Origin of the sequence: Acinetobacter sp. AG1 (assembly GCF_001005525.1) — a bacterium.
Lineage (GTDB): Bacteria > Pseudomonadota > Gammaproteobacteria > Pseudomonadales > Moraxellaceae > Acinetobacter > Acinetobacter modestus.
The window spans coordinates 1-43,064 of sequence record NZ_LBMZ01000095.1 but is presented as its reverse complement, the minus strand read 5'-3'; the positions used below and the strand labels follow the sequence as shown (position 1 = coordinate 43,064).

The following is a 43,064-nucleotide window of genomic DNA, read 5'->3' as shown; positions in this document are numbered from 1 at the left end:
AATGTATAGGAAACGATTTATCATTTCCACAACCGGCTGAAAGTAAATCACTTTTTATCTTTTCTGCATAATATTCAGCTTTTGCATCTGCGAGAGCAATCAAAGTATCCAAATGTGCATTACATTCTTCCTTTAAATCTCCTGCGATATCTTGTTTAATTAGTGCTTTAGTTAAATATGCCAATTTAATAGTCCTCAGTATTTTTATTAATAAAAAATCGTTTATTAAGACTTATACAAAATAATAAAATAAGCAATATATTTCAAATATTTATTTAATATTACTTAAATTAAGATAAAGAATATATTAACTTTAATTGCTAAATGTTGGTCATTGAATAATCTTATTTTCATCAAGTTCTAAAATGAAATGTAGTTTTAGCATAGCTCGTTCTTATTGTAGAATTTTTGTTTTTCTTTGGTTGCTTTTTATTCATTTAAAATTATCAAAATCCACTTAGGCTATTTGAATTTCACTAAAATATTTTATGTCGCTTTATGAATATTGATTGTCTTTTTCTGCTATGCAAACAACAAAATAATAAATCAGGATGAACTTTTAAAACCATTCAATGGAAATTTTCAGCATATTCATCTATCTCACTTTTAGTACGGCTCCATTTTTTAAAAAAGTCTTTAAAAAATGGTCTTTATTCAAACTCACAGATAGATTTTAAATCGCTGAAATGTAGGAGTTTTTCCAAATGATTAAAGACGATTATGACTTTGACTATCTCATTATTGGTTCAGGATTTGGAGGAAGTGTCTCAGCACATCGACTTTCAGAAAAAGGATATTCCGTCGCAGTGATGGAAATGGGAAAACGTTGGGAAGCGAAAGATTTTCCTAAAACCAATTGGAATACCCCAAAATGGATCTGGCGACCTGCTATAAATTTCTTTGGATTTTTTAATTTACGTATTTTTAGGCATGTTGCAATTATCTGTGGCAATGCTGTCGGCGGTGGTTCTATCACCTATGCCAATACATTATTAGTTCCTCCTGATAGTGTATGGAGTGAAGGTACTTGGGGGAAAATCCCACAGTTAAAAGAAGATATGCCACAATATTTTGCTGAAGCAGAAAGAATGTTGGGGGTAACGGACAATAAAATATTTGGGCCTGCTGATCATATGCTCAAGAAAATGGGAGATGCTGTTGGTGTTGGGCATACCTTTAGACCAACACGAGTTGCAACCTTCTTCCCTCCTCAAGGTGAACAAGGCGGTAAAACCTATACTGATCCTTATTTCGATGGAAAAGGTCCAGATCGCGCAACCTGTACTGCTTGTGGCGGATGTATGACGGGCTGTAAACATAATGCTAAAAATACCCTAGATAAAAACTATTTATATTTTGCTGAAAAACAAGGCGCGAAAGTTTTTGCTGAAACAAAGGTCATTGATATTCGTCCTTTAAACAATAAAGTCGATGGAAGTGATGGCTATACTGTGACCACAATTCATTCTACTAAATGGGGACATCGAAATAAGCGAGTTTGGCAGGTTAAAAACGTCATTTTTTCAGCTTCATCTCTTGGAACACAAGAATTGTTGCTACGTCTCAAAGATAATAAAACTTTACCCAACATTTCCAAGCAATTAGGCACACAAGTCAGAACCAATGCTGAGTCCATTTTAGGCGTTCGTTTCTTTGATCAGCGTGTCGATATGAGTCAAGGTGTAGCAATTGGTTCAAGCATTTATCTTGATCGTAATACTCATATCGAAGCAACTCGCTATCAACGAGGTTCAGATGGAATGGGTTTGCTTACAACTCACCTCGTCGGTGGAAAACCAGGTTTTTTACGCATTTTGTTATGGTTATGGGCATTGATCTGCCATCCCCTAATCTTCTTGAAAATGAATAATCCTTTTGGTTTTGCAAAACAGACGCTTATTTTTTTGGTCATGCAAACGGTTGATGCATCAATTCAAATGAAATTAAAAAGAAATTGGTGGTGGCCTTTTAGCAAAACATTGTCTTCACAAGGTCAGCCCTTACCAGTCTATATTCCGCAGGCAAATGCCTTTACTGAAAAAGTTGCCAAAATGTTTAATGGGCATCCTATGACGACCAAAACTGAAATACTATTTAATATTCCCTTTACTGCACATTGCATGGGTGGCTGCGCAATGGCAACTTCGGCTGAAGAAGGTGTGATCGATGCACAAAATCGCGTGTTTAATTATAAAAATATGTACATCATTGATGGTGCAATGCTAGGCGCAAATTTAGGTGTCAACCCAAGTTTAACCATTACCGCCTTAGCAGAACGTGCAATGTCGTTTATACCACCTAAAAATTAAGAGTATTTTTCTCTCGGATATTTTCAATATAGACATGGTGCAATATAAATTGCACCATTTAAAAACAGCCTTATAGAAAAATTTAAATAGACTTCTCAGTTATAAGTTTTGATATTCTTTTGATAAATCGTTGGTGCAATACCAACAAAAAACTTAAATGAGCGAGAAAAATTAGAAGCAGATGCATAACCCAACTCCTCAGCTATTTCAATCATACTTTTATTAGAAGAAATCAACATCTGTTTAGCTTTATCAATAATGACCGTGTTTTTTAATTCCTGATATGAGGTCTCCTTCTCTTTTAAATTCCGTTGCAATGTTTTACTCGAAATATTCAATAATTTTGCACAGTCTTCTAGACTCGGAATTTCAGAAGAGTTTAAAAATAGTTGTTTGAGCCAAACCACCAAATCAATATTGTTCTTAATCTCATATATTTGTTCCTGACACTTTAGTTCAATCGCTTTACGTGTTCCTTCATCAGCTAGACGTAGCTTTTGTTTAATCAGTTTTTCACTCAATTGCACTCTAAGGCTTGGTTTTTTCAAAGTATTAAAGTGAAATTTCACTTTGCTTAGATGTGCATAGCGATAGCCATGTAACGGCTCATTGATTGACATAAAAATATGATATGGCAATAACCTATTCTCAACCAACTCATGAATCGTACAATGCAAAGCGACCGCAATCGCCTCAAGATGGAAGTTTAGAGATAAAGTATCTATTTGAATCACAGGCTCACAAATCAATTCCATTGATTGATCGGTATGATAAAAATATGAAAGTTTAAAACTAGGGATAATCAAAGAAAAATATTTAGAAATATAAATCAGTGCTTGCTCTAAGTTTTCACTGGTTAGAATCGCATAGCCAACTAAGCTATGCGAACTCACTTTTAAAGAATGTCCTAATTCAAATGCTAAATCATAATTACGTGGAAACTTTAGACAAAATGAAATGAATTTTTCAACCTGTTCTTGGTTCATTTTCATGTCAGGTGAGCTTAGGTATTTTTTTAGATCAATATTTATTTCAGATAATATTTCTTCTGTCGTGATATTTCTCGATTCTAATATATCGAGTATCTTGAAATAATATCTTGCTGGGATATACGGGATTTGATTATTCATTTTTGTAATTTCTTTATAGATCAACGGCAAGGTTTTGTTCTTGCCGCTTCTTTCTACTTTAGATTTCAACCATCTCAAAATCTGCTTTAGATACCCCGCAGTCTGGACATGTCCAACTCTCAGGAATATCTTCCCACGCAGTGCCTGCATTGATGCCATCTTCTGGCAGACCTAGAGATTGATCATAAATCCATCCACATACGATACATTGATATTTTTTCATGTTTAGAGCGCCTCCGTTGCTTGAGCTTGAAAATATTGATTATATTTTTGCAGAACAGTTTCTTTCGCTGGCTCATAGACATTGATCTTATCAATATCCCCTTGGTAATAATTAATCACCTGCTTATCCATAATACTAAACCAATATGAGGGTATAAACACTTGTAAAAATAAGCTTGTGTATCCTGCTGGCAATTGCGGTACATTTTCATAATGACGTAATGCTTGATAACTACGTGTTGGATAAGCATGGTGATCTGAATGACGCTGTAGTTGATACAACAAAATATTGCTGAATAAGCTGTTATTATTCCAACTATGTACAGGCATGGTTCTTTCATAACGACCATTTTCTAGCTTTTGTCGTTTTAAACCGTAATGCTCCATATAATTGACCGCTTCAAATAACGTAATCCCATAGAGCGATTGCGTGATTTGAGTAGGAATAATATTTTTGCCAAACACTTTGAGCATTAATCCATGATAAACGGCAGACATTGCCCAACCTTGTAGTAGCTCATTGTGGATTGACCAAAAAGATAAGCCTTTTCTCTCTAACCGCCTGGTTTCAATTTCAATTGCCGATTTAAAACTACCACTGACTGTTCTCGGCCAAAACTTCCAAAAAGACTCACCAAATTGTGATGAAGCTGGGTCTTCTGGTGTTGCAACACGCAAATGATGCCCATAAGGATGTTCAATGCGAAAGTGATTGTAACCTGTGGGTGCTAAACACAAATGCGATAAATAGTGTTGTAACTTTCCAGATTTATGACTTAACTCATGTGCGGTATTAATTGCGACGCCATTCACTAAACCCAGTGTTGTTCCAATCAGAATACGATCAGAGAGTGGTGTCGAATCCCGACTGGCAATATAGTTGCCATAAATATTTGCAATATATTGTAATGGGATATAAAGATTCACAATTTTTGCATAATAAGAGTCTGCTTCTAATTCAGCTATTGCCTCTTCAGGAGGGTTCTCCGAGTCTTCACCTAGAAATTTATCAATAAGTGGAATCAGACCATGTAATGCAATTGGCCCTGCGGCTGCAAAAAATTTCTTGGTACGCTTCGGTCCAAATTGGTAACCTAACATCGCAGCATTTGCAATATTTGGAATAACAAGACCTAACATCCATAACTTTCTTTTTTTATCTTTAAACTTTGAAGCATTAGTTTCGATCTGATGAATAGCATTCATATAGTAACCTCACAAATTTATCTTTGGTTGGTTCTATGATTCAATATTCTTTAGAAGCTGAGTTTCCAATTTAGGACAATGGATATTCTTAAAAAGACAAAATAGTTTTTGTAATACTTTTACGCAATAAAATTTTGGGGCTAAAAATTCTATCTAATTTTAATGATCAAGCCACATCTCTTAGATGCGACTTGATAAAAGATGGCATATTAAATCATGCAGCCTATCGTTCGGACCATAAACGATGTACAAACATACCAAACAACATCGCGATAATAAAATACCATACTTGAGAATAACCTAATCCGATTAATGTAATTGCAGGTGCAGGACAGATTCCGGCAATGCCCCAACCAACTCCAAAAAGAATCGACCCAACTATTAATTTTTTATCAATTTGAGTACTGATTGGTAATGATATTTCTTCACCAAAAATTGTTTTCGGATTTCGAATCGCTTTTTGAAATGGAAGAATAGCCACAATGATTGCACCAATCATCACAAACATCAAACTGATATCCCATTTTCCAAAAATATCAAGAAAACCTAAAACTTTTTCAGGATTAGACATTCCTGAAACCAGCAAGCCTAGCGCAAACAAGCTACCAAATACAAAAGCAAGTGCATTCTTCATAGCGCAGCTCCAAAGATATGACGAATAACATATACAGTTATTATTCCAGCTAACATGAATGTAACTGTAGCAATCATGGAGCGTATAGATAGGCGGCTGATCCCGCAGATCCCATGCCCACTTGTACAACCTGAACCCAAACGAGTACCAAAACCAACCAATAAACCAGCAATAATCAATCCAATTGGAGATGATTTAATAACAATGTCTGGTGTTACAAAGATCTGGTATATAAATGGCGTGATCAGTAACCCCAATAAGAACCACATAGCCGAGCTTCGAACCAATAGCTTGGGTTGTAATAATTGAGACAGTAATCCACTAATACCTGTAATGCGACCATTCACATATAAATAGCCAACGACTGCAAGCCCTAAAATTCCACCACCGATTAAAGCAGAAATAATGCTAGACATAATTGATCCGCAAAAACATTATATATTTTTATATTATATTATTAAGTATAATAATTAAAGCGCTTTATTGTTACAGAATTTCCATTCAAATTCAGCCAATGCTCACTTAACAAATCAAATAGAAAAATCATTTACAATATAATTTAGCTTGCGTAATTTTCTGCTTTTTAAATTTCAGAAAAATGCTGATTTTTCACCATTTGAAGATTTAAATCTGAAATATGCCTTGATATGCCAGAGTAACAAATCATCTTTAATTTTGCTTTTCCCATCCCAAACTATTCGAATTCTAGACTTAATTTGTCGCATTAAAATGTACAATAGCCTGTTTTTTTGGATTTTAGGAAATATTGATCTATTTTTAATGATACCAATTTCACCATCTCAACGATGGTTCCAATAAAAGATGATTTTTCACAATACCACAGTCGAAGACTGGCTTGCTTGAACGCATTGCGGAATGCTTCTACAGCAAGACTTGGAGGATAATCTTCTTCTTGCATACTCATTTTCATGATTGTAAAAGCTGTCATTTAAGACTCCTCCGCATGATTCTACTTATACTTGAGCTAAAATAAATGACAAATTTATCTATTTTAGCCTCATAGACATTAGCGTACTAAATCTTCGATACCAATCAATTTAGGAAGTTTATCAATCAGTTTATTTAATTCTATATTTGCTGGTGAAATACAACCAGTATAGTGACTTAATTTCGTTGTTGTTCCATCTGGTCGAATCCAAACAAAATATGCACTTGGTTGATCAGTTGCCGTTTGCTGACAACCAGTTGTTTTAACGTTTGCACCTGTTTCTGGACGATAAGTTTTCAACTCCTGTTGTAATTTTTTATATACCGAAGGATCTATTGTTAACGTCTGAGTACCCGTCACTTTAGTATATTGCTTACCATTGAAATTCACTGTTCCAGAAGGTGAGATTTCTACCGAATAAATTGGACAAGCACCAAAACAAGGACTTGATGAATAACGTATCGTTTCCTGTACAGTATTTGAAGTTTCTGATGGTGTAGAAGCACATCCTACTAAAGAAAAAGTAAAAAGACTTAAGATTAATAATTTTTTCATTTGTTAACCCATTATAAATTATGTTTTTTTAATCTAACAAATCATCATTTTATTGTCATTCAGAATGATGTAAAAGTATAAAATAAAATTTACTTAGGCTATTTCAATCTAAAATTAAAGACGAATCTGTGATTGAAGAATTAACTGTGCAAGTTCTAAATCATCAGGATAAGTAATTTTAATATTGTCTGAACGACCTTGTACTACTTGTACAGGAAAATCAGCGTATTCTAATGCACTTGCTTCATCAGTAATCGTCATATGATCTATCAATGCTGTTTCAAGCGCATTTTTTAATATTTTTAATTTTGCGATCTGTGGCGTTTGTGCTTGCCACAACAACTCACGACTTACAGTTTTTTCAATCTGGTGTTCAACACGCACTTGTTTTAAAGTATCACGTACTGGAATAGCCAAAATTGCACTTTGATTATTTTGTATTGCAGAATTAACCAATTGCTCTAAATTAGCACGCGTAACACAAGGTCGGGCTGCATCATGCACCAATACCCAATCATTTTCATCCGCGATATCAGATAAGTAAATTAATGCATTGAGCACAGAATTTACTCGTTCGACTCCACCTAAACAAAAATGTAATTTCTCTTTATGATCAAAAGAAAGTGTTCTAGCAAAATTATCATTCTCACCGATTGCAAGTACACAACCAGCTAAATCTAGTGTATTTAATCGATTAACTGTATGCTCAAGCACAGTACGATTTTGAATATATTGATATTGTTTTAATTCAGTTTTCGAAAAACGACTGCCAGAACCTGCGGCTGGAACAACAGCCCACAGCTTAGTCTGGGTTTTCATTTGTTGCTGCATCTATTTTTGCGTTTGGATCAATATAAATCGGTTTATAATGCGTACTAATTGTGCTCATCTGCACAAAAGTTTCATTAGGTTTAACCAAACCTAAATCCAAACGTGCATGTTCTTCAATCGCTTCCGTTCCATTTTTTAAGTCGAAAACTTCGGCTGCTAAAATACGATTGCGCTCTTTAAGCTCCGTATTCACTTCTGCTTGTTGCTTAATCTGTTGAGTCAAGGCTTGATGAGGAAAATACCCTCCCTCACCTAGCCAAAATTGATACTGTAAACTTGTCACCAAAGCGATGACAAGCACTAGAATCAATTTACTCGAGGTCGATCGAAACATTTCTATCATGAAAAACTCCTACATCCTTCTTAAAAGAAGATTATCTGTAAATTCTATATGATTATGAATTTGCAGAGTTTCTCTCTTTTGTAAAGAATGATGATCAGAAGTGTTCAACATAGATAAATGACCTTAGTTTAGACCTTTGAATTCAGCTTTACCGCGGTAAACTGCTTTCGTTAATTCTTCGATACGAAGTAATTGGTTATATTTCGCTACGCGGTCAGAACGGCATAGTGAACCCGTCTTGATTTGACCAGCTGCTGTACCTACAGCCAAGTCAGCAATGGTTGAATCTTCAGTTTCACCTGAACGGTGTGAAATTACAGTGCTATAACCATTCGCTTTCGCAAGGTAAATTGCATCTAGAGTTTCAGTCAATGTACCAATCTGGTTGTATTTGATCAGAATTGAGTTACCGACTTTCTCATTAATACCACGTTGTAAAATTTTAGGATTAGTTACGAATAAATCGTCGCCAACCAATTGGATTTTGTCACCAAGGATTGATGTTAAGTAACTCCAACCTTCCCAGTCAGACTCATCAAGACCATCTTCAATCGAAATGATTGGATATTGGTTTACAAGACCAGCTAAATAATCAGAGAACTGGTTGCTTGTGAATGCTTTATTACCTTCACCTGCAAGAATATATTGACCATTTTTGTAAAATTCTGAAGATGCACAGTCAAGTGCTAACATAATGTCAGAACCCGCTTTGTAACCCGTTTGACCAATCGCTTCAAGAATAACAGTGATAGCTTCTTCATTTGAACGCAAGTTCGGAGCAAAACCACCTTCATCACCTACAGCAGTGTTTAAACCTTTTTTGTTTAAAACTGATTTTAGAGAATGGAAGATTTCAGCACCTGCACGTAATGCTTCAGAGAATGAAGTGAAACCAACTGGCTCAATCATGAACTCTTGAATATCAACATTATTGTCTGCATGTGAACCACCATTAATGATGTTCATCATTGGCACAGGCATGCTCAAAGTTGTTTGACCACGCAAGTCTGCGATGTATTGGAAAAGAGGAATTTTCTTTTCAGTAGCAGCAGCGCGAGCAGCAGCCAAAGAAACAGCTAGAGTTGCGTTAGCACCTAGTTTTTCTTTGTTTTCAGTACCATCAAGCTCGATCATCGTGTTATCGATGTCTTTTTGTTCAAATACTGATTTACCCACTAAAGCATCACGGATTAAAGTGTTTACGTTATTAACCGCATTTTTAACACCTTTACCTAAATAGCGTGCTTTGTCGCCATCACGAAGTTCTAAAGCTTCACGAGAACCAGTCGAAGCACCAGATGGTGCACATGCACGACCCACAACCCCAGATTCTAAAATAACGTCTGCTTCGATGGTTGGGTTACCACGAGAGTCCAAAATTTCACGTGCGCGGATGTCAACGATTTGGCTCATGAACAATTCCTCTGTTGAATGAAAATAAGATGTAAACAATTACATCAATGGGTATCTAACTTTTTGAATCCTTTAACTAAAGTATCCAATTCTTTTAATTGCGCCAAGAATGGCTCAAGCTGAGATAAACGCAAAGCACACGGTCCATCACATTTTGCAATTTCAGGTTCTGGATGTGCTTCCAAGAACAGACCCGCTAAACCTGTTGCCATACCTGCACGCGCTAAAGTCGTGATTTGAGCACGGCGACCACCAGCAGAGTCAGCACGTCCACCAGGCGTTTGTAATGCATGCGTTACATCAAAGAATACGGGTACGTTCATTTCTTTCATGATGTCGAAGCCAAGCATATCTACAACTAAGTTGTTATAGCCAAATGCTGAACCACGCTCACAAAGAATGAGTTTATCGTTTCCAGCTTCCAAACACTTATGCAAAATATGGCGCATTTCGTGTGGTGCTAAGAATTGTGCTTTTTTGATATTGATAATGGCTTGAGTTTTTGCCATTGCTTCAACAAGATCAGTCTGGCGACTTAAGAAGGCTGGGAGTTGGATAATGTCCGCAACTTCAGCAACAGGCGCTGCTTGGTAGGGTTCATGAACGTCTGTAATAATTGGCACATTAAAATGTTTTTTAATGTCCGCAAGCCATTCAATCCCTTTTTCCAAACCCGGTCCACGATAAGAGTTTAGGCTTGAACGGTTTGCTTTATCAAAGCTTGCCTTAAATACATAAGGGATATCTAAGCGTTTGCAAATATCAACATAAGTTTCAGCAATTTCAAATGCTAAATCTTTTGACTCTAATACGTTCATTCCGCCAAATAATACAAATGGCAAATGATTTGCCATTTGTATATCGCCTAAACGTACAACTTCTTGTGGTTTTAATTGTGACATTCAAACTTTCCCAGTTTATTTAAAACTTAGTACTTACTTTTGATGCTGTTTTTTTGCAGCTTCAATGAAACCAGCAAATAATGGATGACCATCACGTGGCGAGCTTGTAAATTCTGGGTGGAATTGTACAGCAATAAACCAAGGATGTTCAGGAATTTCTACAGTTTCAACTAAATGTTGTACTGATGAATAACCTGAAATTTTCATGCCCGCTTGTTCAAGTGTAGGAATAAAACGATCATTCATTTCATAGCGATGACGGTGACGCTCTGTAATTTCAGCTTTACCATATACTGCACGCGTTTTTGTGCCTTCAACCAATTCAGACTTTTGTGCACCCAAACGCATCGTACCGCCAAGATCCGACTCAAGACTGCGTTGTTGTAATTCACCACGTTCATCTAACCATTCAGTGATTAAACCAATGAGTGGATACTTAGTTGAGCGATTGAATTCAGTTGAACTCGCTTCAGGCATACCTGCAACATTGCGTGCATACTCAATCACAGCCAACTGCATACCTAAACAAATACCAAGGAATGGAATCTTGTTTTCACGTGCATATTGAATGGCTTTCATCTTGCCTTCAGTACCACGCTCACCGAAACCACCTGGTACTAAAATCGCATCAGCAGTGCTCAAAATACTCATATCTTGCTGTTCAAGGTCTTCAGCATTGACGTAATCAATCTGAACTTTAACGCGATTTTGAATACCTGCATGTAAAAGTGCTTCATTTACAGATTTATAAGCATCTGGTAATTCAACATATTTACCGACCATCGCAACACGAACCGTGTATTCAGGGTTCAATAATGCTTCTACCACATTATCCCAATCTTCAAGATTTGCTTCTGGAAGATCGTTGTAACCAAAACGTTCACAAATTAAATCGTCAACATTTTGTTCGTAGAATGTTCGTGGAATTTGATAAATTGTTTTTGCATCTTTACATACCACAACGGCACGCGCTTCAACATTGGTGAACAATGCAATTTTACGTTTAGTATCAACATCAACATCATATTCAGTACGGCAGATTAAGATATCTGGCTGAATACCGATCGAAAGAAGTTCTTTAACTGAATGTTGAGTTGGCTTAGTTTTAAGTTCAGCAGCAGATTTGATATATGGCAATAACGTCAAGTGCATCAACATGGTACGTTTATGCCCAAGCTCTACCATCAACTGACGTACTGATTCCATAAAAGGAAGTGATTCGATATCACCAACTGTACCACCAATCTCAACGATCGCAACGTCGTAACCTTCACCTGCGCGAAGTACACGTTCTTTAATATTATCTGTAATATGTGGAATAACTTGAACCGTACCACCTAAGTAATCACCACGACGTTCTTTATTCAAAACGTCCTGATAGACACGACCGCTGGTAAAGTTATTCAGTTTGGTCATTTTCGCACGACGTAAGAAACGTTCGTAATATCCCAAATCTAAGTCAGTTTCAGCACCATCCTCTGTGACGAAAACTTCACCGTGCTGAAATGGGCTCATGGTACCTGGATCTACATTAATGTATGGATCCATTTTTACCATAGTGACTTTCAAGCCACGAGCTTCCAAAAGTGCAGCAACAGAAGCAGCAGAAATACCTTTACCTAGTGATGAAACCACACCACCAGTGACAAAAATAAAATGGGTCATTGAGTTTCTCGTACAATCGAGCCGAAATCGGCCTACAATGTTGGGCAATTTTACTGTACTCTGCCCCTATAAAGCAAAGTCAAACCGCATCAATTCAAAGAACTATAAACAACTGACTATTCTATCAGCATTTTCGATAAAAATTTATGGGATTTGTGGATATTTCATCCATAAATTATGTTTAATGTATAAAAACAACTTTGGATGTGAAATAAATTCACTCGAAGATTTTGAGCATATTGCGATTTCAACAGATACGCTGATGCAAGCATTTATAAAATATCAACAAACTCAATAAATCCTAGGGATTTTTTCATTTAATTTTACTGGTATAATCACTAACATCTTTCATTCAATATGTAGCTTTAACAATGGCGAATAAAAAACTTTTAATTTGTGCTGCGCTTGCAACTGGTCTATTACTTACTGCTTGTGTCAAAAAAGAAGAGCCAAAAAATGAAGAACAATCAGAACAAACTTCTGAAGCACAAACGACTCAAGCAGCATCTCAACCACAACAAAACCAAGAATTTCAGCCTTTGGAAAGCGTAGATAAACCAGCAACGCCAGCTCCAGTGATTGAGATGAGTAGAGAAGAAACGCCAAATACAACTACAGAAATTCGTCGTGAAACTCGCCCAGCTCAAACAGCAGAAGAGACAACAACGGCACAAGTTGAACAACCAAAATCTGCGCAAACTGAACAGAAACCAGCAAAAGTTGAACAACCTAAAGCCGTCAAACCCGCTCCTGCACAAACTGAAGACGATGCAGTTGCGGCAGCGATTGCAGCTGCAACACCTGCATTAAATAATTAATTTATTTAATTCTCAAAAAGCCATGAGTCGTTGTAAAGCGACTCGTGATTTTTTTATAGCCTATAAATTAGGAGTAGTGTTTAAAAAAGTCTGCCATCAGTCGTGATGCCCACGATTTCACTTCTAAACTTTCGTAAAAACCACAGTGGCTTCCTTTCTTTGTTGTAACTACAGCAATATTTTCCATTTGCTGAATAACCTCTTTATAAGGCTCTAAATTTTTAATTGAACAAACAGGATCATCTTCTGCATTCAGCACCATCAATGGAATTTTAATATTCTCCAATACATAAATTGGATTAATTGCTTTACAGTAACTTTGATAATCGTCAAAACCTGCCATCTCGAAATATTCTTTCTCAAATGCTTCTAAGTTTGTTGTTGCTAATACCTTTTTTAGCGAAGCAACCTGATTCCATGTATTTTCATAAGGGTAAATAAAGTATTTGAATAATTTTTTAGTCATCATTTTGCTATAAAAAGGATGTACATTTTTAAAGCCAATTTCAGTGTTATAGCCAGGACACATTGCAAAAGCTGCTTTAAATGGTGTATCGAGGCCTTGCTCGCCAAGATAACGTACTAAAAGTCCTGTCCCTGCTGACGAACCTACTGCATATAAATCGGATTCTGGAAAAAGAGTTTGAATATGATTAAGTTGCTCTCGTAAATCATCAGTCAAACCAAAAAGAGAAATGCGAGGTACTGGCATAGGTAAACCTGCATGTCCACGGCGTAAACAAAGTGCAACCCGCCAACCGGTATATGCATGTAAGTCTTTAACGAGTTCACGCATACTTTCTGGTGTACCTGTAATCGTATGCATAATTACGATTGTAGGCGTTTCGGCCGGAAGATTATAGCCATACCATGCAACTGCAGTAACACCACCATCTTGCATGATGAGTTGGTCAATACGGTCATATTCAAGCTTAATTGTTTTTTTTCTAATGACATCAAAATATAAAAGATGTACATGAGTATTACTAAGCCAAGGTGTTGGGCGATACTTTTTCTTTAACTGAGGTAATTTTTCCAAAACGTCTTTTATTTTCCCTTTCGGGTCATAGTACATTTTGGGTTGCTCGGCACCAATTACAGAATCAAGCAGCTCAGAGCCTAACACTTTAATTTTATCTAAAGCAGATATACCCATATTCAATAAAAACCTCTATCTAACCACGAGTAAATGTTTGTCGCACCAATGTCGCGACCTGTTGCCCCCAAATAGCATAGATTTCTTTACTTGGATGAAAGCCATCACTTGCCATAGATAAATTCATCGCCTGAAAATTTTTAATATCGTATTCAATAAATCTAAATTCTGACTGTGGGGCTAACCACTGTTTTAATGTTTGATTCATTTGTTCTGCATATTGCCCAAATAACCATGCTAATGGATTGGGTAATGCAGGAAAATGCTGCATTGGCGGGACTCCAGACACAATAATCAATTTTGGCTGAAAATGATTTTGTATTTGAGTAAATAATTGTTTTTGTTGTTTTATCCAAGTTTTAGCAGAAATTAATTTAGTCACATCATTGACACCAACTGACGTAACGACGACATCATATTTTTTGGGTTCTAATTGCTGGATCGCTTGATAAACTTGTTTTGTTGTATCACCAGTTTTTGCATGCAATTTCCAGTGCAACAAATATTCCTTTTTTAATTCTGAAATAATCGCACCAGATAAAGCATCTTGCTGGGTCTCAACACCAACCCCAGCTGCTGCTGAATCGCCTAAAATTAGTAAAGAGAGTGGCTGTCCTTGTCCAATAAGACCATCACGATCACCACTCGCTTCTAAAAGTCGTGGTGTGTTTTTACGAACCCTCACACCCTGTATTACAAGTACAGGTAATAATGCAAAAGTTGAAAGTCTTAACCACATATTAATGATCTCAACATTACTTAGGCTATTTTACTGAGATGCGTTTGGCTGATATTGTGCGAATCGTGCACCCATCTTTTCTGCTAAAGCTGCCAAACCACTCATTGGACGAATCATCACTTCAAAATCAATGATTTTTCCTTGTGCATTAAAACGAATCATATCAATACCTTTAAGCGATTTTCCACTTACATTAGCACTGAACTCCAACACGACATTTTCACCATCTTCAGTGTAGAACTCACGGTGATAAGTAAAGTTTTCAAACACCTGAATCACATTCGTTAAAATGAAGAAAACTACATGTTTTCCCTCATAAGGCTTAAAAGCAACAGGTGAACGAAATACCACATCGTCAGCTAATAACTCATTTAAATTTGAAAGGTCACCTGTTTTGATCATCTGATGCCATTTTTCTAGCGCTTGCTTGGTTGTTTCGATTGTCATTGTAATTTCCTTATATTTTAGCTAGTGAAGTTTGAGACATTCTCTTAACATAGAGAATGTCTCGTCTTTTACTTATAGAACTGCTGCTAACTCAGCACCTTGACGAATCGCACGTTTAGCGTCTAATTCACCCGCTTCTTTCGCACCACCGATCAAGTGAACATTCTTACCATCTGCTTTAAGTTGATCGAACATTGCTGTATATGATTCTTGACCAGCACAAATCACAACATTATCAACGTCTAAAACTGTGGTCTGACCATCTACGGTAATATGTAAACCTTGATCATCCACTTTGTCGTAACTTGCACCAGCAATCATTTTCACATCGCGATGTTTTAAGCCTGTACGATGAATCCAACCAGTCGTTTTACCTAATCCAGCACCAACAGCTGCTGTTTTACGTTGTAATAAGTAAATCTCACGTTCAGATTTCTCTAGCTCAGGTTGCTTTAAACCACCTACATGGGCATAGCTCGTATCAATACCCCACTCCGCATAGAATTTTTCAGGGTTCAAACTACCACTATCACCTTCATGGGTTAAATACTCCGCTGTATCAAAGCCAATACCACCAGCACCAATAATCGCAACACGCTTACCGACTGGAACACGCTCTTTTAATACTTGGATGTAGCTCAATACTTTTGGATGATCAATACCTTCAAATTGTAATTGACGCGGTGTTACTCCTGTTGCAACAACAATCTCATCATAATTAGCTTGGCTGAGTTCTTCATAAGCCACTGTATGATTAAGTACTAGCTCAATATTTGGCTGTAACTCAATCTGACGTTTGAAATAGCGTAAAGTTTCATAAAACTCTTCTTTACCAGGAATGGTCTTAGCAATATTAAACTGACCACCAATCTGATTATTTGAATCAAACACTTTAACTTTATGGCCGCGACTTGCTGCATACGTTGCAAAACTTAGACCCGCTGGACCTGCACCAATTACTGCAATATTTTTTATTGCATTTGTTTCTTTAAAAATCAGCTCAGTTTCATAACATGCACGTGGATTGACTAAGCATGTTGCAATCTTCATCGAGAAAATATGATCTAAACATGCTTGGTTACAACCAATACACGTATTGATTTCATCACTACGACCTTCACTCGCTTTCAATACAAAATCGGCATCAGCCAACATTGGGCGAGCCATCGAAATCATATCTGCATGACCTGAAGCCAGTACATGTTCCGCCATTTCAGGTGTGTTGATACGGTTCGATGTGATTAACGGAATTGAAACTGAGCCTTTTAGCTTTTCAGTTACCCATGTAAATGCAGCACGCGGTACTTTCGTTGCAATCGTTGGAATACGCGCTTCATGCCAACCAATCCCTGTATTGATAATTGTTGCACCTGCTTTTTCAATTTCTTTAGCAAGTTGTACAACTTCTTCTAAACTTGAACCACCTTCGACTAAATCAAGCATCGATAAACGATAAATAATAATAAAGTTTTCGCCAACTAAGTCACGAGTACGTTTAACGATTTCAATAGGAAAGCGGATACGATTTTCATAACTCCCGCCCCATTCGTCATCACGGTGGTTAGTACGAGCAGCAATGAATTCATTGATCAAGTAACCTTCTGAACCCATGATTTCAACGCCATCGTAACCTGCATATTGTGCAAGCTTGGCACAGTTTGCAAAATCATCAATCGTTTGCTGAACTTCTGCTGAACTGAGAGCTTTTGGCTTAATTGGGTTGATTGGTGCTTGAATCGCTGATGGCGCAACATTGTTTGCTTGATAAGAATAACGCCCTGTATGCAAAATTTGCATTGCGATCTTTCCACCAGCATCATGTACAGCTTGAGTAACAACTTTATGCTTTTCAGCTTCTTCGACTGTATCTAATTTTGTACCATGCGCAAATACAACGCCATCATCATTTGGAGAAACACCGCCAGTTACAATCAGACTTACACCACCTTTGGCACGTTCCGCATAAAATGCAGCCATACGTTCATAGCCTTGAGGTGCTTCCTCTAAACCAATATGCATAGAGCCCATAAGCACACGGTTCTTTAATGTGGTAAAACCCAAGTCAAGTGGTTGTAATAAATGTGGATAAGCTGACATGTTTTCTCCTTTGGCTAGCAATCTGCTTGCTAATGCAACTTGTTGCATAAAGTTATAAACAAGATTTGATTTTTATGCAACATATTGCATAATTCTGATGAGTCATTTTTTTATTACGGATCATCATGTCACTTGCCCATGTTTTATTGACGAGCTTATTAGAGAAACCAAGTACAGGTTTTGATTTAGCTCGTCGTTTTGACCGTTCAATGGGCTTCTTTTGGAACGCGACTCATCAGCAAATTTACCGCGAACTCAATGGAATGCTGAAAAAAGGATGGATTTCTACATTAGAAGAACAAGCTGCCAATAGCCGTAAAAAAACTTATCAAGTTGAACAACTTGGAAGAATACAACTTGCGTCATGGATTGAACAACAGAGCGAACCTGCTCAACTCCGTGATGACCTCATGGTCAGATTAAGAGCAGAAGCACAGCTTGGCGGCAATAATATTTTGCCTGAACTTGAACGACATCTAGAGCTTCATAAAGAAAAACTTAGTCTTTATCAAACAATCCATGACAAAGACTTTAAGAATAATGAACCTACTAATCGTGTCTTATTTATTCATAAAATGATTCTGGAACTCGGTATCATTAAAGAAATCGAATGGATAAGATGGTTAGAACAAATGATTCCTCAGCTTAAAAAGTTCGAACAAACAAACGAAATTGGAGAAAAATAATGCCGTTTTATACCATGCCTGACCAAGAAAAATTATTTGTACGTCGTGTGGGTGAAGGTGAACCTGTACTCGTACTCTCAGGACTAGGTATGCAAAGTTGGCAATGGCTTCCTTTTTTATTTGCGAGTCGCAAAAAATACGAATTTATTATTCCAGATTGGCGTGGTTTTGGTGGTTCAAAAGATTGTGCTATACCAAATACCGATGCCATTTCGAGTCATTGGAATGATATAGATGCACTCATTAAACAACTAAAATTAGATCAATTTATCCTGATGGGTTATTCCATGGGGGCAACAACTGCAATGCATGGTATGAAACATGGCGATTTAGGGTCAAAACTCAAAGCCTATTTACATATCGATCAAACACCCAAGATTTCGGTCGATGAAACTTGGCAATATGGGCTATTTGGTCAGAAACATTTGCAATTTAAAAACTTACTCTTTGATATTCAGACTTTATTATTGGAATACAAAAACGCTGTAATACTGGAAGATTTACCTAAAGAAATACGTTTTAAGCTAGTCAGTTTATGGGGAGCGTTTATTGAGCTACAAAGCAGCAATACATATAGTCCTAAAATTTTTAAAATTGCTTTAAATCGTCCATTATTACAAAAATACTTATTGCCTATTCAACGTCTTGATTACTTACTTTGGTATGTTGAAAATTATTTAAATCATGACGAAGATTATCGAGAAGCACTTAGCCATATCACTTGCCCGACTACCTTCTTCATCGGTCGTGAATCTTCATTGTACCCAGAAACAGGACAAACCATCGTAGCCAACAGTTTAGCAAATGCAAAAACTGTTTATTTCGAACGTTCTGGACATACGCCTCTAATTACTGAGCCAAGAAAATTTACCCAAGAGATTAGCCAATTTCTTAATCTATAATCTTTAGAATAGTTAAGCCTGAATAGCAAAAAGCCAATCATCGCTGATTGGCTTTTTTAAATAAATTTTACTTTCGCATCTGCTCAGCAACATCCAACAACACTTGCGCCGTTTTATCCCAACCTAAACAACCATCGGTTACTGATTGCCCATATGTCATATCGCAAGAAATCTTTTGATTGCCATCAACCAAATGACTTTCAATCATCACACCACGAACTTTCGACTCAGTACGTTCTGCAATGATTTGCTTTAAAACATTCGGCTGCTGTAATGGATCTTTACCACTATTCCCATGACTACAATCAATTACTAACGCAGGCAAATGCTTATGTTTAAAGTGCATGGCTTGGATCGAAGCCAAATCATAATTAGTTCCATGATTTGAACCACGTAAAATCAAATGTGGTAAAGGATTTCCATTGCTATGCAAAATTGCAGGTAAGCCTTGTTGAGTCATACCTAAGAATTGATGACCATGCAGTGCAGACTGAATCGCATCCAAAGCAATTTGGATTGAACCATCTGTACCATTTTTGAAGCCAATACTGTACGGCATATGGCTAGAAATTTCACGATGGATTTGTGATTCACTGGTACGCGCACCTATTGCACCCCAAGCCAGTAAATCATCAAAATAGCCTGTTGCCATTGGGCTTAAAATTTCGCTGGCAATCGGCAAGCCTTTTTCGATGAGTTGTAAGTATAGCGCACGAGATTTTTCTAAACCGAGTTGTAAATCTGATGATCCATCTAAATTTGGATCATATAAGAAACCTTTCCAGCCCACGGTAGTGCGCGGCTTTTCAATATATGCACGCATCACCAAGAATATTTGATCTTTTACCTGTTCTTGTAGTTGTTGGAGGCGATCAGCATATTCGAGTACTGCGATAGGATCATGAATCGAGCAAGGACCCGTAATCACCATTAAGCGATGATCATGTCCTGATAAGATATTCTGAATCGTTTGACGATGTTTTGAAATTTGCTGCGCTAAAGTTGCAGACAGGGGATACTGTGCTTTGAGTCGTGATGGCAAGCTAAGCATTGATTCTTTTGTATGTGTTGATTGTGTCAAAGCAGTATTTAAAGCATTCATTTTTCAATTCCTTTGGACTGACCTTCTTCGCAGTCCTATCATTTATTTGAGCAAGTGTGATCTAAGTGATGTTGATTTTTTTGCAAAGTAAAACCAAGAAATCTTGCTAAAATATGAATAATTGAATGTATGCATGGTATTTCTCCTAAAATCATGATTGTTAAAGCATAAAAAAACCTGATCGGTGTTGCCGATCAGGTATTAACTGGTTGGGCAACCCTTTTTTGCTGCCCGAAACGCATCAGGCAACTACATATATTGCCAAAAATAAAAGTATGCGTTTGTGTTTACAGTATGCTTTAACATGTTTATTTCAAATATCTAAAAAACTGTTCCTAACCTTTAAATTACGCACTATTTCAGCATTTGACAAGCACTTTTTATCTTTTTTAATCAAAACTTCAAAATAGTAAAATTTGACCTTTCGTGTTTTCATCCATAGAATAGTTGAAAAATAAACCAATTCGAGATCACGCCAATGAAGTAAGTTCTATTTCCATCATCAAAGTTCTTTTTTCTTTTTGATGTGCAAAATAGACTTATCTATCGTTTAGCGATTGTCATTCTAAAATTTATCTCGATCTTGCTATTTTGCATATCCTGTTTATGAGGTTTCTTATGACTCAACAGGCATGTATTGTTTCACACTTATCACTCGAATTAGCCCAGCAGAAATTGTTTGACCATCTGAATTTCCAACTTCCTTTACATCAGTTTACAGGACTGATCGGACGTAATGGTCAAGGGAAATCGCTATTGATGTCTCTTTTGCAAGAACAAACAGCATCACAACTGCCCTATGCAGGTCAAATCTCTTGGCAATGCCCACATCAGCATCTTGCTCAACTCCAGCGAGTCCAAGCCAATACCATTGCTCAAGCCCTCGATGTTGACGATTTATATCTATGCTTTCAACGTATTAAACAAGGGACCGCATCATTTACGGATTACGATCTAGTCGAACATCTTTGGCACTTACCCACAGAATGGCAGCAACTTTTAGAAAGTGCAGATTTACCTACAGCACTAGATACCCCTACTCAAAATTTGAGTGAGGGCCAAAAAACCAAACTTGCCCTTTGTCGTTTATTCCTATTGAAAGATCATTATCTGCTTTTGGATGAACCAAGTAATCATCTGGATGCCCAAGGACGACAATGGTTAATCGATCAAATGGTTCAACATCCTACAGGTGGACTCATCATTAGCCATGACCGACAGCTTTTAGCGCATGTACAAGGTATTTTTATGCTCAATCAGTTTGGCATGCATTATTACGGTGGTAACTACGCACTGTATCAACAACAGTATCAAGCACAAGTCGAAGCATTATCACACGCTGTATCGCAAGAGAAACGTGAGCTGAAACAACTCAAGGGGCAGCAACATCAAAGCCAAATGAAAGCGCAAAAGCGTAAAAAAGTAGGTGAAAAAATAAGGGCTTCTGGCTCTCAAGCCCCCATCTTATTGGATGCCAAGAAAGAACAGTCCGAGCAATCTCTTTCTCACCTACGTAAACAACAGAGTAAACAACTTTCAGATGCAAAAGATGAATTACAGCAGAAGCAAACCCAACTTGAACATCATAAAACCCAATCTTTTGAGTTTACTCATACCATTGGTAAATCAGGAGAAATCCTACGTTGCCAGCAATTAAAACTTGCTTATGTCGAAACTAAACCTATTGATCTAGCGATGACTGCGGGAGATAAATTACATTTAAGCGGTGCAAATGGTACGGGTAAATCCACTTTACTGAAAACCATTCAAGGTTTAACTTCTCCGCTTGCAGGAGAAATTTATTGCAAAGTAAGTTCTATTTATCTGGATCAGAATCTTTCATTACTCGATGAAAATATATCTGCTGTTGAATATTTATGTGCTATTGATCCAAATCTGACTGAGCAACAAGCACGTACACGCTTAGGAAACCTACAAATCCGTAGAGATAAGGCGCTCAGCTCTCTAAGCAATTTAAGTGGTGGCGAACGTTTAAAAGTCGCTTTGATTGGGTTGAAACAACAGACTGTTGAGCTCTTACTTTTGGATGAACCAGAAAATCATCTCGATATTGAATCGCGTGAGTTACTCGCCCAAGCCATTCACTCTTTTCATGGTGCAGTGATATTGGTGTCGCATGATGAAAATTTTGTTAAAGAATGCGGAATCAATGAAAGTTATCTATTAAGTTAAGCCTTTGTGGCTATAAATCAGCATGGTAACAATGCGCACCATGCTGATTTCCATTTAACGAACCAAACCTTGCGGCTGCAAAATAATTAGACAAGCACCACAAAGAACAACGATCCCACCTAAAATATCCCAACGCGTTAGCATGACTTGATCGACATAACGCAACCACATTAGGGCAGTAAAAATATAAATCCCGCCATAGGCTGCATAAATACGACCTGATGCCGCAGGATGCAAAGTCAGTAACCAAACAAAAACTGCTAAGCTTAAAGCCGTAGGAACCCATAACCAATGCGACTTTCCTTGATTCAAAATTAAATAAGGAAAATAACAACCTAAGATTTCAGCTATTGCTGTGACGAAAAATAACCCAAATACTTTAAGTACTTGGGTTATCGAGAAAGAGAGTTCAAACATTAAGCAGGTTCAGCACTCGGGTTAATATGATCTTCAAATACTTCCAATTTTAAACCAACGTCTTTGCCATTTTCTGTTTTCACAGAAACCGCAACGTTACCACCATGCTCAGCAAGCTCACCAAATAAAATCATCTCAGCAAGTGGCTTTTTCAAATGCTCTTGAATCAGACGTTGCATTGGACGAGCACCCATCAGACGGTCATAACCATTAGCTGATAACCAATCGCGAGCGCTTTGATCAACATCAAGTACCACTTGTTTCTCATCGAGTTGTGCTTGCAACTCAGTCAAGAATTTATCTACAACTGAATCGATAATCGTAGTTGGAAGTGCTTTAAACTGAATCACACCATCCAAACGGTTACGGAATTCAGGCGAGAATGCACGTTTCATTGCATCCTGATTGTCAGTACTATGATCTTGTTCAGTGAAACCAATACTTGCGCGAACAATACTTTCTGCGCCGATGTTGGTCGTAAGAACAATGATCACATTTCTAAAATCAGACTTACGACCATTGTTGTCTGTTAAAGCACCATGATCCATGACTTGTAACAACAAGTTGAATACATCAGGATGTGCTTTTTCAATTTCATCAAGCAACAGTACGCAATGCGGATTTTTATGAATCGCATCTGTCAGCAAACCACCTTGATCATATCCAACATAGCCTGGAGGTGCACCGATCAAGCGAGAAACCGCATGCCGTTCCATATATTCAGACATATCGAAACGAACCAATTCTACACCGAGCAATTTCGCCAGTTGTTTCGTAACCTCGGTTTTACCCACACCTGTTGGACCTGCAAAGACAAAACTTCCCACTGGTTTATCTGGTGCTTTCAAGCCTGCACGAGATAATTTGATCGCTGATGCAAGTGCTGTAATCGCTTCATCTTGACCAAATACAACACGTTTAAGATCACGCTCCAAATTCTCAAGTACAGACTTGTCATCTTTAGATACTGTTTTCGGTGGAATACGTGCAATCTTAGAAACGATGTCTTCGATATTTTCAACAGAGATGGTTGTACCATCGACTTCAGCTTTCAAACGGCGTTGTGCACCAGCTTCATCAATCACATCAATCGCTTTATCTGGTAAAAAACGATCATTGATAAATTTAGCTGACAACTCAACAGCAGCAACGAGAGCTTTATCATCATATTCAACATGATGGAAATCTTCGAACTTGCTTTTCAAACCACGTAAAATTTCAATCGTTTCACCGATGCTTGGTTCATTCACATCAATTTTTTGGAAACGACGTGATAAAGCATGGTCTTTCTCGAATACCTGACGATACTCTTGGAATGTCGTCGAACCAATACAACGCAAAGTACCATTCGCTAATGCAGGCTTAATTAAATTCGATGCATCCATAGTGCTGCCCATACTTGAGCCTGCACCAATAATCATATGAATTTCATCAATGAATAAGATCGCATTTGGATTCTTCTTTAAAGCATTCAACAATTGTTTTAAACGCTTCTCAAAGTCACCACGATATTTAGTCCCTGCAACCAAAGCACCAATGTCTAAGCTATAAACTTCAGCATTCGCAAGTGGTTTCGGTGCCTTGCCGTTAACAATCAACCACGCCAAGCCTTCCGCAATCGAGGTTTTACCTACACCCGGATCACCAACAAGCAACGGATTATTTTTACGGCGGCGACATAAAATTTGTGCTGCACGCTCAATTTCTTTTTCACGTCCGATTAATGGATCAGTTTTTCCCTTTTGTGCTTCGATATTTAAGTTAAGCGTATATTGCTCAAGTGGCCCAGCATTTGCTGAAGCTGCACTTTCGCCTTCAATATCTTCAACTTCTTCTTCAACTTGAATCTCATCTTTACGAGTGCCATGAGATAGGTATTGAGTCAAAGTTAAACGGTTAATTTGATGACGTTTAAGTAAATAAACCGCGAACGAATCTCGTTCTGAATACATTGCAACTAAAACATCTGCACCTTCAACCGTACGGTCACCGCCGCTCGATTGAACATGGAAAATTGCACGTTGTAAAATTCGATCGAAGCTCTCTGTTGGATGAGGTGCTTGTTCACTATTATCACCAAGTTTTGGGGTATGTTGCTCTACATATTCCTCTAATTCTTTACGCAAGGTAACGATATCAGCACCACATGCTTTTAACGCATTGACTGCTGAATCATTATCAAGTAAAGCAAGCAACAAGTGTTCAACTGTCAGAAACTCATGTCTCTTTTGACGAGCCATGCTAACAGCCAAACGTAACGATACTTCTAATTGACGACTGAGCATGTAACCCCCTTATATTTTGTGCTTTATCTAAAAAGATAATATTAGAATAAAGCTGGTATTAACTTGGTTTGTCTGAGGCTATAAAGCGTTATCTAGTATACGTTTACAACAACACTTTACTTCATAATCTACAGTTAGCATTACTTGAGTATCTTGGTCAAGATTCAAAACAAAGTATTGTTGTAAAATTTCGATTACAAAGAGAATAAGACTCCCCTAATCGCTCAAAAAGACAGCAAATCTGTTCTTTATTTATGAAACCGTATTAAACCTATGAGAAATTTTAATATGATATGATCTTAGTTAAAGCCTAACAAATCATGTATAGGTTGAATATAAAGATAGTCAGTATATTGATTCATATTTTTAGCACAAAACAATATATGTGTTGATTTAGCACTTAAATCACAACAAAAAAGATAGCTTTACTTTCTTAACACTATTACTCACCACATATGAGCCAACCATAACGCAAAGTCTCACACATGTGGAATGAAATTACGCAAGTGCGTTGCTTTTCTTAACGCCTTCACTCACAGTATAGCTGCAGGTCGAATAAATTCCTGATCTCAAAGCTGTTACTCGCAACACAGTTGCTCGTCTTACGCAGCTAAAAAGCGTTGCTTTTCTTAACGCTGCTCAGGTTCGATCTGACACAATAATGGATGGCCTTGAGATCGGGCAAAGTTATTCACTTGATTCGCTTTTGTTTCTGCAATATCACGTGGATAAATACCTGCTGTTCCTTTGCCTTCATAATGAACCGTCAACATCACCTGACTTGCTTGATCAAGATTCATTCCAAAATAACTTTGTAGTACCTCAATAACAAAATCCATTGGTGTGTAATCATCATTCAGTAAAACAACAGCGTATAGTGGCGGTTTTTTTAATTCAGGTGGTGCTGTCTGAACAATGACCTCGCCATCATGATCCTCTTGCGAGCCACTTAAACGTGGATTTAAGTGCCAATCGACATATCCAGATTGATGAAAGGCATTTTTCACTTCACTTAAATTCATTTGACGTTTATATCTTCGCATATCCAGTTCTTACTAAATTTTATTGGGCATTTGCTTCAGCTTGAGGAATTTCTGATACAAAAGCAGAACTCACATCAACAGGTTGACCACGTTGCCAACTAAAGCGTTTAATCACTGGTGTAGGTGAACCAGATAAACGAACTTCAATGAACTGAGGTGTGAAACCTTTAGGCATGGTCCAGCGCCCAGTCAACCGTTCAAAATCATCGAAATTAAAATTGGCATCTTCTAATGGTACAACCAGAACTTCTGTATCTTTAATTAACCGTAACTCAACACTACCAACAGCTCGGCGTTTATTTGGGTTCACTTGAACCAAGTCAAGTTGATATTCAAAAGCATTTTCTGGTAAAGATTTAATCGCTAAATTTTGTACAGTTAAGCTAACACCACCACGTTGTCTTAAAATTTCACGATAAATGGTATTCATACTTTCAAACTGAGTTTTATCAGCATTGGCTTGATTAATACCTTTAAATAACTCATCAGCATTACTGACTGCCATATCTCGTTCTTGAACAGCAGCATTTAAGCTTTTACTTACTGAATCCAAGGCTGACTTTTGCTTTTGTACAACATCGACAAGTTGTTCAGCATCGGCATCATAACCAACAACAGTCAAACCTTGACGATGACCAACAGTATATCCCAACATAAAACTACTACCAATCAGTAATGTAGCAGCAATCACTAATGGCAAATTCGTCTTGAGGAATTTATTTTTTTTAACGGAACTTTCTGGTGAAGTAGTCGGTTCAGCGTTTTCCATCATCATCTCTATCGTTATGATTTACATCAAAGCACACATTTAAATCCAAATTTAAATGTGTGGGAAGTAAAAAAGCGTTTTTTATGGTAATAAACCAATACCTTCTAAACCCGCAGCCTCATCAAAATTGAACATTAAATTCATATTTTGAATCGCTTGACCTGCTGCACCTTTCACTAAATTATCTTGCGCAACTAATATAATTAATTTATTTGGTTGAGGTTGATATAAAGCAATACGTAGCTCATTTGCACCTCGCACACTACGTGTTTCAGGCGAACTATTTGCTGGCATTACATCAACAAAACGTTCATTTTCATAGAAACGCTCATACAATGCTTGTAGATCTATATTCTGAGCTTGCTCAGTTAAATCGACATAAATTGTACTCAACATACCACGAATCATCGGTACAAGATGTGGAACAAAAATAAGATGATTAAATTGCCCCTTTTCACCTGAAATGTTTTCTAAAGCTTCAACAATTTCCGGATGATGACGATGTCCAGCTACACCATAAGCTTTAAAATTGTCAGCATTTTCACTGTAAATCATGCCTAAACTAGCTTTGCGACCTGCGCCCGAAACACCAGACTTTGCATCGATGATAATACTTTGCGGATTGATCAATTTTTCTGAAGCTTTTAGTAGAGGAGCTAAACCCAACTGTACTGTTGTAGGGTAACAACCGGGATTACCAATCACTTGAGCTGCTCTAATTTTTTCACGATTTAGTTCAGTTAAACCATACACTGAATCGACTAATACGCTTGGGCAGCTATGTTGCATGCCGTACCATTTTTCAAATTCAGATAAATTTTGCAATCGAAAATCTGCAGCAAGATCAATTACTTTAACATCAGAAGCTATCAACTCTTCCGCATGTTGCATTGCAACTCCATGTGGCGTTGCAAAAAAAACAACATCACACTGCTTTAATGCATCTAGGTCAAGATCAGAGAACTCTAAATCGGTGTGACCTCTTAAGCTTGGAAACATATCTGCAACACGTTTTCCTGCTTCAGTTCGAGATGTTAAAACACGTACTTGGGCTTGTGGATGCCTTAATAAAAGACGTAATAATTCGACGCCTGTATATCCAGTTCCACCGACGATGCCAACAGAAATCACGTGCTCTACCTCAAACTATAAATAGTGGTTGTAGTATGGCAGTTTGGCGCCATTTCTACAATCCATAACCCTATAAGTTATATAGCATTTCTAAGTTACAACTTGAGGAATTGATTTAGTATCTAGCTAAAGATAGTAAAAATATAAAAACTTCTAAAAACAAAAATGTAAATTTAACAACTTATTTTCACTTAACTGGTCGCTATAACGTTAAAAACAGTGTAAAAGTTCTGTCAAATTGTTTTATATAAATTCAATTTTACCACTGGTCAAGAAATACTATTGAATCATCTAAGTATTCGCATAGAATAAAAACCATGCGGTAATAATAAATTTCATGGATGCTAAATTTTGGAGAGCTGGAATGCCTTCTTTGAGATCAAAACAAAGATTAAACCAATACATCAGTTTAGGCGTAAGCAGTATTTTTTTGCTTAGTCCAGCTTTTCTAGTAGGCTGTGGAAGCGGTGAAAGCGAGGCACGATATGTACCTCCTACTCCAGAGGTTGTGATTCCAAAACCTAAAAACTTCGATATTAAAGTTCCAATTGAAATGCGTGATGTCGTAGTAAAAGTATATGATAATTTTGATGATTCTTTAGTTATAGAACAAAATGTTAGTACTACTTCAAATCTCAATATTACCTTACCGAAAGTACTTAATACGGATCATTTGTATAGAATTGAAATATCTACTACACCTAACTCACTAATTTATGATTTTCTCAATGGCCAATATAAAAGCTTCTCTTTAACTTTTAATGCTTTAGTAGAAGTTAATACTAGCAATTTAACGCAACCAATCTATATAACCCCAAGCTCTGAAGCAATTTATCAACGTGCTATCGTAAGATCAGGTCAACTCCCTACAGACATCATTAACTCCAAACAAGTTAGTGCATTACAGCTACAATTTGCGACTAATGATGTCAATAGTGCCTTACTAAATGGCTTTTCAAATGTTGATTTACCGAACTTATCACCAAGCACAATACTTACTATATTTAAATCAAATAACCTAACCATTGCTACCATCAATAAATATATTAATACCTATTTAAACTTTGGCTACATTCAACAATGGTCAAGCTCCAACCCTGAAAATGCATTTGTTGAATTTACCAAGAACTTAGCAATCGATTTAAAAGATGGTTATTTAGATGGAAAAAAAATACATGGAGATCCTAGTCCACTTGTTTCATTAATTGGCACAGCCCCTGAAAATACAGATCCAAATAAAAACACTTTAATTAACATAGCAGAAAATCAAAAAAATATTAGAGATCAATATGCTGGATTATTAAAAAGTGCAGTACTAAAACTCGCCACAAAGTATGAGCAACAAACATCTAATCCACTTGGATATATACAACTTGAACAAAAAATATACTCAGGCACCGATCCAAAAATGCAAGCTACCGATGTTTTCAGAGTAGCGGGGGCTGGTGACTATAGAAGAGCTGTAGGCTTTGCCGTTAATATTTCAACATCAAAATGTCTAGATTCGAATTATTTATGCCAATCTGGTGTAACCGGAATTAATACTGTCTTTAATCCCAATTTACCTTCTATTGAGTATCTAATTGGCAGTTACGAAGATAAAATTAACGATTGCAAACTAAATATCAGAGCTAACGGCGTTTTAGAACTACAAAAAGGTACTCAAATCTTCACTTCTAAGCTTGATGGGGATAGTACTGATAATTTAATGCTCATCAATAATACAGGTCAAGATTACCTACTCAATAGTAGTTCTACTGACATCGACTTTACTTTACAAAAGTACAAGTTTATTCAAATAAAATTAAATGGAAATCAAGTATTAAGTGCTAGTGCAGGTCTAGATACTCGCAAGGCACCAGATCAACTACAAACAACCCAACTTGAATGTAGTTTTATTTGATTTAATACCACCACGCAGGCAATTGAATACTTTTTAATTGCCTGCGATTTTCGATATAACTTTCATCATATTTCGCCACTTCACCCCAAAATGCTGCACTATGATCAAAATACTTCGTATGTGCTAATTCATGTATACACACTGATCGTACATTATGCAGAGGCATTAATACTAATCCTGCGTTAAGCATAATGTCATGTTTTGAACTACAACTTCCCCAACGTGTCTTTGGCTTTCTCACCGTGCATTCGCCATATTGCAAGCCCGTCTGCTCACTTATTAAGTTTAAATATTCTGGTAAAAACTGTTTCGCATATGCTAATACAGCAGCTTTTAAAGCTATTTCAGGGCTTTCATTTCGAATAAATAGAATATGTTGTTCCCAGTTAAATTTAAAAATATGACGTTGCTGTTGCTGAATAATTTGAAATGGTTGCAAATGATAAAATAAAATAAGTTGTTCAGGAAAATTGATAGTCTGATTAAATTGTTTTTGTTGCTTGCTCCATGTCTCTAATAACCATTGTTCAGACTGTTGCAGAAATTGCTGAATCTGCCGCTTTGTACAAAAGATAGGGACTGTTAAACGAATACCTGTAGGTTCAACACGCAAACGCAAATTTCTCGCCCTTGCATGTCGAACTACTTTAATTTCAGGCAATTGTGTTTCAACCGAAACTGATTGCATTACTGTGCAGTACGTTCTTCGATACCATTATTGGTCGCAACAATTGCAATGCTAGCCGCATTCAAAGCAAAAATTCCATTGGTTACCACACCTGGAATATTGTTGATCGTTTTCTCTAAATCAAGTGCGTTCAAAATATTTAAATTAAAAACATCTAAGATAACGTTACCATTATCAGTAACAACACCTTCGCGATAAACAGGATCACCGCCTAAAGCTACGATTTTACGTGCAACCGCAGAACGCGCCATTGGAATTACTTCGATAGGAAGTGGAAAATCACGTCCTAATTGATCCACCCATTTAGAATCATCAACGATACATACAAACTTCTTAGCAATTGAAGCAACGATTTTTTCACGAGTTAATGCAGCACCGCCACCTTTAATCATATGCATATGACGGTCAATTTCATCTGCACCATCAACATATGCATCCAAACCACCTACCGAGTTCATATCAACTACTTCGATACCTAATTTTTTAAGACGTTCAGCTGTTGCATTAGAACTTGCTACGGCTGCTTCCAATTGCAACTCTGGTAATAGATCAATTAAAAAATTAACAGTACTTCCAGTTCCTACGCCCAAAATGCCGCCTTTAGGCAAATGTTTCAAAGCTGCTTTAGCAGCAGCTTGTTTTTTTTCATCTTGGGTTGCATATAGACTCATGACTTCACTCAACTATTTTGACATTTGCTGCAAGAAAACAGCGCAAATGCACAGGGGTTTGCTACAATGATTGCCTATTTTAAACTGTTATAGGGAAGATGAACATGCTGTCTCGTGTGGTACGACAAATTTTACAAGCAACGGTTTATGACGTTGCGATTGAAACACCGCTTGAAGCAGCTCCACGAATTAGTCAAAAAATTAATAATAATATTCGATTTAAACGTGAAGATTTACAACCTGTATTCTCTTTCAAGCTACGCGGTGCCTACAACCGGATTAGCCAACTTCCTAAAGATCAACTCGATCGAGGTGTGATTTGTGCATCAGCAGGTAACCATGCGCAAGGTGTTGCACTGTCTGGAAAAAAATTAGGCATTCCTGCCATTATTGTCATGCCAAGCACGACCCCTGATATTAAAGTTCAAGCAGTTAAACGCTTAGGTGGTCAAGTTGTGTTACATGGCGATAGTTTCGATGTTGCCAATAAATACGCAAAACAACGTGCAGAAGATGAAGGTTTAGTTTTTATCCCACCTTATGACGATGAACTGGTCATTGCTGGTCAAGGAACGATTGCCAATGAATTATTGCGCCAATGGCGTGATGTTGAATATGTTTTCGTTGCTGTCGGTGGTGGCGGGCTCATTGCTGGTGTTGCAGCCTATCTAGGTGAAGTTGCACCGCATGTCAAAGTCATTGGAGTTGAATATGAAGAATCTGCGTGCTTAAAAGCTGCACTCGAAACCAATGAACGTGTGGTTTTACCTCATGTCGGTTTATTTGCTGATGGCACAGCAGTTGCACAAATTGGTGAATTACCATTTGAAATGGTTCACTTACAGAAGTCCGATCAATCAGGCCCAATCGTCGATCCTAATATTGTTACCGTAAATACAGATGAAATCTGTGCCGCAATCAAAGATACCTATGATGAAAATCGTAGTATTGTCGAGCCTTCTGGTGCGATGGCATTAGCAGGGATCAAAAAATATATCTCAGAACATCAGTTAACAGACAAAAATATGGTTTCTATTGTTTGCGGCGCAAACATGAACTTTGATCGTCTACGCTATATTGCCGAACGCACTGAATTGGGGGAACGCAAAGAGGCAATTTATGCAGTCACGATTCCTGAGCAAAAAGGCGCATTTCTTAATTTCTGCCGCGCCCTACAAGGTCGTAACATTACTGAATTTAACTATCGTGCCAGTGACGACAGCCAAGCTCAGGTTTTCGTTGGAATTAGCTTAAAAGGTGGCGAAGTTGAACGCCACGAAATCCATGAATTGCTGAAACAACAATATGATGTCGATGATTTATCCGATGATGAAGTTGCAAAACTACATATTCGTTACTTAATTGGTGGTCATGCCAATTTGGAAAATGAGCGTTTATTCCGTGTTGAATTTCCAGAGCGTCCAGGTGCATTACTGACATTCTTGGAACGCCTAGGTCCAACACATAACATTACTCTATTCCATTATCGCAATCATGGTGCAGCCGAAGGTCGTGTTTTAGTCGGTTTACAAGCAACTGATGCAAAACAAAATCCAGATGGGTTGATCGAAACTTTAGAGAAAATTACTTATCCTTATGCTGAAATCAGTGACAATACTGGTTACAAACGTTTCCTTAAATAAACCGCCTCATCACTTACAGCCGACATCATGTCGGCTTTATTTTTATCTAACAATCTTGATGTTTATATGTGATCGCAAACAAAATCATTACACATAGAAAAGTATTCCATCTTAAAATGAATAAAAAGACATTTTTATCATTTAGTTAAGGACAATTATGGCACAGTTTGCAGTCATTGGTTTAGGTAGTTTTGGAGCAACTGTTGCCTTAGAACTGACCAAACTCAATCATGATGTGATTGGGATTGATACCATTAAACGTAATGTTGAAAGTTTAGCTGATCGTATTACACATGCTGTAATTGCAGATGCCACTGATGAGCATGTATTAGAAGAACTGAATGTCCAGAATTGTGATGCAGTCGTAGTCGCGATTGGTGAAGATATTGAAGCCAGTATTCTTTGTGTTTTAAATCTAAAAAATTTAGGGGTGGATAAAATCCTCGTTAAAGCCAAAACTAAAGCCCACCACACTATCCTCTCCCATTTAAACGTCAGTAAAATTATTCATCCAGAAGAAGACATGGGTGTGCGGGTTGCTCAAGCTTTAAATTACCCAATGGTCAGCCGTTATATGGCTTTGGATGATGATCATTATATTGTCAAAGTTCCAGTACAAGAAAAGCTGAATCATGTGAATTTATCAGGCATCTTAAAACAAGAACCCAATATCAAACTTTTATTACTGAAACGTGATCAACAAATTCTATATGAAACCGATGTGAATTTTACTCTACAGGCTGGAGACGTACTTATTTTAGAAGGCTCGCTCAGCCATCTCCGAAAGCTCTCAGGATGTTTTGTATAAAATGACTATAAAAATAAATACTCAAAAAATTTTTAACTTAAGTCCACCTTCCTTATTAGCGATTGGGTTTCTGAGTTTTATTATCATCGGAACACTATTACTCAAACTCCCCATCGCCAATAAAGGCAATTTGAGCTGGATGGATGCCTTATTTACAGCAACATCGGCTGTAACCATTACAGGTTTATCTGTAGTGAATTTAAATGAGTCTTTTAATCATCTCGGGCAGGTTATTATTCTTTTATTAATCCAAACAGGTGGTTTGGGTTTTATGACTTTTGCTATTTTGGCAGCCTTAAGTCTAGCGCCTAAACTCGGGCTCAAACAACAAATGATGGCACAAGATAGCTTAGGTCAAACCAGCTTATCTAAAGTTACCTTTGTGGCAAAAGGTGTGGTGATTTATACACTTTTTTTTGAACTGATTGGCGTTATTATCTTAAGTACTTCTTTTATACCTATTTATGGCTTTGACCGTGGATTATATTATTCAATTTTCTACAGTATTTCTGCATTCAACAATGCGGGTTTTTCGCTATTCAATAACAGCTTAATAAATTTCCAAGGTCATTATCTTATCTGTTTAACCATTAGTACGCTATATACGTTGGGTGGAATTGGCTTTCTTGTTTTAATTGATGTTAAACAAAATAAACGTTGGAGTAAACTTACGCCCAATAGCAAGCTAATCCTCAGTGCAATCGCGACACTAAATATTGTGGCTTTTATTTTGATTTGGCTTTTAGAAGCCAACAATCCACTTACTTTAGGTTCAATGAATATTGGTGAACAGGCCATGAATGCTTGGTTCCAAGCTACAGTACCTCGTTCATCAGGATTCAATACTATTGATACAGGTTCGATGGAACATAGCACAGCGCTACTCACTATATTATTGATGTTTATTGGTGGTGGTTCGCTCAGTACCGCAGGTGGTATTAAAGTTGGTACTTTTGTTATATTGCTGCTTTGTGTGATTTCATTTCTACGACGTAATGAAGAAATTCGTATTTTCAATCATTCAGTTTCGCAGGAAACAACCTATAAAGCGCTTGCCGTTACAGCAATTACAGGTATGTTAGTGTTTATCGGTTGTTTCACAATTTTCTTACTTGAACCTAAATTAGATGTTTTAGATCTCATGTTTGAGGTTGTTTCGGCTGCATGCACTGTTGGTTTATCTCGAGGTGTTACAGGTGAATTGCATGATGGTAGCTTATTTGTTTTGAGCTTACTGATGTACACAGGTCGACTTGGACCATTAACACTCGCCTACCTGATTGCTACACCAAAGAAAAGTCGTTTGAAACATGCAAATGCCAATATTCAGATCGGATAAAACTCTGAATATTGGTCAATCACAATCACCTGCTTACATATTCCATCAGCTTGGCGTTGTTGTTCAAACACACCTTTTGACATCACTTCAAAATGATCACAGAAACTAATCTCTTGCTCATCTATTGAATAAATCAAGGATTGGTTTCCAACTCCCAGTAAAGTGTCATAGAAAACAATGACAAACTTACCATTTTCAAAAGCATTTTGAATCTCTGCATACGTTAAAGCAGCGTGAATCGGGATATTAAGACATTGCGCATCAACATAACTTTGTTTCTCTTTTTCATCGATATTTGGATCGGGATCAGTATAAAAAGAGACAGTAAAATCTAATTTTTTCAGTGCAACAGCCAATGCAATGGTGAACGTTCCTTCGTCTTGGTCATGACCACATAATTGAATCAAGTCAGCAATATCAATATGTGTATGATATTGCTTCAAGATCAACCAGAGTGCGAATACGCCGCAATTTGCTTCAAGACGCAGCAATGACTCAGGAATATTTAAACTCATTTAATACCAATTCATCAAAGAAACACCTAAACCCGCATAGGTTGCACGATGGTTATAATCGATCAAGCTTTCACCATAACCATCAAATAGTTGCAAATGACCTCGCAACTTACCTTTAATTGGAAATGCCCAATCAAACTGAACAGCACCATGCGAGCGATCACCGCCTTTTAAAGAATGGCGTAGCATCAACGAAAAATCGTTATCATCATGACGATAGAATGCCGTGAGATCGCCACGTCCCATATAATCTTTAATATCAGGGTTGTTGTCATCTTTGGCTTTTTCTTCGACGCGATACCAAGGACGTAACATTAAGGCAAAATTATCCTTTTCAAAACCTAAATTAAAAATTACACGATTCCAACTACGTGATAAGGGATCCGAGCGACCATTAGATTGATGATTTAAAGTCACACCTAACAGACGTGCATTTAAACCTAAAATTTCATAATTCGTTCTGAACATCAAACTTGCTTCAGGCTCGTAATTGGTCTCACGAAAAGGTCTTGATTCTTCAGAATTATAAACTTGCCAGTGAGAAGATTGTGTATATCCTAACCATAAATCACCATTATCACCCAAAATATTTTCTAAGGCTTTCGTTTTTAAAGAGATTTGGAACTTAGCTTCTGTAGAGGTTAAGTTTTGTTGATCTTTAACAGTATTGTTTGGATTGGGGCTACTAGGAAATTCATTCTTATCACTGGTCCAAAATGCGGGCAGCAAATAAACGGGTTGATAAGCTCGAATATTCCACATCCCCAGTTTACTTTCTTCAGAAAGTTCCCAACGGCGATCTAACAATGAAATATTTGGATCAAATTTAGGCGCAGCACCTAAGATGTGCAAATCACTTACTTTTTGAACAACCTTATCACGCAAAGTCGTAGGTTCAGCTTTTTCATTTTTGTTTTCTACCGATGGAGTAGCTACCGCAATAATTGGTTCGGCTGCTTGAACTTGTGGTGCGATCACTGTTGGAGCTTTAAAAAGGCTATCATAACAAGCTAAACGATCTGCATTTGAAGCCAAAGCGACACAAGCCTCTACTGTTGCTGGTGCTGCAGGTGTAGTTGTCTGCGCATTGACCATAGAACTAGCCAAAGCGCTCAGTGTCATAACGACACCAAGCTCCAAATGACCCCGCTCAAAAGATTTGAACGCCATAGATATCTCCAACTTTTTATTTTAATTAACTTGCTGAATATTAAATCCAAGTGCTTGTAGATCATCACGTTTAGCAAATGGCGCAACGACTGCTTTTACTGGTTTTTGTTCCAATAAATATTGTTTTGCAACACGCTGCAAATCTTCCAAATTCACACTTAATAAGCGCTCACGTAAAACTCTACGGAATTTTGGCGTACGTGCATGCAATAATGCATAACAAGCAGTAATTGCTTCGCCAGCAGGTGAACCAGGTTTGTCCATACCTGCGACCAATCCAAGAATTGCTTCTTCAAGTTGATATGGTTGCTGTTCAACGTTAAATAACCATTGCACACTTGCTTCAAAATCATTAAATGTTTCAACTAAGCGTGGATCGCGATAACTATAAAAACGGAATGAACAAGCATTACCATCATAACTTGCTCCACCACCGTAAGCACCGCCTTTTTCACGAATGGCACTATGTAAGAAACCATTACGCAGATACGCAGCCAATACCATCAATGGTGCTGCATCTGCATGTGCAACATCGACGGCTTGATAAGCAGAGCAACAGAATTGAACATTCGTCTGAATGAGCCAAGCTTCATCATTTTCTGTATTGATTTGCTCAACTTTGGTTAAGCTTACAGGTGATTTATCGACAGCCAGTTTATCCCAAACGTTTTGAATCTCTTCAACTAAACGATCAGATTGATGTTCTTCGCAAACCAATAAAAACTGTTTAGGTGCTTGTAATAACTTGCGATGGATTGCTTGTAATTCAGCGATTAAAGCTTCATAAGCCGTATCATCCTGATCAATCTTATTAACCAAGTTAGTAAGCCAATTCAATGCGCCTAAACCAGTATTATGATAGTCACGTCGAGCTAATGCACTCATTTGACGAGAAGCAATTTGCATTGCATAACTATGTCCAGAACCAGACAAGCGCGACTGCCAACGGGTTTTACGTTGTTGCAATAATTCGATAATGCGATCTTTTTCGTCAAAACGCAGCTGCTCAAAGGCAAGTTTCAACAACTGAATAGAATCTAACTTTTGCGTAAGTGATTTTGTCGTCAGTGTTAACCACGCACTAATTCGATCTTTATCATCCACTTTACTACGCAAAGATGCTCCCATCCCCAAACCGCCACTTACAGCCGTTTGGATTTGTTGGAATTCTAAATAATCATGCTCACCTGCGCCAACCTCACCCATCAAGATAGAAAGTAAGTTGAAATAAGGCGACTGTACGATTTCGTCTGGAATCTGAATCAAAACTTGTTGATAGTAAATACCATTCGTACCTGCATGATATAAATTTAATGGGGTGTCTAAACCATTACTAATAATCTCACGTAGTTGACCTTGAACAATATGCAAATCCGCAGGCACATCTTCCAAACCAACTTTAGGAAGTAACTCAAGATCATCAGCTGTGTCTTGACGTTCTTTTAATGCTTCAGTTTTTTGCTGAATTTCAATTTTTTTATCTTCTGTCAAATTAGCAGTAATTTCAGCCAAACGTGCTTGTTCAGCCTGTTGCTCTTTTACTGATTTGGTCGCATCTGGCACTAAGGTCATTTGTACACGATGCGGATTATCTAACAAATGGATTTGAATTAAATTAGACAACCACATTGGGTCTTTCAATTCTTCTTTCACTTGCTCAATTGCAGAATCAACATCCCACACATGGATTGGGTCATTGTGGTGAATTGCACTACCTAGACCATTCAAAATAAGGCTTAAACCATAAGGCGTACCATCACCGTTGATCTCACGTTGATGTAATTCAATTTGATGTAAAATCGCATCAACCAAATCACGGTCAATTGGTTTTGAAGCAGCCTCTTTCAAAATATCTAAAACACCATTTTTAAATGTTTCAGCATGTTCTTCATTCGAGCCTTGTACGCCACAATAGAACGTCATTTCAAAGTTACTATCATCAACTCCCATCAATGGACCCGTTGACTGTGCATAACCACAAGTTTCTAAATAATGACGCAACGGCGACGCTGAGTTTTCTAATAAAATCCCTTCTACTAAACGCATGCCTAAACGCAATTTAATATCGCTTGTTTCAGGTAGTAACCATGACATCACATGATAAGTTTTATCTTTTAGATCTTCGCTATCAACTGCATAGCTTTCAGTCACTTCTATTGGTGCTAATAAACGTTTTTCAGGTTTTGAATATAATGTTGTACCCTGAGAAAACTTATTTAATGCTAATTTTTCAAACTGCTCCTGTAAATCATAGGCAGTTTGATTACCAAAAGTCATAAAGACTGCATTACTTGGGTGATAATGTGTTTTATAAAAATCAACAAGCTGTTCGTAGGTTAAATCAGGAATGTCTTTTGGATCACCACCTGAATTATAATGATAAGTCGTTTCAGGGAATAAATGATGTGCCAATTGGTGATAGAGCTGATCTGTAGGTGAACTCATCGCTCCTTTCATTTCATTGAACACCACACCTTTATAAACCGCTTGATCATTCTCTAATTCAATACGAATCCCTTCTTGAGCAAAATCTAAAGGGTTCAAATTTGCAGCGAATGCAGCATCTAAATACACTGACAATAAATTCTGAAAATCTTTTTTATTCTGTGTCGCAAATGGATAAGCTGTCCAATCTGCTGCTGTGAACGCATTCATAAAGGTATTTAATGAACGACGAATCATTAAAAAGAATGGGTCACGTACAGGAAATTTTTCAGAACCACATAATGCTGTATGCTCTAAAATATGAGCTGTTCCTTTAGAATCCATAGGTTGAGTTCTAAATGCCACCAAAAATACATTTTCATCGTGATTTGTGGCCAAATGGTAGTGAACCGCACCAGTTACTTTATGCTTATATTCTGAAACTTGAATATCGAGTGCTTCTACATGGTGTTGACGTAATAGCTGAAACGCGGGATGGATAGTTTGAGTAATGCTTTCAGTAACATCTACAGTCATGTGATCTCCAATTTATCTATTTAAATAACACTAATTTAATATAGAGAGTCTACCGAAGAATACACATGGATATCCATGTAAATTAGTATGTTTTTGTAGAAAAATGCGCCAACCAAAATGCAACGCATTTTTTCTCTCTGATTTCATCGAATATAAAAATATTTACGTTGGATTTAAGCGAGTGTGCTTGTGTTTCGACCAATATACACACCCGAGGATAACCACCAACAATACTATAGAAGCTGTAAAACGGCTCAAGTCCAGCCCTCCAGAACTGAGTGGCTTATCCAAAAAATCTCCAACTACAGCGCCCAATGGACGAGTCAATACAAAAGCAGCCCAGAATAATAAGGTTTTCGATACTCGTGTTAAAAAGTGCAGAGCAACAAGCAATAAAATCAATCCAGAAAATAAAGCAATTCCACCTGTATAACCCAAACCAGCAGTATCAGCAGACCAATCACCCAAAGCTGTTCCGAGTGTTTGTGAAAAAGTAATTGTGACCCTGTAAAACCATTCAGTACGAACATTATTGATAGTATCTGGCGAAATATTACCTTCTGATGTGTACCATACCCATAAAGACAACAAGACCAACAACAATAATAATGAACTGCCGCCGATATAACCAATCCCCAAAGACCGATCCATAAAGTCAGCCAACGTCGTTCCAACTGTTGTACTCGCAATGATCGTGAACCAGTATAGAAATGGTTGGTACGTTTTTGCACGAATCTGGAAACTAACCAATGCAATAAAAATGAAAGCAAAAATAAAAGTGCTAATCAAATAACCTAAATTGAGTGACATGGAAACAGCATCTCCAGCCGTCTCTCCAAATGTTGTGGCAAAAATTTTAGTCACCCAGAATAAAGCTGTGACTTGTGGAACTTTTGACAAAAGTTCATGTGAACTGGAAGTTGTCACCTGAAGTATTGCCATAGAATTTCGGCTCTTTTTTTATTAAATATGTTTATTCTTGATTGGTCCGCTTAAATAAAAATTAAAACAGATAAACGCAACAATTAACTATTTAGAGCTACGCTAATTTTTCCAACAAACTACTGTAATCCTGAGCATTAGTGTAAACTTTGCTTTTTGATTTTTTAATGTGATGACAAACATGGCAACTGTTGATCTTTTTGCAATTGGTAATGCGCTGATTGACCAAGAATTTAAAGTCTCAAATGAGTTTTTAACGCAGCAAGCTTTGCAAAAAGGCACAATGCAGTTGACCGATGGTGAAACTCAAGCAGCTTTATATCAACAATTACAAGACACCCAAAACTATAAAGGTCAAGCAAGTGGTGGGTCGGCTGCAAACACAACTGTTGCATTCAGTGCTTTAGGTGGTACAGCTTTTTACGGATGCCGTGTAGGTAATGATGACCTAGGTTCAATCTACTTGAATGGTTTAAATGAAGCAGGTATTAAAACCGCTGCACAATCAATTAGTGAAGGTGTAACAGGCACATGTATGGTTCTGATCAGTCCTGATTCAGAACGTACTATGCACACATATTTAGGCATTACCGCTGAATTAACTGCTGAACAAATCGATTTTGAACCGTTAAAAGCTGCAAAATGGCTCTATATCGAAGGATACTTATCGACAAGTGATACTGCTCGTGTCGCGGTTAAACAAGCACGTGAACTTGCCAAAGCACATGGCGTTAAAATCGCCCTCTCACTGTCTGATCCTGCAATGGTGCAATATGCACGTCAAGGCCTAGAAGAATTATTAGATGACGGCGTTGACTTGTTATTCTGTAACGAACAAGAAGCGCTAATGTTCAGTAATACTGAAACACTTGACGCAGCTATTGAAGTTTTAAAATCAAAGAATCAACATATTGTCATCACTCAAGGCGCAAATGGCGCAGTCATCATTGACCCTGAACAACAATTCCACGTTGCTGGTCGCGAAGTTCATGCCGTTGATACTAACGGTGCTGGCGATGCTTTTGCTGGTGCATTCTTATATGCCATTAACGCTGGTTTAACTTTAGAAGCTGCGGCTCAACTGGCTATTTTAATTTCTAGTGAAGTTGTTGCACAATTTGGTCCACGCTTAGCCGTTGAAAACTATGCCAAATTATTTGAACAATTTAAAAATTCTCAACAGGAATATGCTTAAAATGGAAAAAATTTGCATGACTGAGGAAGTCCCAGATCGTGAGTCTCGTGCATATGACACCATGAAAGGAACAACAATCTTTATTACTCAGAAAGATGGTAGCTTTTACGCTTATCAAAATGTTTGCCCACATTTGCAAACTGAACTTGAGTATTTAGAAAATCAATTTTTAGATCAGGATCGTGAGTATATCCAATGCTCAACTCATGGAGCATTATTCTCAGTAGAAACTGGTGAATGTGTTTCAGGACCATGTCTAGGTGAATTCCTTGAAAAAGTAAATTTGGAAGTACACTCTGATGGTGGTATTTATATTGACTAATACCTAGATCATGAATTCTGCGATGACTGAGTTTTTTTTAAATTACTACCTTATGCCATTTCACATGAGCGTAGTGGCTTTGATTTTGCTCAGCATTGCAGAAACAATTGGTATTTTTATCGGCTTACGTCCAAGTCATCTCGTAAAGAAAATGACACCAGAGTGGTTATTAAATTCACCGCTATTAGATGTAAAATTTTCTAAATACTTAATATTTGTATTTTTACTCATCAATTTTAGTTTTGCAGGTTATTTTCTAGAGCTTTCATTTTTTGCTTTACAACACTACTTTATCTCGCCTTACTATCTTTTTGTTCCTGCTTTGATTATCGACATCTTTTTTACAGTGTTTATGATTCATTGTCTTGACCAAGTGATTAAACCTAAAGTCACGCATACGCATATCAATTTAGTGGGTCGCTTAGCAACAATTTCTACGGGTAATGCTCGTCCAGGCTTCTCAGCTCAAGCACGCGTTCGAAATGAGTTTGGTCAACTGTATTACGTGCAAGTTGAACCAGAATACGGCGAATTAGAATTACAATCACAAGTACTGCTGATCAGCCAAAAATCAAATTCTCACTATATTGCAAAAAAAATCTCTATCTCCAATAAGTTATTTACCGCAGACTAAGACCTATATAGTTATAAATTTTGATCACCCCATTCAAAATTACAATATGTTACAAAAAGAAAGTTTATAAATATTGCAATCTCCTCTTCCATTTTCATCAATCTATTGATCTAACTTTCAGACCAAAATGAAGGATGATATTTCACACATTTTTTAAACCAAACTCTACCAATACACTAGGTTTTGTGCAGAGTCCATTATAAAAATTACTTAATTATGTAATCAATTCCTTAAATGATTGTAAATATTATATTTTTTATATCCATACTATTTTAGTTGGTTTAATTTTTCTTAAATTAATTATAAATCAAACCTTTTTAATCAGATTT

General features: G+C 37.2%; 40 protein-coding genes and 2 pseudogenes. 12 read left to right on the top strand and 30 right to left on the bottom strand.

What is annotated here, in order from left to right:
* Positions 1 to 184 (bottom strand): annotated as a pseudogene (locus tag AAV96_RS04600) (hypothetical protein); the annotation flags it as partial.
* A gap of 520 nt (positions 185 to 704) precedes the next feature.
* Here AAV96_RS04600 and AAV96_RS04595 point away from each other — a divergent pair.
* Complete coding sequence (locus AAV96_RS04595) at positions 705 to 2,309, top strand: GMC family oxidoreductase (RefSeq protein ID WP_046738466.1); 1,605 nt, start codon at positions 705 to 707, stop codon at positions 2,307 to 2,309.
* Between the two features lie 95 nt (positions 2,310 to 2,404).
* Here the strand turns inward: AAV96_RS04595 and AAV96_RS04590 are convergent, their stop codons facing one another.
* The 12 genes from AAV96_RS04590 to AAV96_RS04535 all read right to left on the bottom strand — a co-directional run bounded on the left by AAV96_RS04590 (position 2,405) and on the right by AAV96_RS04535 (position 12,159).
* A complete protein-coding gene (locus AAV96_RS04590; RefSeq protein WP_004662233.1) occupies positions 2,405 to 3,439 on the bottom strand; it encodes an AraC family transcriptional regulator in 1,035 nt (344 codons plus the stop codon).
* Between the two features lie 58 nt (positions 3,440 to 3,497).
* The gene (locus AAV96_RS04585) at positions 3,498 to 3,662 is read right to left on the bottom strand and encodes a rubredoxin (protein WP_004662235.1); all 165 of its coding nucleotides are present in this window, start codon (positions 3,660 to 3,662) and stop codon (positions 3,498 to 3,500) included.
* Between the two features lie 2 nt (positions 3,663 to 3,664).
* Positions 3,665 to 4,867, bottom strand: a complete 1,203-nt coding sequence (locus AAV96_RS04580; RefSeq protein ID WP_046738465.1) for an alkane 1-monooxygenase — start codon at positions 4,865 to 4,867, stop codon at positions 3,665 to 3,667.
* Between the two features lie 223 nt (positions 4,868 to 5,090).
* A complete protein-coding gene (locus AAV96_RS04575) occupies positions 5,091 to 5,501 on the bottom strand; it encodes a DUF6691 family protein (protein WP_046738464.1) in 411 nt (136 codons plus the stop codon).
* The gene (locus tag AAV96_RS04570; protein WP_004662240.1) at positions 5,498 to 5,917 is read right to left on the bottom strand and encodes a YeeE/YedE family protein; all 420 of its coding nucleotides are present in this window, start codon (positions 5,915 to 5,917) and stop codon (positions 5,498 to 5,500) included. The genes AAV96_RS04575 and AAV96_RS04570 overlap by 4 nt, the downstream gene beginning before the upstream one ends.
* Before the next feature lie 308 nt (positions 5,918 to 6,225).
* The gene (locus AAV96_RS04565) at positions 6,226 to 6,450 is read right to left on the bottom strand and encodes a hypothetical protein (protein ID WP_046738463.1); all 225 of its coding nucleotides are present in this window, start codon (positions 6,448 to 6,450) and stop codon (positions 6,226 to 6,228) included.
* Between the two features lie 78 nt (positions 6,451 to 6,528).
* Positions 6,529 to 7,005 carry a DUF6438 domain-containing protein gene (locus AAV96_RS04560; RefSeq protein ID WP_005216351.1) on the bottom strand — a complete coding sequence of 159 codons (477 nt, stop codon included), beginning with the start codon at positions 7,003 to 7,005 and terminating at the stop codon, positions 6,529 to 6,531.
* Between the two features lie 114 nt (positions 7,006 to 7,119).
* Positions 7,120 to 7,824, bottom strand: coding sequence for a 2-C-methyl-D-erythritol 4-phosphate cytidylyltransferase (ispD, locus tag AAV96_RS04555; RefSeq protein ID WP_046738462.1), 705 nt, complete (start codon positions 7,822 to 7,824; stop codon positions 7,120 to 7,122).
* Positions 7,808 to 8,179, bottom strand: coding sequence for a cell division protein FtsB (gene ftsB / locus AAV96_RS04550; RefSeq protein WP_004662248.1), 372 nt, complete (start codon positions 8,177 to 8,179; stop codon positions 7,808 to 7,810). The genes ispD and ftsB overlap by 17 nt, the downstream gene beginning before the upstream one ends.
* 123 nt (positions 8,180 to 8,302) lie before the next feature.
* Positions 8,303 to 9,592, bottom strand: coding sequence for a phosphopyruvate hydratase (gene eno, locus AAV96_RS04545; RefSeq protein ID WP_004662250.1), 1,290 nt, complete (start codon positions 9,590 to 9,592; stop codon positions 8,303 to 8,305).
* Between the two features lie 44 nt (positions 9,593 to 9,636).
* The gene (gene kdsA, locus AAV96_RS04540) at positions 9,637 to 10,494 is read right to left on the bottom strand and encodes a 3-deoxy-8-phosphooctulonate synthase (protein WP_004653722.1); all 858 of its coding nucleotides are present in this window, start codon (positions 10,492 to 10,494) and stop codon (positions 9,637 to 9,639) included.
* Between the two features lie 33 nt (positions 10,495 to 10,527).
* Positions 10,528 to 12,159: a CTP synthase gene (locus AAV96_RS04535; RefSeq protein WP_005216362.1), complete on the bottom strand. Its 1,632-nt coding sequence runs from the start codon at positions 12,157 to 12,159 to the stop codon at positions 10,528 to 10,530.
* 371 nt (positions 12,160 to 12,530) lie between these two features.
* On the opposite strand from AAV96_RS04535, the gene AAV96_RS04530 reads away from it, so the two are divergent.
* Positions 12,531 to 12,977, top strand: a complete 447-nt coding sequence (locus AAV96_RS04530) for a hypothetical protein (protein WP_046738461.1) — start codon at positions 12,531 to 12,533, stop codon at positions 12,975 to 12,977.
* Positions 12,978 to 13,044: 67 nt separating this feature from the next.
* Here the strand turns inward: AAV96_RS04530 and AAV96_RS04525 are convergent, their stop codons facing one another.
* The 4 genes from AAV96_RS04525 to AAV96_RS04510 form a co-directional block, all read right to left on the bottom strand.
* Positions 13,045 to 14,133 (bottom strand): YheT family hydrolase, encoded by a 1,089-nt coding sequence (locus tag AAV96_RS04525; protein WP_046738460.1) that lies wholly within the window; start codon positions 14,131 to 14,133, stop codon positions 13,045 to 13,047.
* 19 nt (positions 14,134 to 14,152) lie between these two features.
* Positions 14,153 to 14,872 carry an SGNH/GDSL hydrolase family protein gene (locus AAV96_RS04520; RefSeq protein WP_046738459.1) on the bottom strand — a complete coding sequence of 240 codons (720 nt, stop codon included), beginning with the start codon at positions 14,870 to 14,872 and terminating at the stop codon, positions 14,153 to 14,155.
* A gap of 30 nt (positions 14,873 to 14,902) precedes the next feature.
* On the bottom strand, positions 14,903 to 15,319 hold the full coding sequence (locus AAV96_RS04515) for a nuclear transport factor 2 family protein (RefSeq protein ID WP_046738458.1): 417 nt from the start codon (positions 15,317 to 15,319) through the stop codon (positions 14,903 to 14,905).
* 72 nt (positions 15,320 to 15,391) lie between these two features.
* Positions 15,392 to 17,416 (bottom strand): NADPH-dependent 2,4-dienoyl-CoA reductase, encoded by a 2,025-nt coding sequence (locus AAV96_RS04510; RefSeq protein WP_046738457.1) that lies wholly within the window; start codon positions 17,414 to 17,416, stop codon positions 15,392 to 15,394.
* A 125-nt stretch (positions 17,417 to 17,541) separates the two neighbouring features.
* On the opposite strand from AAV96_RS04510, the gene AAV96_RS04505 reads away from it, so the two are divergent.
* Together AAV96_RS04505 and AAV96_RS04500 are read left to right on the top strand one after the other, a co-directional pair.
* Positions 17,542 to 18,102, top strand: a complete 561-nt coding sequence (locus AAV96_RS04505; protein WP_004662266.1) for a PadR family transcriptional regulator — start codon at positions 17,542 to 17,544, stop codon at positions 18,100 to 18,102.
* Entirely contained in the window at positions 18,102 to 19,004 is a 903-nt protein-coding gene (locus AAV96_RS04500; protein ID WP_046738456.1) for an alpha/beta fold hydrolase, read from the top strand. The genes AAV96_RS04505 and AAV96_RS04500 overlap by 1 nt, the downstream gene beginning before the upstream one ends.
* A 67-nt stretch (positions 19,005 to 19,071) precedes the next feature.
* Here the strand turns inward: AAV96_RS04500 and AAV96_RS04495 are convergent, their stop codons facing one another.
* A complete protein-coding gene (locus AAV96_RS04495) occupies positions 19,072 to 20,106 on the bottom strand; it encodes a 3-deoxy-7-phosphoheptulonate synthase (RefSeq protein ID WP_046738455.1) in 1,035 nt (344 codons plus the stop codon).
* A gap of 618 nt (positions 20,107 to 20,724) precedes the next feature.
* On the opposite strand from AAV96_RS04495, the gene AAV96_RS04490 reads away from it, so the two are divergent.
* On the top strand, positions 20,725 to 22,299 hold the full coding sequence (locus AAV96_RS04490; RefSeq protein ID WP_046738454.1) for an ATP-binding cassette domain-containing protein: 1,575 nt from the start codon (positions 20,725 to 20,727) through the stop codon (positions 22,297 to 22,299).
* Between the two features lie 54 nt (positions 22,300 to 22,353).
* Here the strand turns inward: AAV96_RS04490 and AAV96_RS04485 are convergent, their stop codons facing one another.
* The 6 genes and pseudogenes from AAV96_RS04485 to argC all read right to left on the bottom strand — a co-directional run bounded on the left by AAV96_RS04485 (position 22,354) and on the right by argC (position 27,944).
* A complete protein-coding gene (locus tag AAV96_RS04485; RefSeq protein WP_005294514.1) occupies positions 22,354 to 22,716 on the bottom strand; it encodes a YnfA family protein in 363 nt (120 codons plus the stop codon).
* Positions 22,716 to 25,001 (bottom strand): ATP-dependent Clp protease ATP-binding subunit ClpA, encoded by a 2,286-nt coding sequence (clpA, locus tag AAV96_RS04480; protein ID WP_046738453.1) that lies wholly within the window; start codon positions 24,999 to 25,001, stop codon positions 22,716 to 22,718. The genes AAV96_RS04485 and clpA overlap by 1 nt, the downstream gene beginning before the upstream one ends.
* A gap of 114 nt (positions 25,002 to 25,115) precedes the next feature.
* Positions 25,116 to 25,202 (bottom strand): annotated as a pseudogene (locus tag AAV96_RS17910) (ATP-dependent Clp protease adapter ClpS); the annotation flags it as partial.
* Positions 25,203 to 25,630: 428 nt separating this feature from the next.
* Complete coding sequence (gene clpS / locus AAV96_RS04475; RefSeq protein WP_171249118.1) at positions 25,631 to 26,044, bottom strand: ATP-dependent Clp protease adapter ClpS; 414 nt, start codon at positions 26,042 to 26,044, stop codon at positions 25,631 to 25,633.
* A gap of 19 nt (positions 26,045 to 26,063) precedes the next feature.
* On the bottom strand, positions 26,064 to 26,813 hold the full coding sequence (locus AAV96_RS04470; RefSeq protein ID WP_046738452.1) for a DUF6776 family protein: 750 nt from the start codon (positions 26,811 to 26,813) through the stop codon (positions 26,064 to 26,066).
* Between the two features lie 81 nt (positions 26,814 to 26,894).
* Positions 26,895 to 27,944: an N-acetyl-gamma-glutamyl-phosphate reductase gene (argC, locus tag AAV96_RS04465; RefSeq protein WP_046738451.1), complete on the bottom strand. Its 1,050-nt coding sequence runs from the start codon at positions 27,942 to 27,944 to the stop codon at positions 26,895 to 26,897.
* Between the two features lie 364 nt (positions 27,945 to 28,308).
* Here argC and AAV96_RS04460 point away from each other — a divergent pair, with 364 nt between their 5' ends.
* Positions 28,309 to 29,847 carry a hypothetical protein gene (locus AAV96_RS04460; RefSeq protein ID WP_046738450.1) on the top strand — a complete coding sequence of 513 codons (1,539 nt, stop codon included), beginning with the start codon at positions 28,309 to 28,311 and terminating at the stop codon, positions 29,845 to 29,847.
* A 1-nt stretch (position 29,848) separates the two neighbouring features.
* Here the strand turns inward: AAV96_RS04460 and AAV96_RS04455 are convergent, their stop codons facing one another.
* Both AAV96_RS04455 and rpiA read right to left on the bottom strand, forming a co-directional pair.
* Positions 29,849 to 30,535, bottom strand: coding sequence for a M48 family metallopeptidase (locus AAV96_RS04455; protein ID WP_046738449.1), 687 nt, complete (start codon positions 30,533 to 30,535; stop codon positions 29,849 to 29,851).
* Complete coding sequence (rpiA, locus tag AAV96_RS04450) at positions 30,535 to 31,206, bottom strand: ribose-5-phosphate isomerase RpiA (protein WP_005160051.1); 672 nt, start codon at positions 31,204 to 31,206, stop codon at positions 30,535 to 30,537. Before rpiA ends, AAV96_RS04455 begins: the two co-directional genes overlap by 1 nt.
* Positions 31,207 to 31,304: 98 nt before the next feature.
* Here rpiA and ilvA point away from each other — a divergent pair, with 98 nt between their 5' ends.
* The 3 genes from ilvA to AAV96_RS04435 all read left to right on the top strand — a co-directional run bounded on the left by ilvA (position 31,305) and on the right by AAV96_RS04435 (position 34,996).
* Positions 31,305 to 32,849 carry a threonine ammonia-lyase, biosynthetic gene (gene ilvA / locus AAV96_RS04445; protein ID WP_171249116.1) on the top strand — a complete coding sequence of 515 codons (1,545 nt, stop codon included), beginning with the start codon at positions 31,305 to 31,307 and terminating at the stop codon, positions 32,847 to 32,849.
* A gap of 157 nt (positions 32,850 to 33,006) precedes the next feature.
* Positions 33,007 to 33,657 (top strand): potassium channel family protein, encoded by a 651-nt coding sequence (locus AAV96_RS04440; protein ID WP_046738447.1) that lies wholly within the window; start codon positions 33,007 to 33,009, stop codon positions 33,655 to 33,657.
* Position 33,658: 1 nt separating this feature from the next.
* Positions 33,659 to 34,996: a TrkH family potassium uptake protein gene (locus AAV96_RS04435; RefSeq protein ID WP_046738446.1), complete on the top strand. Its 1,338-nt coding sequence runs from the start codon at positions 33,659 to 33,661 to the stop codon at positions 34,994 to 34,996.
* Here the strand turns inward: AAV96_RS04435 and AAV96_RS04430 are convergent.
* The 4 genes from AAV96_RS04430 to AAV96_RS04415 all read right to left on the bottom strand — a co-directional run bounded on the left by AAV96_RS04430 (position 34,984) and on the right by AAV96_RS04415 (position 40,584).
* Entirely contained in the window at positions 34,984 to 35,511 is a 528-nt protein-coding gene (locus AAV96_RS04430) for a cysteine peptidase family C39 domain-containing protein (RefSeq protein ID WP_046738445.1), read from the bottom strand. The two genes, AAV96_RS04435 and AAV96_RS04430, sit on opposite strands and share 13 nt — an antisense overlap.
* Complete coding sequence (locus AAV96_RS04425) at positions 35,512 to 36,681, bottom strand: phospholipase A (protein ID WP_046738444.1); 1,170 nt, start codon at positions 36,679 to 36,681, stop codon at positions 35,512 to 35,514.
* 21 nt (positions 36,682 to 36,702) lie between these two features.
* On the bottom strand, positions 36,703 to 39,642 hold the full coding sequence (locus AAV96_RS04420) for an insulinase family protein (RefSeq protein ID WP_046738443.1): 2,940 nt from the start codon (positions 39,640 to 39,642) through the stop codon (positions 36,703 to 36,705).
* A gap of 162 nt (positions 39,643 to 39,804) precedes the next feature.
* A complete protein-coding gene (locus AAV96_RS04415) occupies positions 39,805 to 40,584 on the bottom strand; it encodes a membrane protein (RefSeq protein WP_046738442.1) in 780 nt (259 codons plus the stop codon).
* 181 nt (positions 40,585 to 40,765) lie between these two features.
* On the opposite strand from AAV96_RS04415, the gene AAV96_RS04410 reads away from it, so the two are divergent.
* From AAV96_RS04410 to AAV96_RS04400, 3 genes are read left to right on the top strand one after another with little or no spacing between them, the layout of a single operon-like run.
* Positions 40,766 to 41,779, top strand: a complete 1,014-nt coding sequence (locus tag AAV96_RS04410) for an adenosine kinase (RefSeq protein WP_046738441.1) — start codon at positions 40,766 to 40,768, stop codon at positions 41,777 to 41,779.
* Between the two features lie 16 nt (positions 41,780 to 41,795).
* Positions 41,796 to 42,101, top strand: a complete 306-nt coding sequence (locus AAV96_RS04405; RefSeq protein ID WP_087535917.1) for a Rieske (2Fe-2S) protein — start codon at positions 41,796 to 41,798, stop codon at positions 42,099 to 42,101.
* 22 nt (positions 42,102 to 42,123) lie between these two features.
* Complete coding sequence (locus AAV96_RS04400; protein WP_161793994.1) at positions 42,124 to 42,735, top strand: OB-fold-containig protein; 612 nt, start codon at positions 42,124 to 42,126, stop codon at positions 42,733 to 42,735.
* Positions 42,736 to 43,064: the final 329 nt, after the last annotated feature.

Coding starts and splice junctions, on each gene's coding strand:
- eno (WP_004662250.1), bottom strand. CDS start 9,592: ATGAGCCAAATCGTTGACATCCGCGCACGTGAAATTTTGGACTCTCGT.
- AAV96_RS04435 (WP_046738446.1), top strand. CDS start 33,659: ATGACTATAAAAATAAATACTCAAAAAATTTTTAACTTAAGTCCACCT.
- AAV96_RS04470 (WP_046738452.1), bottom strand. CDS start 26,813: ATGGAAAACGCTGAACCGACTACTTCACCAGAAAGTTCCGTTAAAAAA.
- AAV96_RS04570 (WP_004662240.1), bottom strand. CDS start 5,917: ATGTCTAGCATTATTTCTGCTTTAATCGGTGGTGGAATTTTAGGGCTT.
- AAV96_RS04440 (WP_046738447.1), top strand. CDS start 33,007: ATGGCACAGTTTGCAGTCATTGGTTTAGGTAGTTTTGGAGCAACTGTT.
- AAV96_RS04405 (WP_087535917.1), top strand. CDS start 41,796: ATGACTGAGGAAGTCCCAGATCGTGAGTCTCGTGCATATGACACCATG.
- rpiA (WP_005160051.1), bottom strand. CDS start 31,206: ATGAGTCTATATGCAACCCAAGATGAAAAAAAACAAGCTGCTGCTAAA.
- ilvA (WP_171249116.1), top strand. CDS start 31,305: ATGAACATGCTGTCTCGTGTGGTACGACAAATTTTACAAGCAACGGTT.
- AAV96_RS04420 (WP_046738443.1), bottom strand. CDS start 39,642: ATGACTGTAGATGTTACTGAAAGCATTACTCAAACTATCCATCCCGCG.
- AAV96_RS04565 (WP_046738463.1), bottom strand. CDS start 6,450: ATGACAGCTTTTACAATCATGAAAATGAGTATGCAAGAAGAAGATTAT.
- ispD (WP_046738462.1), bottom strand. CDS start 7,824: ATGAAAACCCAGACTAAGCTGTGGGCTGTTGTTCCAGCCGCAGGTTCT.
- AAV96_RS04410 (WP_046738441.1), top strand. CDS start 40,766: ATGGCAACTGTTGATCTTTTTGCAATTGGTAATGCGCTGATTGACCAA.
- AAV96_RS04535 (WP_005216362.1), bottom strand. CDS start 12,159: ATGACCCATTTTATTTTTGTCACTGGTGGTGTGGTTTCATCACTAGGT.
- clpA (WP_046738453.1), bottom strand. CDS start 25,001: ATGCTCAGTCGTCAATTAGAAGTATCGTTACGTTTGGCTGTTAGCATG.
- AAV96_RS04460 (WP_046738450.1), top strand. CDS start 28,309: ATGCCTTCTTTGAGATCAAAACAAAGATTAAACCAATACATCAGTTTA.
- AAV96_RS04505 (WP_004662266.1), top strand. CDS start 17,542: ATGTCACTTGCCCATGTTTTATTGACGAGCTTATTAGAGAAACCAAGT.
- AAV96_RS04515 (WP_046738458.1), bottom strand. CDS start 15,319: ATGACAATCGAAACAACCAAGCAAGCGCTAGAAAAATGGCATCAGATG.
- AAV96_RS04525 (WP_046738460.1), bottom strand. CDS start 14,133: ATGGGTATATCTGCTTTAGATAAAATTAAAGTGTTAGGCTCTGAGCTG.
- kdsA (WP_004653722.1), bottom strand. CDS start 10,494: ATGTCACAATTAAAACCACAAGAAGTTGTACGTTTAGGCGATATACAA.
- AAV96_RS04590 (WP_004662233.1), bottom strand. CDS start 3,439: ATGAATAATCAAATCCCGTATATCCCAGCAAGATATTATTTCAAGATA.
- AAV96_RS04585 (WP_004662235.1), bottom strand. CDS start 3,662: ATGAAAAAATATCAATGTATCGTATGTGGATGGATTTATGATCAATCT.
- AAV96_RS04415 (WP_046738442.1), bottom strand. CDS start 40,584: ATGGCAATACTTCAGGTGACAACTTCCAGTTCACATGAACTTTTGTCA.
- AAV96_RS04580 (WP_046738465.1), bottom strand. CDS start 4,867: ATGAATGCTATTCATCAGATCGAAACTAATGCTTCAAAGTTTAAAGAT.
- AAV96_RS04485 (WP_005294514.1), bottom strand. CDS start 22,716: ATGTTTGAACTCTCTTTCTCGATAACCCAAGTACTTAAAGTATTTGGG.
- AAV96_RS04530 (WP_046738461.1), top strand. CDS start 12,531: ATGGCGAATAAAAAACTTTTAATTTGTGCTGCGCTTGCAACTGGTCTA.
- ftsB (WP_004662248.1), bottom strand. CDS start 8,179: ATGATAGAAATGTTTCGATCGACCTCGAGTAAATTGATTCTAGTGCTT.
- AAV96_RS04400 (WP_161793994.1), top strand. CDS start 42,124: ATGACTGAGTTTTTTTTAAATTACTACCTTATGCCATTTCACATGAGC.
- AAV96_RS04510 (WP_046738457.1), bottom strand. CDS start 17,416: ATGTCAGCTTATCCACATTTATTACAACCACTTGACTTGGGTTTTACC.
- AAV96_RS04500 (WP_046738456.1), top strand. CDS start 18,102: ATGCCGTTTTATACCATGCCTGACCAAGAAAAATTATTTGTACGTCGT.
- AAV96_RS04425 (WP_046738444.1), bottom strand. CDS start 36,681: ATGGCGTTCAAATCTTTTGAGCGGGGTCATTTGGAGCTTGGTGTCGTT.
- AAV96_RS04490 (WP_046738454.1), top strand. CDS start 20,725: ATGACTCAACAGGCATGTATTGTTTCACACTTATCACTCGAATTAGCC.
- AAV96_RS04575 (WP_046738464.1), bottom strand. CDS start 5,501: ATGAAGAATGCACTTGCTTTTGTATTTGGTAGCTTGTTTGCGCTAGGC.
- clpS (WP_171249118.1), bottom strand. CDS start 26,044: ATGCGAAGATATAAACGTCAAATGAATTTAAGTGAAGTGAAAAATGCC.
- AAV96_RS04595 (WP_046738466.1), top strand. CDS start 705: ATGATTAAAGACGATTATGACTTTGACTATCTCATTATTGGTTCAGGA.
- AAV96_RS04520 (WP_046738459.1), bottom strand. CDS start 14,872: ATGTGGTTAAGACTTTCAACTTTTGCATTATTACCTGTACTTGTAATA.
- AAV96_RS04495 (WP_046738455.1), bottom strand. CDS start 20,106: ATGAATGCTTTAAATACTGCTTTGACACAATCAACACATACAAAAGAA.
- AAV96_RS04455 (WP_046738449.1), bottom strand. CDS start 30,535: ATGCAATCAGTTTCGGTTGAAACACAATTGCCTGAAATTAAAGTAGTT.
- AAV96_RS04560 (WP_005216351.1), bottom strand. CDS start 7,005: ATGAAAAAATTATTAATCTTAAGTCTTTTTACTTTTTCTTTAGTAGGA.
- AAV96_RS04430 (WP_046738445.1), bottom strand. CDS start 35,511: ATGAGTTTAAATATTCCTGAGTCATTGCTGCGTCTTGAAGCAAATTGC.